The sequence below is a fragment of the Streptomyces sp. NPDC052012 genome (assembly GCF_040689265.1).
Classification (GTDB): Bacteria; Actinomycetota; Actinomycetes; order Streptomycetales; family Streptomycetaceae; genus Streptomyces.
The window spans coordinates 1-57,230 of record NZ_JBFAXA010000011.1; the positions used below are offsets into that span (position 1 = coordinate 1).

General features: G+C 72.5%; 48 protein-coding genes and 1 pseudogene (1 of these 49 running past the window's edge). 32 read left to right on the forward strand and 17 right to left on the reverse strand.

All coding sequences use genetic code 11. From position 1 onward, the window contains the following. The first annotated feature begins 381 nt into the window (after positions 1 to 381). The gene (locus AB0412_RS19240) at positions 382 to 3,327 is read left to right on the forward strand and encodes an FAD-binding and (Fe-S)-binding domain-containing protein (protein ID WP_366403765.1); all 2,946 of its coding nucleotides are present in this window, start codon (positions 382 to 384) and stop codon (positions 3,325 to 3,327) included. Between the two features lie 58 nt (positions 3,328 to 3,385). Here AB0412_RS19240 and AB0412_RS19245 read toward each other — a convergent pair whose 3' ends face one another. Next, on the reverse strand, positions 3,386 to 3,868 hold the full coding sequence (locus AB0412_RS19245; protein ID WP_366403766.1) for an NUDIX domain-containing protein: 483 nt from the start codon (positions 3,866 to 3,868) through the stop codon (positions 3,386 to 3,388). Between the two features lie 191 nt (positions 3,869 to 4,059). On the opposite strand from AB0412_RS19245, the gene AB0412_RS19250 reads away from it, so the two are divergent. The 4 genes from AB0412_RS19250 to AB0412_RS19265 all read left to right on the forward strand — a co-directional run bounded on the left by AB0412_RS19250 (position 4,060) and on the right by AB0412_RS19265 (position 8,611). Further along, positions 4,060 to 5,805: a serine/threonine-protein kinase gene (locus AB0412_RS19250; RefSeq protein WP_366403767.1), complete on the forward strand. Its 1,746-nt coding sequence runs from the start codon at positions 4,060 to 4,062 to the stop codon at positions 5,803 to 5,805. A gap of 236 nt (positions 5,806 to 6,041) precedes the next feature. Then, positions 6,042 to 7,007 carry an EamA family transporter gene (locus tag AB0412_RS19255; RefSeq protein WP_366403768.1) on the forward strand — a complete coding sequence of 322 codons (966 nt, stop codon included), beginning with the start codon at positions 6,042 to 6,044 and terminating at the stop codon, positions 7,005 to 7,007. A gap of 582 nt (positions 7,008 to 7,589) precedes the next feature. Next, positions 7,590 to 8,108: a hypothetical protein gene (locus AB0412_RS19260; RefSeq protein WP_366403769.1), complete on the forward strand. Its 519-nt coding sequence runs from the start codon at positions 7,590 to 7,592 to the stop codon at positions 8,106 to 8,108. After that, a complete protein-coding gene (locus tag AB0412_RS19265; RefSeq protein WP_366403770.1) occupies positions 8,105 to 8,611 on the forward strand; it encodes a hypothetical protein in 507 nt (168 codons plus the stop codon). Before AB0412_RS19260 ends, AB0412_RS19265 begins: the two co-directional genes overlap by 4 nt. 85 nt (positions 8,612 to 8,696) lie before the next feature. Here AB0412_RS19265 and AB0412_RS19270 read toward each other — a convergent pair whose 3' ends face one another. Together AB0412_RS19270 and AB0412_RS19275 are read right to left on the reverse strand one after the other, a co-directional pair. After that, positions 8,697 to 8,975, reverse strand: a complete 279-nt coding sequence (locus AB0412_RS19270; protein WP_366403771.1) for a DUF397 domain-containing protein — start codon at positions 8,973 to 8,975, stop codon at positions 8,697 to 8,699. Then, a pseudogene (locus AB0412_RS19275) lies at positions 8,935 to 9,620 on the reverse strand (helix-turn-helix transcriptional regulator). The gene AB0412_RS19270 and the pseudogene AB0412_RS19275 overlap by 41 nt, the downstream one beginning before the upstream one ends. Before the next feature lie 116 nt (positions 9,621 to 9,736). Here AB0412_RS19275 and AB0412_RS19280 point away from each other — a divergent pair. From AB0412_RS19280 to AB0412_RS19315, 8 genes are all read left to right on the forward strand, one after another. Continuing rightward, positions 9,737 to 10,537 (forward strand): TIGR03084 family metal-binding protein, encoded by an 801-nt coding sequence (locus tag AB0412_RS19280; protein WP_366403772.1) that lies wholly within the window; start codon positions 9,737 to 9,739, stop codon positions 10,535 to 10,537. Beyond that, entirely contained in the window at positions 10,534 to 12,219 is a 1,686-nt protein-coding gene (locus AB0412_RS19285) for an acyclic terpene utilization AtuA family protein (RefSeq protein ID WP_366403773.1), read from the forward strand. The genes AB0412_RS19280 and AB0412_RS19285 overlap by 4 nt, the downstream gene beginning before the upstream one ends. Beyond that, a complete protein-coding gene (locus AB0412_RS19290) occupies positions 12,216 to 13,814 on the forward strand; it encodes a carboxyl transferase domain-containing protein (RefSeq protein WP_366403774.1) in 1,599 nt (532 codons plus the stop codon). The genes AB0412_RS19285 and AB0412_RS19290 overlap by 4 nt, the downstream gene beginning before the upstream one ends. Before the next feature lie 7 nt (positions 13,815 to 13,821). After that, positions 13,822 to 15,663, forward strand: coding sequence for a biotin carboxylase N-terminal domain-containing protein (locus tag AB0412_RS19295; protein WP_366403775.1), 1,842 nt, complete (start codon positions 13,822 to 13,824; stop codon positions 15,661 to 15,663). Between the two features lie 81 nt (positions 15,664 to 15,744). After that, the gene (locus tag AB0412_RS19300; protein WP_366403776.1) at positions 15,745 to 16,911 is read left to right on the forward strand and encodes an acyl-CoA dehydrogenase; all 1,167 of its coding nucleotides are present in this window, start codon (positions 15,745 to 15,747) and stop codon (positions 16,909 to 16,911) included. Between the two features lie 26 nt (positions 16,912 to 16,937). Beyond that, positions 16,938 to 18,506 (forward strand): 4-coumarate--CoA ligase family protein, encoded by a 1,569-nt coding sequence (locus tag AB0412_RS19305; RefSeq protein ID WP_366403777.1) that lies wholly within the window; start codon positions 16,938 to 16,940, stop codon positions 18,504 to 18,506. Then, on the forward strand, positions 18,503 to 19,237 hold the full coding sequence (locus AB0412_RS19310; protein ID WP_366403778.1) for an enoyl-CoA hydratase family protein: 735 nt from the start codon (positions 18,503 to 18,505) through the stop codon (positions 19,235 to 19,237). Before AB0412_RS19305 ends, AB0412_RS19310 begins: the two co-directional genes overlap by 4 nt. Continuing rightward, on the forward strand, positions 19,225 to 19,857 hold the full coding sequence (locus AB0412_RS19315) for a TetR/AcrR family transcriptional regulator (protein ID WP_366403779.1): 633 nt from the start codon (positions 19,225 to 19,227) through the stop codon (positions 19,855 to 19,857). Before AB0412_RS19310 ends, AB0412_RS19315 begins: the two co-directional genes overlap by 13 nt. A gap of 2 nt (positions 19,858 to 19,859) precedes the next feature. Here AB0412_RS19315 and pdxH read toward each other — a convergent pair whose 3' ends face one another. Next, a complete protein-coding gene (gene pdxH / locus AB0412_RS19320; RefSeq protein ID WP_366403780.1) occupies positions 19,860 to 20,528 on the reverse strand; it encodes a pyridoxamine 5'-phosphate oxidase in 669 nt (222 codons plus the stop codon). Between the two features lie 262 nt (positions 20,529 to 20,790). Here pdxH and AB0412_RS19325 point away from each other — a divergent pair, with 262 nt between their 5' ends. The 3 genes from AB0412_RS19325 to AB0412_RS19335 all read left to right on the forward strand — a co-directional run bounded on the left by AB0412_RS19325 (position 20,791) and on the right by AB0412_RS19335 (position 24,170). Next, positions 20,791 to 21,891, forward strand: coding sequence for a citrate synthase 2 (locus tag AB0412_RS19325; RefSeq protein ID WP_366403781.1), 1,101 nt, complete (start codon positions 20,791 to 20,793; stop codon positions 21,889 to 21,891). A gap of 343 nt (positions 21,892 to 22,234) precedes the next feature. Next, positions 22,235 to 22,702 carry a RidA family protein gene (locus AB0412_RS19330; RefSeq protein WP_366403782.1) on the forward strand — a complete coding sequence of 156 codons (468 nt, stop codon included), beginning with the start codon at positions 22,235 to 22,237 and terminating at the stop codon, positions 22,700 to 22,702. Between the two features lie 61 nt (positions 22,703 to 22,763). After that, positions 22,764 to 24,170 carry a PAS domain-containing protein gene (locus tag AB0412_RS19335; protein ID WP_366403783.1) on the forward strand — a complete coding sequence of 469 codons (1,407 nt, stop codon included), beginning with the start codon at positions 22,764 to 22,766 and terminating at the stop codon, positions 24,168 to 24,170. Positions 24,171 to 24,571: 401 nt separating this feature from the next. Here AB0412_RS19335 and AB0412_RS19340 read toward each other — a convergent pair whose 3' ends face one another. Further along, entirely contained in the window at positions 24,572 to 25,327 is a 756-nt protein-coding gene (locus AB0412_RS19340; protein ID WP_366403784.1) for an SIS domain-containing protein, read from the reverse strand. A gap of 226 nt (positions 25,328 to 25,553) precedes the next feature. Between AB0412_RS19340 and AB0412_RS19345 the strand changes: the two genes are divergently transcribed. After that, on the forward strand, positions 25,554 to 26,246 hold the full coding sequence (locus AB0412_RS19345) for a metal-dependent transcriptional regulator (protein WP_366403785.1): 693 nt from the start codon (positions 25,554 to 25,556) through the stop codon (positions 26,244 to 26,246). 580 nt (positions 26,247 to 26,826) lie between these two features. Further along, positions 26,827 to 27,696: an alpha/beta hydrolase gene (locus AB0412_RS19350; RefSeq protein ID WP_366403786.1), complete on the forward strand. Its 870-nt coding sequence runs from the start codon at positions 26,827 to 26,829 to the stop codon at positions 27,694 to 27,696. Between the two features lie 31 nt (positions 27,697 to 27,727). On the opposite strand, the gene AB0412_RS19355 is transcribed toward AB0412_RS19350, so the two are convergent. The 3 genes from AB0412_RS19355 to AB0412_RS19365 all read right to left on the reverse strand — a co-directional run bounded on the left by AB0412_RS19355 (position 27,728) and on the right by AB0412_RS19365 (position 30,866). Then, positions 27,728 to 29,320, reverse strand: a complete 1,593-nt coding sequence (locus tag AB0412_RS19355) for a transporter (RefSeq protein ID WP_366403787.1) — start codon at positions 29,318 to 29,320, stop codon at positions 27,728 to 27,730. After that, positions 29,317 to 30,087, reverse strand: coding sequence for an ABC transporter ATP-binding protein (locus tag AB0412_RS19360; RefSeq protein ID WP_366403788.1), 771 nt, complete (start codon positions 30,085 to 30,087; stop codon positions 29,317 to 29,319). The genes AB0412_RS19355 and AB0412_RS19360 overlap by 4 nt, the downstream gene beginning before the upstream one ends. Positions 30,088 to 30,203: 116 nt before the next feature. After that, positions 30,204 to 30,866 (reverse strand): bifunctional DNA primase/polymerase, encoded by a 663-nt coding sequence (locus AB0412_RS19365; protein WP_366403930.1) that lies wholly within the window; start codon positions 30,864 to 30,866, stop codon positions 30,204 to 30,206. 320 nt (positions 30,867 to 31,186) lie between these two features. Between AB0412_RS19365 and AB0412_RS19370 the strand changes: the two genes are divergently transcribed. Together AB0412_RS19370 and AB0412_RS19375 are read left to right on the forward strand one after the other, a co-directional pair. Beyond that, positions 31,187 to 32,572, forward strand: coding sequence for a transcriptional regulator (locus AB0412_RS19370; RefSeq protein ID WP_366403789.1), 1,386 nt, complete (start codon positions 31,187 to 31,189; stop codon positions 32,570 to 32,572). Between the two features lie 201 nt (positions 32,573 to 32,773). Beyond that, positions 32,774 to 34,642: a hypothetical protein gene (locus AB0412_RS19375; protein ID WP_366403790.1), complete on the forward strand. Its 1,869-nt coding sequence runs from the start codon at positions 32,774 to 32,776 to the stop codon at positions 34,640 to 34,642. 21 nt (positions 34,643 to 34,663) lie between these two features. Here the strand turns inward: AB0412_RS19375 and AB0412_RS19380 are convergent, their stop codons facing one another. Continuing rightward, a complete protein-coding gene (locus AB0412_RS19380) occupies positions 34,664 to 35,977 on the reverse strand; it encodes an ABC transporter substrate-binding protein (RefSeq protein ID WP_366403791.1) in 1,314 nt (437 codons plus the stop codon). Between the two features lie 172 nt (positions 35,978 to 36,149). On the opposite strand from AB0412_RS19380, the gene AB0412_RS19385 reads away from it, so the two are divergent. Next, positions 36,150 to 36,596 (forward strand): hypothetical protein, encoded by a 447-nt coding sequence (locus AB0412_RS19385; protein ID WP_366403792.1) that lies wholly within the window; start codon positions 36,150 to 36,152, stop codon positions 36,594 to 36,596. Positions 36,597 to 36,643: 47 nt separating this feature from the next. Continuing rightward, positions 36,644 to 37,525 carry a formyltetrahydrofolate deformylase gene (purU, locus tag AB0412_RS19390; protein WP_366403793.1) on the forward strand — a complete coding sequence of 294 codons (882 nt, stop codon included), beginning with the start codon at positions 36,644 to 36,646 and terminating at the stop codon, positions 37,523 to 37,525. Positions 37,526 to 37,641: 116 nt separating this feature from the next. On the opposite strand, the gene AB0412_RS19395 is transcribed toward purU, so the two are convergent. After that, positions 37,642 to 38,943 carry a zf-HC2 domain-containing protein gene (locus AB0412_RS19395; protein WP_366403794.1) on the reverse strand — a complete coding sequence of 434 codons (1,302 nt, stop codon included), beginning with the start codon at positions 38,941 to 38,943 and terminating at the stop codon, positions 37,642 to 37,644. Next, positions 38,940 to 39,539, reverse strand: a complete 600-nt coding sequence (locus AB0412_RS19400; protein WP_366403795.1) for a sigma-70 family RNA polymerase sigma factor — start codon at positions 39,537 to 39,539, stop codon at positions 38,940 to 38,942. The genes AB0412_RS19395 and AB0412_RS19400 overlap by 4 nt, the downstream gene beginning before the upstream one ends. Before the next feature lie 366 nt (positions 39,540 to 39,905). Between AB0412_RS19400 and AB0412_RS19405 the strand changes: the two genes are divergently transcribed. Then, positions 39,906 to 40,286 carry an STAS domain-containing protein gene (locus AB0412_RS19405; protein WP_366403796.1) on the forward strand — a complete coding sequence of 127 codons (381 nt, stop codon included), beginning with the start codon at positions 39,906 to 39,908 and terminating at the stop codon, positions 40,284 to 40,286. Between the two features lie 178 nt (positions 40,287 to 40,464). After that, positions 40,465 to 40,977, forward strand: a complete 513-nt coding sequence (locus AB0412_RS19410) for an EF-hand domain-containing protein (protein WP_366403797.1) — start codon at positions 40,465 to 40,467, stop codon at positions 40,975 to 40,977. Here the strand turns inward: AB0412_RS19410 and AB0412_RS19415 are convergent. Continuing rightward, complete coding sequence (locus tag AB0412_RS19415) at positions 40,961 to 42,490, reverse strand: AMP-binding protein (protein WP_366403798.1); 1,530 nt, start codon at positions 42,488 to 42,490, stop codon at positions 40,961 to 40,963. The genes AB0412_RS19410 and AB0412_RS19415 overlap by 17 nt on opposite strands. An 87-nt stretch (positions 42,491 to 42,577) precedes the next feature. Between AB0412_RS19415 and AB0412_RS19420 the strand changes: the two genes are divergently transcribed. The 4 genes from AB0412_RS19420 to AB0412_RS19435 all read left to right on the forward strand — a co-directional run bounded on the left by AB0412_RS19420 (position 42,578) and on the right by AB0412_RS19435 (position 46,704). Next, positions 42,578 to 43,771 carry an amidohydrolase family protein gene (locus AB0412_RS19420; protein ID WP_366403799.1) on the forward strand — a complete coding sequence of 398 codons (1,194 nt, stop codon included), beginning with the start codon at positions 42,578 to 42,580 and terminating at the stop codon, positions 43,769 to 43,771. Positions 43,772 to 43,774: 3 nt separating this feature from the next. Then, positions 43,775 to 44,908 (forward strand): acyl-CoA dehydrogenase family protein, encoded by a 1,134-nt coding sequence (locus AB0412_RS19425; protein ID WP_366403800.1) that lies wholly within the window; start codon positions 43,775 to 43,777, stop codon positions 44,906 to 44,908. Between the two features lie 5 nt (positions 44,909 to 44,913). After that, on the forward strand, positions 44,914 to 45,789 hold the full coding sequence (locus tag AB0412_RS19430) for an acyl-CoA dehydrogenase family protein (RefSeq protein WP_366403801.1): 876 nt from the start codon (positions 44,914 to 44,916) through the stop codon (positions 45,787 to 45,789). 453 nt (positions 45,790 to 46,242) lie between these two features. Further along, on the forward strand, positions 46,243 to 46,704 hold the full coding sequence (locus AB0412_RS19435; RefSeq protein WP_366403931.1) for an ATP-binding protein: 462 nt from the start codon (positions 46,243 to 46,245) through the stop codon (positions 46,702 to 46,704). A gap of 411 nt (positions 46,705 to 47,115) precedes the next feature. Here AB0412_RS19435 and AB0412_RS19440 read toward each other — a convergent pair whose 3' ends face one another. Then, positions 47,116 to 48,042, reverse strand: coding sequence for a cyclase family protein (locus tag AB0412_RS19440; protein ID WP_366403802.1), 927 nt, complete (start codon positions 48,040 to 48,042; stop codon positions 47,116 to 47,118). A gap of 108 nt (positions 48,043 to 48,150) precedes the next feature. On the opposite strand from AB0412_RS19440, the gene AB0412_RS19445 reads away from it, so the two are divergent. The 3 genes from AB0412_RS19445 to AB0412_RS19455 all read left to right on the forward strand — a co-directional run bounded on the left by AB0412_RS19445 (position 48,151) and on the right by AB0412_RS19455 (position 51,330). Then, on the forward strand, positions 48,151 to 49,026 hold the full coding sequence (locus tag AB0412_RS19445; RefSeq protein WP_366403803.1) for an SDR family NAD(P)-dependent oxidoreductase: 876 nt from the start codon (positions 48,151 to 48,153) through the stop codon (positions 49,024 to 49,026). A gap of 106 nt (positions 49,027 to 49,132) precedes the next feature. Then, on the forward strand, positions 49,133 to 50,284 hold the full coding sequence (locus AB0412_RS19450) for an acyl-CoA dehydrogenase family protein (protein ID WP_366403804.1): 1,152 nt from the start codon (positions 49,133 to 49,135) through the stop codon (positions 50,282 to 50,284). Continuing rightward, positions 50,281 to 51,330, forward strand: a complete 1,050-nt coding sequence (locus AB0412_RS19455; RefSeq protein ID WP_366403805.1) for an alcohol dehydrogenase catalytic domain-containing protein — start codon at positions 50,281 to 50,283, stop codon at positions 51,328 to 51,330. The genes AB0412_RS19450 and AB0412_RS19455 overlap by 4 nt, the downstream gene beginning before the upstream one ends. On the opposite strand, the gene AB0412_RS19460 is transcribed toward AB0412_RS19455, so the two are convergent. Further along, a complete protein-coding gene (locus tag AB0412_RS19460; protein WP_366403806.1) occupies positions 51,252 to 52,337 on the reverse strand; it encodes a helix-turn-helix domain-containing protein in 1,086 nt (361 codons plus the stop codon). The two genes, AB0412_RS19455 and AB0412_RS19460, sit on opposite strands and share 79 nt — an antisense overlap. A 71-nt stretch (positions 52,338 to 52,408) precedes the next feature. On the opposite strand from AB0412_RS19460, the gene AB0412_RS19465 reads away from it, so the two are divergent. Further along, the gene (locus tag AB0412_RS19465) at positions 52,409 to 53,716 is read left to right on the forward strand and encodes an MFS transporter (RefSeq protein WP_366403807.1); all 1,308 of its coding nucleotides are present in this window, start codon (positions 52,409 to 52,411) and stop codon (positions 53,714 to 53,716) included. A 45-nt stretch (positions 53,717 to 53,761) separates the two neighbouring features. Here AB0412_RS19465 and AB0412_RS19470 read toward each other — a convergent pair whose 3' ends face one another. The 3 genes from AB0412_RS19470 to AB0412_RS19480 form a co-directional block, all read right to left on the reverse strand. Next, complete coding sequence (locus AB0412_RS19470) at positions 53,762 to 54,352, reverse strand: flavin reductase family protein (RefSeq protein ID WP_366403808.1); 591 nt, start codon at positions 54,350 to 54,352, stop codon at positions 53,762 to 53,764. A 41-nt stretch (positions 54,353 to 54,393) separates the two neighbouring features. Next, a complete protein-coding gene (locus AB0412_RS19475; RefSeq protein ID WP_366403809.1) occupies positions 54,394 to 55,230 on the reverse strand; it encodes an enoyl-CoA hydratase-related protein in 837 nt (278 codons plus the stop codon). A gap of 109 nt (positions 55,231 to 55,339) precedes the next feature. Continuing rightward, positions 55,340 to 57,230, reverse strand: partial view of an acetate--CoA ligase family protein gene (locus tag AB0412_RS19480; protein WP_366403810.1) — the 3' portion only. The gene runs 335 nt beyond the window's last position; 1,891 of the gene's 2,226 nt are visible here — the last part of the coding sequence; its start codon lies beyond the right edge, outside the window; its stop codon occupies positions 55,340 to 55,342.

Here is a 57,230-nt window from a genome sequence, read left to right on the forward strand (position 1 = left end):
GGGCGGGTGGGTGTTTGGGGGCCGGGGGGGTGGTGTCCGTCCTCGGTCTGGCGCGGAATCGGTCGACTCGAGAAGCGGGGGTGTTGACGCGCCAGCCGCTGCGGGCGGACACCACCGCCCCGTCCCCTCCCCGCCGTGGGCGCCTGCGGCACGCTCCGCGGGTGGCACGGCCGACCGTCCCGGTGATCCCTACGGCACCGCGCGCCGGTTCCGGCCCGAGGGGCTCGGCGGTGACGACCGCGGGCGCGCATCGGTGTTCAACTCGCGGTTGTTGTAAGAGAGTTCGTGTTCGACTTGGGAGGATTCCGGGTCGGATTCCGGTAGGTGATCCCGCGCGCCGGACGTCCCGTGTCCCCTTCCGGTCGAGGCATCCTGGGGAGCATGACCGGCATCAGGGGCATCACGGGTACGACGGATCACCGGGGACTGCGGGCCGAGCTGACCGCCGCCGTGCGCGGCACCGTGGACTTCGGGACCACCGCGCGGGCGCTGACCACCATGGACGCCTCCAACTACCGCCGGGTGCCCCTCGGCGTCGTGGCCCCCCGGGACGCCGAGGACGTGGCGGCGGCGCTCGCGGTCTGCCGGACGTACGGCGTACCCGTCGTGGCGCGCGGCGGGGGCACGTCGATCGCGGGGCAGGCGACCGGCACCGGCGTGGTGCTGGACTTCACCCGGCACATGAACCGGCTGCTCTCCCTCGACCCGGAGTCCCGCACCGCCGTCGTGCAGCCCGGCCTCGTCCTCGACCGCCTCCAGGCCGCTGCCGCCCCGCACGGCCTGCGCTTCGGCCCCGACCCCTCCACCCACTCCCGCTGCACCCTCGGCGGCATGATCGGCAACAACTCCTGCGGCTCGCACTCGGTCGCCTGGGGCACGACGGCCGACAGCGTCCGGCAGCTGACGGTCGTCACGGCGAGGGGGGAGCGGCTGACGCCGGGGCAGGGATGGGCCGGCGCCCCGGAGGGGCTGCGCGCGCTCGTCGACGGTGAACTCGCCCGGCTGCGCACCGGATTCCCCGAGCTTCCGCGCCGTATCTCCGGATACGCCCTGGACGCGCTGCTGCCCGAGAAGGGCGCCGACGTCGCCCGCTCCTTCTGCGGCTCGGAGGGCACCCTGGGCGTGCTCACGGAGGCGGTCGTCGAGCTCGTACGGGCGCCACGCGCGCGTGCGCTCGCCGTGCTGGCGTACGCGGACGAGAGCGGGGCCGCGGAGGCGGCGGTGGGGCTGCTGCCGTGGGGGTCCCCCCGCTCGAGCGAAGCCGAGAGTGGGGGAGGGCCGCTGACGGTGGAGGGGATGGCGGCCGATCTGGTGCCGGACGCGGCGGACCTGCCGCGCGGCGGGGCCTGGCTGTTCGTGGAGACGGGCGGCGACACGTTGGACGAGGCACACGCGCGTGCGGAGTCGATCGTCCGGGCCGCGGACGTCGTGGACGCCCTGGTGGTGACCGATCCGGCCCGGCAGCGCACGCTGTGGCGGATCCGGGAGGACGCGAGCGGCACGGCCACCCGGATGCCGGACGGCACCGAGGCGTGGCCCGGCTGGGAGGACTGCGCGGTGCCGCCCGCCCGCCTCGGCGCGTACCTGCGGGAATTTCGGGGGCTGCTGGCCTCCCACGGCCTGCGCGGCACCCCGTACGGGCACTTCGGGGACGGCTGCATCCACGTCCGGATCGACTTCGACCTGCTCACCGGGCCGGGCGTCGCCCGCTTCCGGCGCTTCTCCGAGGACCTCGCCGAACTGGTCGTCGCCCACGGCGGATCACTGTCCGGCGAGCACGGGGACGGGCAGGCGCGTGCGGAGCTGCTGCCGCGCATGTACGGCGCGGACATGGTGGCCCTCTTCGAGCGGGCGAAGGGCGTCTGGGACCCGGACGACCTGCTCAACCCGGGCATGCTGGTCCACCCCGCCCCCCTGGACGCGAACCTGCGCTTCTCCCCCCTCCCGCGCGGCCCGGTCGACGTCGCCTTCGGCTACCCGGCCGACGGGGGCGACTTCACGGCCGCCGTACGCCGCTGCGTGGGCGTCGCCAAGTGCCGTACGACGTCGGTGACGGGACCGGCGGTGATGTGCCCCTCCTTCCGCGCGACGGGCGAGGAGGAGCACTCCACGCGCGGGCGCGCCCGTCTGCTGCACGAGATGCTCGCCGGTGAGCTGATCACCGACGGCTGGCGGTCCACGGAGGTGCGGGACGCCCTGGACCTGTGCCTGTCCTGCAAGGGCTGCCGCTCGGACTGCCCGGTCGGGGTCGACATGGCCACGTACAAGGCGGAGTTCCTGCACCACCACTATGCCGGCCGCCGCCGCCCGGCCGCCCACTACGCGCTGGGGTGGCTGCCGCGGTGGCTGGGGTGGGTGGGGCGTACGAGGACGGGCGCGGTGGTCAATGGGCTGGCCTCGGTTGGACCGTTGGCCCGGGTGGCGAAACGGCTGGGCGGGATCGCGCCGGAGCGGGAGATCCCGCCGGTGGCGGCGGAGACGTTCACGCGGTGGTGGCGGGGGCGGGGCGCGCCGCCCCCGCGGCGGACCGACGGCGCCCTGGTGGTCCTGTGGCCGGACACCTTCACCGAGCACCTCTCACCCGAGGTGGGCCGGGCGGCCGTACGGGTGCTGGAGGCGGCGGGCCTGCGGGTGGCCCTGCCGCCGACGCTGCGGTTGCGCGGACGCCCGGTCGGGGACGCGCGCTCGCGTGCGGCGGCACGGCTGCTGACGGCACGGCGTGGCCGGGTGTGCTGCGGCCTGACGTACCTCTCGACGGGCCAACTCGATCGCGCGCGGGCGGTGTTGCGCCGCACGCTGGACCTGATGGAACCGGTGCTCGCCACCGACGCGCCCGTGGTCGTCCTGGAACCGAGCTGTGCCGCTGCCCTGCGCACGGACGCGCCGGAGCTCCTGCACGACGATCCGCGAGCGGCTCGACTCGCGGCCCGGGTACGCACCTTCGCGGAGACCCTGGAGCAGTGCGCCCCGCAGTGGACCCCGCCGTCCCTCGACCGCCCCGTCACCGGCCAGACCCACTGCCACCAGCACGCGGTCCTCGGCGACGGAGCCGACCGCCGCCTGCGCGCCGCGGCGGGCCTCACCGGCGAGCTGAGCGGCGGCTGCTGCGGCCTCGCGGGCAACTTCGGTTTCGAGAAGGGACATTACGAGGTGTCCGCCGCCTGCGCGGAGGAGCAGCTGCTGCCGTCGGTGCGGCAGGCGCCGCAGGACGCGGTGGTCCTGGCGGACGGCTACTCGTGCCGGACACAGCTGGAGCAGCTGGCCGGGGTGCGGGGGCGGCATCTGGCGGAGGTGCTGGCGCAAGAGCTCGGCAACTCCTCGGGCTGATGGGCCGGTTGGTGTGCCTCTCGGTGGGCTTGCGCCCCGCCCGCCTTAGCCCCGCCCGCTACGTCCAGGGCGCCGAGTCGCAGTCGGATCCGCGGGGTGCGCTGCCCCGGACCAGTGAGTGGCACACCGGCTGGACGTCGCGAGGCAGGTCGTCCGGGACGCACCAGCGGGCCTCCAGGATCTCGAAGGGGGCCAGACGCAGCTCCCCGCCGAGCAGGCGGGCCTCGTAGGCCACCTCCAGGCGGGTGCGGAAGCCGCTGTTCAGCATGATCAGGCGGCCCGCCTCGACATCGAGGCCCGTCTCCTCCTTGACCTCGCGCACCAGCGTCCGCCGGAAGTCCTCGCCCTTGCGCGCGAAGCCGCTCGGCAGGCCCCACTGGCGGCCCGGTGGCCACATCCGGTGCTTGAGCAGCAGGACCCGCCCCTCATCGTCGCGTACGACACCGGTCACGCCGACCACGAACTTGGCGTTCAGCAGCCACATGACGCGGCTCTGTACCGGGCGCAGCAGGCGCCAGAGGCGGGTGGCGAGTCGTCTCACGGGGTCTCCGGGAGGGTGCGGGGAAGAGGGACCGGTGGGTCTCGACCCTGCGGACCGTACCCCGGCTCCGGCCCGCGAACGTCCCCGGGCGGTCCACCGGGGCACCGCCCCGACCCCGACCGCGGTGACCGGTCGCGGGCACCACATAGGCTTCGGGCTGGTCAACTCATCGGATCAAGGGGAGGGGCCCGATGACCCACGCGACCGACGTCTTCGAGCCGCTACGGGCGGACGACCCGCCCTTCGTGGCCGGTTACCGTCTCGTCGCCCGCCTCGGCGCGGGCGGCATGGGCCGGGTCTACCTGTCGCACACCCAGGGCGGCCGGCCGGTGGCGATCAAGGTGGTCCGGCCGGAGCTGGCCGACGACGCGGGCTTCCGGCGGCGCTTCAGCCGGGAGATCAAGGCCGCCCGCCGCGTGCGGGGCGCGTACACCGCCGAACTGATCGACGCCGACGGGGAGGGTGTGCCGCCCTGGCTGGCCACGCTCTACGTACCGGGCCCGTCCCTGGCGCAGGCCGTCGCCCGGAGCGGGCCGCTGCCGGTGCCGGCGGTGCTGTGGCTGATGGCGGGGGTCGCCGAGGCGCTGCAGGCCATCCACGGTGCCGGGATCGTGCACCGGGACCTCAAGCCGTCCAACGTCCTGCTGGCCGCGGACGGCCCCCGGGTCATCGACTTCGGTATCGCGCTCGCCGCCGACGGCACCGCGCACACCGCCACGGGCACCACCATCGGCACGCCCCAGTTCATGGCCCCCGAGCAGGCGTCCGCGGGAGGTGACGTCACGGCGGCGACCGACGTGTTCGCGCTCGGTCAGACGGCGGCGTTCGCGGCGCTGGGCCGGCCGCTCTACGGCGACGGCCCCTCGGTCAGCGTGCTGTACCGGATCGTGCACTCCGAACCCGACCTGACCCAGTTGCCCGAACCGCTCCGTGAGCTGATCGGCCGGTGCCTGGCAGCCGAGCCGGGGGAGCGGATCACCCCGGCGGAGGTGGTCGCGTGGTGCAGACGGCAACTGGGGCCGGACGCCGACGCCAGCGGCGGACCGGCCTTCTGGCGGGAGATCGCCGGGCCGGAGCCGACGGTTCCGCCGCCGCCACCCGCGCCGCAGCACCCCGCCGCCGGGTTGCCGAACCCCGTCGGCACGACAGGGCTGCCCTATCCCGCGACCACCGCCCTGCCGTATCCCGCCCCCACCGTCGCGCACACACGGGCGATGCACCCCCCGGCGCGTCCGCTCGGGCCGGAGGAGCGGCGGGCCCGCAGGCGACGGATCGCCCTGATCAGCGGGGCCGCCGTGGTGGCGGGCGGCGTACTGCTCACGGGCCTGGCATGGACGGTCATGAACGCGGTGGACCGGATCCAGGACCGGGGCCGCGACCGGGAGGCGGCGGCGTCCGCCACGCCCGGCGGTGCGGCGGCGGGGTCGGGGCAGACCGGTGGTCCGGCGTCCGGCAGGACGTCGGACCCGGACGGGGCGTCCCGGCCGGGGGCCACGTCGTCGGCCGGGACGGAGGCCGGCTCGGGCTCGTCGGCCGGCCGGTCCCCGGCCTCGACGCCGGAGGCCGTCCCGTACGCCCAGGTGTGGCTGGACGCCAAGCGGCCGATCAGCCTGGACGATCCGCACAAGCAGAACCCCCGGGAGGGGGACATCCGCTTCGACTGCGCCGATACCGGCTGCGCGCTGGAGAGCGACACCAGCGAGATGACCCTGGTGTTCGGCAAGCCGGGCGCCACGTACGAGACGTGCCGTTCCCTGCTCGCGGGCGGCGGCGAGGGCGGTGACCGGTTGCCGCTCGCCGCGGCTGCCAGTGGCAGCGAGATCTGCGTCAAGCGCCGTGACGGGGACATCGCGCTCATGGTCATCCAGGTGAAGTCGACCGCCATGCCGGACATCGCCTTCCTCACCGCGGACATGACGGTCTGGCGGGCCGGCTGAGGACGGCGCCGGCACCGGACCTCACGTCCGTATCACGCACGTCCGTATCACGTCCGTATCACGTCCGTATCGCGGACCGGTTTGACCCGGGTGGGGTGCGGGTCCCATCGTCAGGTATGTGGACGCTTTACGGTCATGACCTAGTTCATTATGGTGGACTGAGTGGTGCATCGTGATGCACGATCGTCGAGGTGAGACCCCCGCATTTCCGTATCTGACTCTGGAAGGCCCCGCCCGTGACCACGCCCAGCGCAGCCAACACCGCGACGTCGGCCGCCGTCCACGCGGCGGGCCCGCACTCCGATCAGGCACCGGGCGGTGCGCCACGACGCTGGGGGTCCCTCGGGCCGGTCGGGCTGGTGCTCGCCGGAGGGATCTCGGTGCAGTTCGGCGGAGCGCTCGCCGTGACGCTGATGCCGCGGGCGGGGGCGCTCGGTGTCGTCTCGCTGCGGCTGCTGGTGGCCGCCGTCGTGCTCATGGTGATCTGCCGCCCCCGGCTGCGCGGACACTCCCGCGCCGACTGGGGCACGGTGATCGTCTTCGGCATCACCATGGCGGGGATGAACGGGCTCTTCTACCAGTCCGTCGACCGCATCCCCCTGGGCCCCGCGGTCACCCTCGAGGTCCTCGGCCCGCTCATCCTGTCGGTGGCCGCCTCCCGGCGGGCGGTCAACCTCGTCTGGGCGGCCCTCGCCCTCGCCGGTGTGTTCCTGCTCGGCGGCGGGGGATTCAGCAGCCTCGACCCCATAGGTGTCCTGTTCGCCCTGGGTGCCGGCGCCATGTGGGCCGCCTACATCCTCTTCAGCGCCCGCACGGGGCGTCGCTTCCCGCAGGCCGACGGGCTCGCCCTCGCGATGGCCGTGGCGGCGGTGCTGTTCGTGCCGCTGGGTGTCGCCGAGTCCGGCGCCAAGCTCGTCGAGCCCACCACGCTCGCCCTGGGCGCCGCCGTCGCCCTGCTCTCGTCCGTCCTGCCCTACACCCTCGAACTCCTCGCACTGCGCCGCCTGCCCGCCTCCACGTTCGCCATCATGATGAGCCTGGAACCGGCCCTCGCCGCCACCGCCGGCTTCCTCGTCCTCGACCAGGCCCTCACCGCCCCCGAGGCCGCCGCCATCGCCCTGGTGATCGCGGCGAGCATGGGCGCGGTGCGAACACAGGTGGGGCGCCCGGCGAAGCGCAAGGCCGCCCGGTCCGGCGGCTGAACAGACCCTGGGCCGCTCTTCCCCAGCCGGCGTGCAGTCGGCCGCCGACGCTCGCACACACACCGCGGACCACCCTCGCCTCTCCCCCAGGCCGACGTGTCGAGGTCCGGTGCGCCACGGTGCACGGACGAGCAACGACGGTGGCTCCGCCCCGACAGGGCGGCGCGCGCCGGTCAGGCCGGCCCTACATCTCCTACATCTCCGCGGAGGCCACCGCCCGGCGCAGGTACGGCTCATGACCAACGCCGAAACCTCGGGAGCAGGGCTATTAAATTGCATTTTGAATCAAATAACCCTCAACCTCAAGTTTCCCTCAGTAGATCCACGCATGGCGGACTTACGCACCAGCCGCGCCGTATATTCCACCCATCCCGCCGGTCCAGGCGGCAAACGAGGGGAATACACTTGCGTATCGCGCCCACGCGACGCTTGCTCATTCCGGCCACGATTCTGGCCCTCGGAGCAGCGATGACCGCTACTTCCCATGCGGTTGAAGAACCGGCTGGTGCGGCTCCTGAGGCAGTCTTACCGGATCAAGTTGGCACCCAGGAGGCGAGCAGTAGCGCAGTCGATAGTCCTGCGATGTCGGCCCAGGAGATAGCCGCCGAGAATAAGCTCGACGCTCTGCCGGAAGCGACCGGTGACGGCGATATCGGGGTAAAGCGCTGCGACAATCCGTACAAGAAGTGGTACTCGGTCTCGGCCAAGACGAACTATCACGTCCCGTCGTGGTGGAACGGCACCTCATACAAGGACGGCCCGGGTGGGACGATGACCGTCGAGGTCCTCAAGGCGGGCAAGATCGCTGTCGAGTTGAGCGGGAACGTCTCGGCCGAGGCCGGCATCATCCTCTCGAAGGCCAAGGCGGAGTTCGGCATCAAGGTGGTTCCCGAGGTCGGTGTCACAGTCGGCCACAGATACTCCCGTGAGATCAAGAGCGGACGCTACGGGCACATGCAGTACGGTTCGTGGGGTTACAAGACCAACTGGACCAAGTGGGAAACGAGTGCCGACCGCTGCGGCAAGAAGAAGCTGGGGTCCGGTACCGCGAAGATGCCTACAAAAGAGGTCGGATGGCGCTACTGGGAGACTCGGTCGTGACCCACGACCTGCGGCACACACGCCGCGGTGCCGCCCTGCTCGTCTCGATCTTGTGCACTGCCCTCATCGCTGGATGCAGTAGCGGTTCCGAGGACACGGGGAATCCGTCGAAGGACCCCGAACCGAGCCCTTCATCCTCTGCTACGGCTGAACAGGGGAAGCTTCTGGAGAAGCAGGTGGAAAGGGCGCTGGGGATCGGGGCGACGGACGGCGAGGGGGACCTGTTCGTAGAGTCGGGCTTGGAGCGTGTGAGCGACGGAATTCACACCAACTCGGTCCTGACGAAGGGCGGGTCTTACACGCTCTCGATCGCCTGTTCCGGAGCAGGCGAGGTCCGTCTCACGGTGATGGGCAGGAGTCCCGTGCGTCAGACCGTGGCGTGTGACAGTGTCCCGGCCCGCCACCGCATTACCGATGCCCCGGCACAGATCAAGATTGATGCCGAGGGCCTGGCTGGATCATCCGGGATGGTTGGCTGGCGGATCGATGAACTAGCCAAGTAGGTGTCCGGAACGCCTGCGCTCCGCATCGGGTTCGATGGTGCGGAGCGCAGTCGCAAACGAGATCGAACGCCACCCGGCTGACGACTCAGCGGAGTCGCTGTTCAGCGGCGGCTGTGACGAACGTCGAGAAGGCGGCGGGGGACACGGTGAAGACTCCGGCGGCGGGGTGCTTGGAGTCGCGGACGGCAATGTGGGGGGCCAGATCGGCGACCTCGACACAATCACCGCCGGTATCGCCGCTGTAGGAGGACTTGAGCCAGGTGGCGGTGCCGAGGGGGGCGCATTCGACGCATTCGCCGCCCGTGTCGCCGCTGTACGAGGACTTACGCCACGTCGTGCCCGTCGGGTTCAGGCTCGCTTCCATAACGCTCCTCCATCACGTGGGCGATCAGCGCGGCCGAGTCCTCCAACGAGAGGGCTGCAGCCTGCAGATGATCGTATCGGGCAGTGCCCTCCCTGATGGCCGCTGGATCAGCCGTCATGTGGCCCTGAATGAAGTCCTCGGTGTAGGCGATGGCCGGGTCCGCATCGAACCGCAGGAGGTTGAACGAGCCCGTCAGCCCCGTGTGCGCGCCGGCTTCGAACGGCAGCACCTGTACGTCCAGCCACCTGCGCTTCCGCAGACTCAGCAGGTGTGCCAGTTGCTCCCGCATGACCTCACGGCCGCCCGCCTCCTGGTGCAGCACGGCCTCGCTCAGTACCACCCAGATCACCGGCGGTTGTTCACGCTCCAGCGCGTGCCGAGTACCGCCCGCGCGTGGCTCCGCAGAACCAACCCCACCAACCTCGAGAAGAACCCGTCCGTGCCCAGCGCAGCATCCACGCGCTCGGCGAAGTCCCTCGTCGGTACCTTCCTCGCCGTCTCGATCTGGCCGATCAGCGACCCCGTGCAGAAGATCACGGATCCGAGATCCGCCAGCCGCATCCCCGCAGCCTCCCGCTTCCTGCGCAGCTCGGCGCCGAAGTAGGTCAGCGGTGAAGCGTCCGGGTCCAGCTGGCGGATGTGCATGGCGATCACCTCGACTACAGAGGGTAGTGAGAAGTAAACACAGGTGCCGAGGTTGCTCGACATAAATCCAGCAAGCGTGCTTGATTGTTTTCCGGGGTCCTGTCATGCTCCCCCACATGGCCGACCCGACGCCCGTCATCGACGACCTGTGTGCCGAGAGCGATGAACTCGACCGGTTGGTGGCCGAGTTGGACGAGGACGGCTGGAAGCGGGTCACTCCCGCGCCCGGCTGGACCGTCGCTCATCAGATCGCCCACCTCGCCTGGACCGACCGCTCCGCGCTGCTCGCCGTCACCGACGCGGACGGCTTCCGCAAGCTCGTCGAGGAAGCGCTCGCCGCCCCGGACTCCTTCGTGGACGAGGGGGCCGAGGAGGGGGCCCGTCTTCCGCCTGCCGAGTTGCTCGGGCGGTGGCGTCAGGGGCGGGCCGCTCTCGCCGACGCCCTGCGGTCCGCGCCGGCCGGTGCCCGCTTCCCCTGGTACGGGCCCCCTATGTCCGCCGCCTCCATGGCCACCGCTCGGCTTATGGAGACCTGGGCCCACGGACTCGACATCGCCGACGCGATCGGTGTGATGCGGCCACCCACCGACCGGCTCAGGCATGTGGCCTTCCTCGGGGCCCGGACACGGGACTTCGCCTACGTCACGCACGGGCTCACCCCGCCCGCCGAGCCCTTCCGGGTCGAGCTCGTCTCACCCGGCGGCGACGGACTGTGGGTCTACGGGCCGGAGGACGCACCCCAGCGCATCACCGGCCCCGCGCTCGACTTCTGCCTCCTCGTCACCCAGCGCGCCCACCGCGCCGACCTCGCCCTCCTCGCCGACGGCCCCGACGCCGACCGCTGGCTGGACATCGCCCAGGCCTTCGCCGGGCCGCCCGGAGAAGGCCGTCCGCCCAAGAAGGGGGCAACCCCGTGACGACGCCGGCACCCCTGCGCATCGGCAACGCCTCCGGCTTCTACGGCGACCGCTTCGACGCGATGCGCGAGATGCTCACCGGCGGTGACCTCGACGTCCTCACCGGCGACTACCTCGCCGAGCTGACCATGCTCATCCTGGCCCGCGACCGGCTGAAGGACCCGGACGCCGGGTACGCCCGCACCTTCCTGCGGCAGCTCGAGGACTGCCTCGGCCTCGCCCACGAGCGGGGCGTCAAGATCGTCACCAACGCGGGCGGGCTCAACCCCGCCGGCCTCGCAGACGCCGTACGGAGACTCGCCGAGCGGCTCGGCATCCCCCTCCGCGTCGCGCACGTCGAGGGCGACGACCTCACCGCCGCCCACCCGGGCGCACTCGCCGCACACGCCTACCTCGGCGGTTTCGGCATCGCCGCCTGCCTGCGCGAGGGCGCCGACATCGTGGTCACCGGGCGGGTCACCGACGCGGCCCTCGTCACCGGACCCGCCGCCGCCCACTTCGGCTGGACCCCGGACGACCACGACCGCCTCGCGGGCGCCGTCGTCGCCGGACACGTACTGGAGTGCGGGACGCAGGCCACCGGCGGGAACTACGCCTTCTTCCGGGAGGGCGACGTCCGGCACCCCGGCTTCCCCCTCGCCGAGATCCATGCCGACGGCAGCAGCGTCATCACCAAACACCCCGGCACCGGCGGCTTCGTCGACGCCGGCACCGTCACCGCCCAGCTGCTCTACGAGACCGGCGGCGCCCGGTACGCCGGGCCGGACGTCACCGCGCGCCTCGACACCGTACGGCTCACCCAGGAGGAGCCGGACCGGGTGCGGATCGAGGGCGTGTGCGGTGAAGCCCCGCCGCCCACACTCAAGCTCGGGCTCAACCGGCTCGGCGGCTTCCGCAACGAGGTCACCTTCGTGCTCACCGGGCTCGACATCGAGGCCAAGGCGGCGCTCGTGCGGGAGCAGATGGGTGACGCGCTCGCCAAGTCGCCGCCCGCCGAGGTGCGCTGGGAGCTCGTGCGCACCGACCGTGCCGACGCCGGCACCGAGGAGACCGCGAGTGCGCTGCTGCGGCTCGTCGTACGGGATCCGCGGCAGGAGATGGTCGGGCGGGCGCTGAGCAGTGCCGCCATCGAGCTCGCGCTCGCCAGCTACCCCGGGTTCCATGTGATGGCGCCACCGGGGAAGGGAGTCCCCTATGGGGTGTTCGAGGATGTGTACCTCCCTCATGGTGCCGTCGACCATGTGGCCGTCCTCCACGACGGGCGCCGTATCACCGTGCCACCACCCCACGTGACCGCCGACCTCATCGACGTACCCGAACCCGCGCTCCCCGCGCCGCTCCCCGTGGGACCCACGCGCAGCGCCCCCCTCGGCCGCGTCGCCGGCGCCCGCAGCGGCGACAAGGGCGGGAACGCCAACGTCGGCGTGTGGGCGCGCAGCGACGACGCCTGGCGGTGGCTCGCGCACGAGCTGAGCGTCGAGCGCTTCCGGCAGCTCATCCCCGAGGCCGCCGGCCTGCCCGTCACCCGCCACACCCTGCCGAACCTGCGCGCCCTGAACTTCGTCGTCGAGGGCATCCTCGGCGCGGGCGTCGCCGCCCAGCACCGTTTCGACCCCCAGGCCAAGGCGCTCGGCGAATGGCTGCGCGCCCGCCACCTGGACATCCCGGAGGTCCTCCTGTGACGGTCCTCGACACCGCCCTGGACACGACGAGCGCCGAGTACCGGGCCCACCGCGAGGCCATGCTCGCCAAGCTCGCCGCACTCGACGCCGAGCACGCCAAGGCCCTCGCGGGCGGCGGCGACAAGTACGTCGAACGGCACCGGGGGCGCGGCAAGCTGCTCGCCCGCGAACGGGTCGAGCTGCTGCTCGACCCGGACACCCCCTTCCTCGAACTGTCCCCGCTCGCCGCCTGGGGCAGCGACTACACCGTCGGCGCCTCCCTGGTCACCGGCATCGGGGTCGTCGAGGGCGTGGAGTGCCTGATCACGGCCAACGACCCGACCGTGCGCGGCGGCGCCAGCAACCCCTGGAGCCTGAAGAAAGCCCTGCGCGCCAACGACATCGCGCTGGCCAACCGGCTGCCCTGCATCAGCCTCGTCGAGTCGGGCGGCGCCGACCTGCCCTCCCAGAAGGAGATCTTCATCCCCGGAGGGGCCATCTTCCGGGACCTCACCCGGCTCTCCGCCGCCGGGATCCCCACCGTCGCCGTCGTCTTCGGCAACTCCACCGCCGGCGGGGCGTACGTCCCCGGCATGTCCGACCACGTGATCATGGTCAAGGAGCGGGCGAAGGTGTTCCTCGGCGGCCCGCCGCTGGTGAAGATGGCCACCGGGGAGGAGAGCGACGACGAGTCCCTGGGTGGCGCCGAGATGCACGCGCGTGTCTCGGGCCTCGCCGACTACTTCGCCCTCGACGAGCCCGACGCCCTGCGCCAGGCCCGGCGGGTCGTCGCCCGCCTCAACCACCGCAAGGCGCACCCCGATCCGGGCCCTGCCGAGCCCCCCAAGTACGACCAGGACGAACTCCTCGGCATCGTCCCCGGCGACCTCAAGATCCCCTTCGACCCGCGCGAGGTCATCGCCCGCATCGTCGACGCCTCCGACTTCGACGAGTTCAAACCCCTCTACGGCACCAGCCTCACCACCGGCTGGGCCACCCTGCACGGCTACCCGGTCGGCATCCTGGCCAACGCCCGAGGGGTCCTGTTCTCCGAGGAGTCCCAGAAGGCCGCCCAGTTCATCCAGCTCGCCAACCAGCGCGACATCCCCCTGCTCTTCCTGCACAACACCACCGGCTACATGGTCGGCAAGGAGTACGAGCAGGGCGGCATCATCAAGCACGGCGCAATGATGATCAACGCGGTCAGCAACTCGAAGGTGCCCCACCTGTCCGTCCTCATGGGCGCCTCCTACGGCGCCGGCCACTACGGCATGTGCGGCCGCGCCTACGACCCGCGCTTCCTGTTCGCCTGGCCCAGCGCCAAGTCCGCCGTCATGGGCCCGCAGCAGCTCGCCGGTGTGCTGTCCATCGTCGCCCGCCAGTCGGCCGCGGCGAAGGGACGGCCGTACGACGACGAGGCGGACGCGGCGCTGCGCGCCATGGTGGAGCAGCAGATCGAGTCCGAGTCGCTGCCGATGTTCCTGTCCGGGCGGCTGTACGACGACGGCGTCATCGACCCGCGCGACACCCGCACCGTCCTCGGCCTGTGCCTGTCCGCCATCCACACGGCCCCCTACGAGGGCGCACGCGGTGGCTTCGGCGTCTTCCGGATGTGAGGGACCGATGATCACTTCCCTGCTGATCGCCAACCGGGGCGAGATCGCCTGCCGTATCGTCCGCACCTGCCGTGACCTGGGGATCCGGACGGTCGCGGTGCACTCGGACGCCGACGAGAACGCCCTCCACGCACGCGTGGCGGACACCGCGGTACGGCTGCCGGGATCGGCGCCCTCCGACACGTATCTGCGCGGCGACCTGATCGTCAAGGCGGCCCTCGCCGCCGGCGCGGACGCCGTGCACCCCGGCTACGGCTTCCTCTCCGAGAACGCCGGCTTCGCCCGCGCCGTACAGGACGCCGGCCTGGTGTGGATCGGCCCGCCCCCCGAGGCGATCGAGGCGATGGCGTCCAAGACCCGCGCCAAACAACTCATGGGCATCGAGACCCTGCGCGAGGTCACCGAGGCCGAACTGCCCGTACTGGTGAAGGCGGCGGCGGGCGGCGGCGGACGCGGCATGCGCGTCGTACGGCACCTCGCCGACCTGGAGGCCGCACTGGACGCCGCCCGCGCGGAGGCCGCGAGCGCCTTCGGCGACGGCGAGGTGTTCATCGAGCCCTATGTGGAGGGCGGACGCCACGTCGAGGTGCAGATCCTCGCCGACACCCACGGCACCGTGTGGGCCCTCGGCACCCGCGACTGCTCCCTCCAGCGCCGCCACCAGAAGGTCGTCGAAGAGGCCCCCGCACCCGGCCTGACCACCCCCCTCACCGACGAACTCCACACCCTCGCCGTACGCGCCGCCCGCGCCGTCAGCTACGTCGGCGCCGGAACCGTCGAGTTCCTCGTCGCCGGCGACCGCGCCCACTTCCTGGAGATGAACACCCGCCTCCAGGTCGAACACCCCGTCACCGAGGCCGTGTTCGGCCTCGACCTCGTCGCCGAGCAGATCCGCGTCGCCGAGGGCCACGCCCTGCCGGCCGACCCCCCACGCCCGCGTGGCCACGCCGTCGAGGCCCGCCTGTACGCCGAGGATCCCGCCCACGACTGGGCCCCCCAGACCGGCCGCCTGCACCGCCTCACCGTCCCCGACGCCGTACGCCTGGACACCGGCTACACCGACGGCGACGACATCGGCGTCCACTACGACCCCCTGCTCGCCAAGGCCGTCGCCCACGCACCCACCCGAGGCGAGGCGATCCGCAAGCTGGCCTCCGCCCTGGAACGCGCGACGATCCACGGCCCCGTCACCAACCGCGACCTCCTCGTCCGCTCCCTGCGCCACGAGGAGTTCACGACCGGCCGCATGGACACCGGCTTCTACGACCGCCACCTGCCCGAACTCACCCAGGCGGCCCCCGACCCCCACGCCCCGCTGGCCGCGGCCCTCGCCGACGCGCACGGGCGTTCCCGCTTCGGGGGCTGGCGCAACGTGCGGTCAGCTCCGCAGGTCAAGCGGTACGCCATGAACGGCGACGAGCACGAGGTCCGCTACGACCACACCCGGGACGGCCTGTCGGCGGAAGGCGTCCGCGTGACGCATGCCGACACGGACCTCGTGATCCTCGAAGTGGAGGGCGTACAGCGCAAGTACGAGGTGGCTCGCTACGGCGCGGACATCTTCGTCAACACCACCCACCTCAGGGCCCTGCCCCGCTTCCCTGACCCCACGACACAGCACGCGCCGGGCTCCTTGCTGGCCCCCATGCCGGGCGTGGTCGTCCGAGTAGCCGAGGGCCTCACGGAGGGAGCCCGCGTACAGGCAGGGGAGCCCATCCTCTGGCTGGAAGCAATGAAGATGCAGCACAAGATCACAGCCCCGGCCACGGGCACCCTGAGCACCTTGCACGCCAAGCCAGGACAGCAAGTAGAGCCCGGCATGTTGCTGGCGGTCGTAGAACCCACCTGAGGGGCGCGGGGCTGTGTCCGATATGCGGCTTTGCCGCGTGGGCGCGCCCAGCCGCAAACCACCCACACCCCGGAGGATCGAGTGACCACCCACATCGAATCCGAAGAACACAAGGCACTCCGAGAAGCAGTCTCCGCCTTCGGCAAGCGCTACGGCCGCGACTACATGACCACCACCGTCGCAGAGGGCCGCCACCCCACCGAACTCTGGCAAGACGCAGCCAAACTCGGCTACCTAGGCGTCAACCTCCCGGAGGAATACGGAGGCGGAGGCGGCGGAATCGCCGAACTCAGCATCGTCCTCGAAGAACTCGGCGCCGCAGGCTCCCCTCTCCTCATGCTCATCGTCTCCCCGGCGATCTGCGGCACCGTCATCGCCCGCTTCGGCACACAGACCCAGAAACAGGAATGGCTCCCGGCCCTGGCCGACGGCACCCGCATCATGGCCTTCGGCATCACCGAACCCGACGCCGGCTCCAACTCCCACCGCATCACCACCACCGCCCGCCGCGACCCGGCATCCGGCGACTGGCTCCTCACCGGCCGCAAGGTCTTCGTCTCCGGCGTCGACTTCGCGGACGCGACCCTCATCGTCGGCCGCACCGAGGACGCCCGTACCGGACGTCTCAAGCCCTGCCTGTTCATCGTCCCACGCGACACCCCCGGCTTCCAGCGGCGCCCCATCGACATGGAACTCAACGCCGCCGAGAAGCAGTTCGAGCTGGTCCTGGACGACGTACGGCTGCCCGCCGACGCGCTCGTCGGCGACGAGGACGCAGGGCTCCTCCAGCTCTTCGCCGGCCTCAACCCCGAGCGCATCATGACCGCCGCCTTCGCGATCGGCATGGGCCGCTACGCACTCGCCCGCGCCATCGAGTACGCCCGCGAGCGCACCGTCTGGAAGACCCCCATCGGCGCCCACCAGGCCATCGCCCACCCCCTCGCGCAGGCGCACATCGAACTCGAACTGGCCCGCCTGATGATGCAGAAGGCGGCCCACCTCTACGACGCCGGGGACGACATCGGCGCCGGCGAGGCCGCCAACATGGCCAAGTACGCGGCCGGGGAGGCCTGCGTACGGGCCGTCGACCAGGCCGTGCACACCCTCGGCGGAAACGGCCTCACGCGCGAGTTCGGCCTCGCCTCGTTGATAACCGCGGCACGCGTCTCTCGTATTGCTCCGGTGAGCCGGGAGATGATTCTCAACTACGTCTCCCACCAGACCCTGGGCCTGCCCAAGTCGTACTAGGCCGCCGTCGCCGCCTTGGAGGAACCATGTTCCGCAGCGAGTACGCAGACGTCCCGCCCGTCGACCTTCCCATCCACGAGGCCGTACTGGGCCGGGCCGCCGAGTTCGGTGACGCGCCCGCCCTGATCGACGGCACCGACGGCACCACCCTCACGTACGAGCAGGTGGACCGGTTCCACCGGCGCGTCGCCGCCGGTCTCGCCGAGGCCGGGGTGCGCAAGGGCGACGTGCTCGCCCTGCACAGCCCCAACACCATCGCCTTCCCCACCGCCTTCTACGCCGCCACCCGCGCGGGCGCCTCGGTCACCACCGTGCACCCGCTCGCCACGGCCGAGGAGTTCGGCAAACAGCTCAAGGACTCCGCGGCCCGCTGGATCGTCACCGTGTCCCCGCTGCTGGACATCGCGCGCCGCGCCGCGGAGATCGCCGGCGGCGTCGAGGAGATCTTCGTCTGCGACAGCGCGCCCGGCCACCGCTCCCTGATCGACATGCTCGCCTGCGCCGCCCCCGAGCCGGACGTCGCCATCGACCCGGCCGAGGACGTCGCCGCCCTGCCCTACTCCTCCGGCACCACCGGCACCCCCAAGGGCGTGATGCTCACCCACCGGCAGATCGCCACCAACCTCGCCCAGCTCCACTCGGCGATCAGCGCCGGCCCCGGCGACCGCATCCTCGCCGTCCTGCCGTTCTTCCACATCTACGGCCTGACCGCGCTGATGAACGCCCCGCTGCGGCACGGCGCCACCGTGGTCGTCCTGCCCCGCTTCGACCTGGAGACGTTCCTCGCCGCCATCCAGAACCACCGCATCACCGGCCTGTACGTGGCCCCGCCGATCGTCCTGGCCCTCGCCAAGCACCCGCTGGTCGCCCAGTACGACCTCAGCTCGCTGAAGTACATCATCAGCGCCGCCGCACCCCTGGACGCGGGGCTCGCCGCCGCCTGCTCGCAGCGACTCGGCCTGCCGCCCGTCGGCCAGGCGTACGGCATGACCGAGCTGTCACCCGGCACCCACGTCGTCCCCCTGGACGCGATGCACGACGCTCCGCCCGGCACCGTCGGCAAGCTCATCGCCGGCACCGAGATGCGCATCGTCTCCCTCGACGACCCCGGCAAGGACCTCGGCGTCGGCGAGTCCGGCGAGATCCTCATCCGCGGCCCCCAGGTGATGAAGGGCTACCTCGGCCGGCCCGACGCCACCGCCGCCATGATCGATGAGGACGGCTGGCTGCACACCGGCGACGTCGGACACGTCGACGAGAACGGCTGGCTGTTCGTCGTCGACCGCGTGAAGGAACTCATCAAGTACAAGGGCTTCCAGGTCGCCCCCGCCGAACTCGAGGCACTGCTCCTCACCCACCCCGCCATCGCCGACGCCGCCGTCATCGGCGTCTACAACGACGACGGCAACGAGGTCCCGCACGCCTACGTCGTCCGCCAGCCGTCCGCGCCCGACCTGTCCGAGGGCGAGGTCATGATGTACGTCGCCGAACGCGTCGCCCCCTACAAGCGGGTCCGGCACGTCACCTTCCTCGACGCCGTGCCCCGGGCGGCCAGCGGCAAGATCCTGCGACGCGAGCTCAGGGAGCGTACGTGACACCGATCGCCCGCAGCCGGACGCGGGGCGTCGAGACCCTCACCCTCGACTCCCCGCACAACCGCAACGCCCTGTCCGCCGCCCTCGTCGGCGACCTCACCGCCGCGCTCACCGACGCCGGCAAGGACACCGACGTCCGCGCGGTGCTCCTCACCCACACCGGCAACACCTTCAGCGCGGGCGCCGACCTGCGCGACCCGCCCGACCCGGACGCCCTGGTCGGGCTCCTGCGGCAGATCGTCGAACTGCCCAAACCCGTCCTCGCACGGGTCACCGGACACGTCCGCGCGGGCGGCCTCGGCCTGCTCGCGGCCTGCGACATCGCCGCGGCGTCCACCCAGTCCACCTTCGCCTTCACGGAGGTCCGCATCGGCGTGGCCCCGGCGGTCATCTCCTTGCCGTTGCTGCCCCGCACCGACCCCCGCGCCCTCGCCCGCTACTACCTCACCGGCGAACGCCTCGACGCCGCCGAAGCCGCCCGCATCGGCCTGGTCACAGCGGCCGGCGACGACGTGGACGCCGTACTGGGACCGATCCTGGACGGTGTGCGCCGTGCCTCACCCCAGGGCCTGGCCGAGACGAAACGGCTGCTCACGGCTAGGGTGCTGAAGACCTTCGACCGGGACGCGGCCGACCTGACCGCGCTCTCGGCCCGCCTCTTCGCCTCCGCGCAGGCACGCGAGGGGATGACGGCCTTCCTCGAACGACGGGATCCGGAATGGGTGGTGTGAGCACGGCCGACCGTGCCGAACGAGTCCCCAAGCAGGACCGCAGCCGGGCCACCCGGCAGCGGCTCCTGGAAGCCGCCGTGGCCTGCCTCGCCGAACACGGCTGGGCGGGCTCCACGGTCTCCGTCGTCGCCGAACGCGCGGGCGTCTCCCGAGGGGCCGCCCAGCACCACTTCCCGACCCGCGAGGACCTCTTCACCGCCGCCGTCGAATACGTCGCCGAGGAACGCTCCACCGCCCTGCGCGCCCTCTTCCCCGAGGGCGCGGCAGCCGCCGACCGCCACGCCGTGGTCGCCGCCCTCGTCGACCTCTACACCGGGCCCCTGTTCCGCGCCGCCCTCCACCTGTGGGTCGCCGCCTCCGACGAGGACCAGCTGCGCCCCCGCGTCACCGAACTCGAATCCCGCGTCGGCCGCGAGACCCACCGCATCGCCGTCGACCTCCTCGGCGCCGACGAGACCCGCCCCGGCGTCCGCGAAACCGTCCAGGGCCTCCTCGACATGGCCCGCGGCCTCGGCCTCGCCAACCTCCTCACCGACGACACCGCCCGCCGCGAGCGGGTGGTGGAACAGTGGGCGAACCTGCTCGACGGCGTCCTGGACGGCTCCTCCGGGGCCGGGTGAGCTCAGGGCGCGAGCCGCTCCACCCGCCAGCCGCCGTCCGCCTGGGCCACGTACCGCAGCCGGTCGTGGAGGCGGTTCTCACGGCCCTGCCAGAACTCCACCGTCCGCGGGGCCACCCGGAAGCCGCCCCAGTGCGGCGGCACCGGCACCTGCTCACCCTCCGGGTAGCGGGACGCCAGGCCGGCGTACGCGGCGTCCAGTTCGTCGCGGGAGGCCACCACCCGCGACTGCGCGCTCGCCCACGCGCCCAGCTGGGAGCCGTGCGGACGGGTACGGAAGTACGCCGCTGTCTCGTCGCGGCCCGTACGCCGCGCGACCCCCGTGACGATCACCTGCCGGGCCACCCCGTGCCACGGGAAGAGCAGCGAGACATACGGGTTCTCCGCCAGGTCACGGCCCTTGCGCGAGTCGTAGTTCGTGTAGAACACGAACCCCTCCTCGTCGAAGTGCTTCAGCAGCACCGTGCGCGAACTCGGCCGTCCCTCCGCGTCCGCCGTGGACACGATCATCGCGTTCGGCTCGAACAGCCCGCCCTCCGTCGCCGCCTGCTTGAACCAGCGCGCGAACTGCTCGACGGGAGTGGCGGCCAGGTCCGTCTCGGAGAGCCCCTCGGTGCGGTAGTGCTTGCGCATCGCGGCGAGATCGAAGGGCGCGGCGTCTCGATCGGTCACGCCGTCATCCTGCCGTATGCACGAAACCGATGGGACGACGGTGGCCTTCGTCACTGAGTGGCACTGAGTGCCGCGAACTCTCCCCAACCGTGGCACCCGGGGATATCGTGCTGCCACTGATCCGGTTGGGTGACCGCCAGCCGGGCATCACAGGGGTGACGTCCAGGACCGCGAGTCCCCGCAGCGACGACCGCGGATCCACCGGACGCCCGACCGCTGCCGCAGAGCATCCGCATTGGTCCACATCACGAGGAGCCGCCTGATGTCCGACTTCGTACCCGGGCTCGAAGGAGTCGTCGCGTTCGAGACGGAGATCGCCGAACCGGACAAGGAGGGCGGCGCACTCCGGTACCGGGGCGTCGACATCGAGGATCTGGTCGGCCACGTCTCCTTCGGCAACGTCTGGGGCCTGCTCGTCGACGGCGCCTTCAACCCCGGCCTGCCGCCCGCCGAGCCCTTCCCCATCCCCGTCCACTCCGGCGACATCCGCGTCGACGTCCAGTCCGCCCTCGCCATGCTCGCCCCCGTCTGGGGCCTCAAACCCCTCCTCGACATCGACGAGGCCCAGGCCCGCGACGACCTCGCCCGCGCCGCCGTCATGGCCCTCTCCTACGTCGCCCAGTCCGCCCGCGGCCAGGGCCTGCCCATGGTCCCGCAGCGCGAGATAGACAAGGCCCAGTCCGTCGTCGAACGCTTCATGATCCGCTGGCGCGGCGAACCCGACCCCAAGCACGTCGCCGCCGTCGACGCCTACTGGACCTCCGCCGCCGAACACGGCATGAACGCCTCCACCTTCACCGCCCGCGTCATCGCCTCCACCGGCGCCGACGTCGCCGCGGCCCTCTCCGGTGCCGTCGGCGCCATGTCCGGCCCCCTCCACGGCGGCGCGCCCTCCCGTGTCCTCGGCATGATCGAGGAGATCGAACGCACGGGCGACGCGGAAGCGTATGTGAAACGGGCCCTCGACAAGGGCGAACGCCTCATGGGCTTCGGCCACCGCGTCTACCGCGCCGAAGACCCCCGCGCCCGTGTCCTGCGCCGCACCGCCCGCGAACTCGGCGCCCCCCGCTTCGAGGTCGCCGAGGCCCTGGAGAAGGCCGCCCTGGCCGAACTCCACGCCCGCCGCCCCGACCGGGTCCTGGCCACCAACGTCGAGTTCTGGGCCGCGATCGTCCTCGACTTCGCCGAGGTCCCGGCGCACATGTTCACCTCGATGTTCACCTGCGCCCGCACGGCCGGCTGGTCCGCCCACATCCTGGAACAGAAGCGCACCGGCCGCCTGGTCCGCCCCTCCGCCCGCTACATCGGCCCGGGCCCCCGCGACCCCCGCCAGATCGAGGGCTACACGGACATCGCCCACTGACCGCTTCGACGCCCCCTGAAAACGCAGACGACCCGCGAGTCTGGTTCCTCCAGCGGAGGAGCCGGCCGGACGTACCGGCGACTCGCGGGTCGGGTGACTGCTTGGGATTGGGCCGGCTGCACGCGTCTCTCGCGCGCTGGTCCGGCACCGCACTGAGTGTGGTGGCGAGCCGCTAGCCCGCAGTCACCTCACGCGTCCGGTATTCATACATCTGCCGAACCACCTCCCTTCTCGTGTACCTGGAACCCTAGGAAACGGCTCGGCCCCGGATCAACCACTTTTTTGTGATCCCTTTTTCGTGATCCTTCGGAAAGCCCCGTGACGATCACCTACCGTGCCGCGCATGGGTGAGATGCAGGCGCAGGGGCAGCGGTGGGGTGTGCTCGGTGGGTCCGTGTTCGAGGAGCGGATCGGGTATGCGCGGGCCGTGGTGGACGGTGACCGGGTGTATGTGTCGGGGACGACCGGGTTCGACTACGCGACCATGGCGATCTCCGAGGACGTGGTGGAGCAGGCCGAGCAGTGTCTGCGGAACATCGGGGCCGCGCTGGAGGAGGCGGGGTGCACGTTCGCGGATGTGGTGCGGGTGCGGTATCTGCTGCCCGTGCGGGAGGACTTCGAGCCGTGCTGGCCGGTGCTGAAGCGGTACTTCGGTGAGGTGCGGCCGGCCGCGACGATGATGGTGTGCGGGCTCGCGGATCCGCGGATGCGGATCGAGATCGAGGTGGACGCGCGGCGGGGGAGCGGGGGCGTACAACGATTGCCTCAATCTTCTGGGAACTCGATGTGCGCTGAGTCACGTTCAAGTTGAATGATTGCAAGTGAGCGAACCGTCGTGCCGTACGTGCGGACGCAGCCTGCAGGGGGTCCAGGTGAGTGCTTCCCGGCGTAGTGGGACCACGGACGAGCTGGGGCCCGACGAGCCCGAGCGGGAGAGTCGGGAGGGCTCGGACGGGTCCGATCTGCTTGCCGCCTTGCTGGACGGCATGGATGCCGCCCTGTGCGCTTTCGACGCGGACGGGGTGGTGACCCACTGGAACCGTGAGGCGGAGCGGATTCTGGGGTGGAGTGCGGCCGAGGCGGTGGGGCGGCAGGGCTTCGCGGGGTGGGCGGTGCGCCGCGCGGACGCCGAGGAGGTCCAGGCGCGGCTGATGTCGGCGATGGACGCGCCGGGCCGGCAGGTGCATGAGTTCGCGCTGCTGACGAAGGACGGCGGCCGGGTGCTGGTGCGTACGCAGTCGGCGGCGGTGCGCGGTCCTGACGGCAAGCCGGCAGGGGTGTACTGCGCGTTCAGTGAGGTGCATGCGCAGATCGATCTGGAGCGGTCGATCGCGCTGAGTGAGGCGCTGCTGGAGGACGCGTCGTGGGGTGTCGTGCTGGTCGACGCCGATCTGCGGCCGGCGGTGGTGAACGCGCACGCGGCGAAGGCGCTGGGCACGGGGCGTACGGCGGCGTTGGGGCGGCCGCTGGGTGAGCTGCTGGCGCAGGGTGTGGAGGAGCTGGAGAGCGCGCTGACGCATGTGCTGGCGGAGGGTGCGCCGCCCGCGCCGGCGGAGATCTGGGTGAGTGTGCGGACGCCGGAGGGCGAGCGGCGGCGGTGCTGGCGCAGCGGTTTTCTCCGGCTGGCCTCGCCGCTCGCGGAGGAGCCGGTGCCGCTGGGGGTGGGCTGGCTGTTCCAGGACGTGACCGAGGCCAAGCAGGGGGAGCAGGAGGCGTCGCTGCTGAGGTTCCGTACGCAGCAGTTGCACCGGGCGGCGCGGGCGGCGGCGGAGTGCGAGGATCCGGCCGAGGCGACGACGATCCATCTGGACTTCGCGCTGGCCGGGTTCGCCGATCACGCGCTGATCGACCGGGTGGCGGACGGTGCGATGAGTGACGCGGAGAGTGCCGGTCCGGTCCGGCTGGTGCGGATCGCCGCGACGCCGTCCGGTGCGCCGGGGCCGAGCAAGCTCGCCGGCCGTGCGGGGCTGCCGGTGCGTTACGGACGGGGGCATCCGGCGCTGCAGTGTGTGGAGCGGTCCGGTTCGGTGCGGGCGAGTGCGGGGAATGTGGGCGCGGAGGAGGCGCGGGCGTGGGCGGTGTCCCGTCAGTGGCCGCCGGAGACGGTGCACGCGCTGTGCACGGTGCTGCGCAGCCGGGGGCGGACTCTGGGTGCCGTGACGTTCCTGCGCGGCGCCGGCCGCACCGCCTTCGAACGCTCCGACACCCTGCACGCGGAGGACGTGGCGGTACGCATCGCCACGGCCCTCGACCTGGCGGGACTACTCGGCGAGGACTGAGCCCGTTTCCGTCCTTCCCGACCCCGTCCGCTGCGCTCGCCCTGCTCCGGTCGCCTCGTTGCCGCGTCCGCTCCGACGGTCCTGCTCGGGCCGCCGGGTTGCCGCGTCCGCTCCGACGGTCCTGCTCGGGCCGCCGGGGTGCCGCGTCCGCTCCGATCGCCCTGCTCGGGCCGCCGGGGTGCCGCGTCCGCTCCGATCGCCCTGCTCGGGCCGCCGGGGTGCCGCGTCCGCTCCGACGGTCCTGCTCGGGCCGCCGGGGTGCCGCGTCCGCTCCGACGGTCCTGCTCGGGCCGCCGGGGTGCCGCGCCCGTTCCGCTCGCCCTGCTTCGGCCGCCGAGCCCGCAGCCGGTCCCGCTCGCCCCGCCGGCCCGCTCGGCCCCGCCGCTCCCCGTCGGCCCGTCTCAGTGCCGGTAGAAGATCCGGTCCCGGTACTGCTCCAGGATGCGGCCGTTCCATTCGTGGCCGCCGTCGACGTTGCCGGAGCGCAGGAGCGGGGGCTCGATGCCGCGGTCGGCGAGGCAGGCGGCGGCGGTGGCCATGACGGCCTGGAGGAGGGCCGAGGTCACGACCGTCGATGCGGGGGCGAAGGGCGCGGGGACGTTGTCGAGGGTGAGTTCCGCGTCGCCGACCGCGATCTTGGAGTCCAGGACGACATCGCAGTGGTCCTTCAGATACGTCCCGGAGGTGTGCCGCGACTTGGTCTGGGTCGCGTAGGCCACCGACGTCACGCCGATCACCCTCACGCCCAGGGCGCGGGCGTTCATGGCCATCTCCACGGGCAGGGCGTTGCGGCCGGACAGGGAGATGATCACCAGCGCGTCGCCCTCGCGGACCGGCGAGGAGTCGAGCACGGCGCCGGCGAGACCGTCGACGCGTTCGAGTGCGGAGCCGAGGGTCGCGGGCATGACGTCGACGCCGACGACGCCCGGTACGGCGAGGAGGTTCATCAGGGCGAGCCCGCCCGCGCGGTAGACGATGTCCTGCGCGGCGAGCGAGGAGTGGCCGGCGCCGAAGGCGAAGAGGCGTCCGCCGTCGGCGACGGTGTCGGCGAGCAGCGTGCCGGCGGCCGTGATGGACTCGGCCTCCTCGTCGCGGACCCGGTGCAGCAGGTCGATCGCGGCGTCGAGGAACCGGTCGGCCGGCGTGCGGTCGCTCATGCGGCATCCCTTCGGGTGGCTGTGTTGCGGATCACGGTGCGGTCTGGACCACTGCCGTGTCAATACGGCGCCGGGCGTCCGTACTACGGTGCCGGAGGGGACCGTTTTCTCGGCGCCGCACGGTTGTCAGTGACATGCGTCAGAATTGAGTCCTGGGCCAGCGCACGTGCCGGTGAGCCGTCCAGCCTCCGGCAGAGCTAATCGCAGATCTCATCGAGGGGCACGTATGTCCGGACTGATCGACACCACGGAGATGTATCTCCGCACCATCCTCGAGCTGGAGGAGGAAGGTGTGGTCCCCATGCGCGCCCGGATCGCCGAGCGGCTCGACCAGAGCGGGCCGACGGTCAGCCAGACGGTGGCGCGCATGGAGCGCGACGGTCTGGTGTCCGTCGCGAGCGACCGTCACCTGGAGCTGACGGACGAGGGCCGCCGGCTGGCCACGCGCGTGATGCGCAAGCACCGCCTCGCCGAGTGTCTGCTCGTCGACGTGATCGGCCTGGAGTGGGAGCAGGTGCACGCGGAGGCCTGCCGCTGGGAGCACGTGATGAGCGAGGCCGTCGAGCGCCGCGTGCTGGAGCTGCTGCGGCACCCGACCGAGTCGCCGTACGGCAACCCGATCCCGGGCCTGGAGGAGCTGGGCGAGAAGGACGGCGCCGATCCGTTCCTGGACGAGGGGATGGTGTCGCTGGCCGATCTCGACCCGGGTCTCGAGGGCAAGACGGTCGTGGTGCGCCGGATCGGCGAGCCGATCCAGACGGACGCGCAGCTGATGTACACGCTGCGCCGTGCGGGCGTGCAGCCCGGGTCGGTGGTGAGCGTGACGGAGTCCGCGGGCGGTGTGCTGGTCGGCAGCGGCGGCGAGGCGGCCGAGCTGGAGTCGGACGTGGCCTCCCACGTCTTCGTCGCCAAGCCCTGAGCGGCGCCGGAGCGACTCCGGCGCCGAAGCGACTCCGGCCCCGACGCCCGACTCCGACGCCCGATTCCACACCCGGCTCCGACATAGGCGCCATCGGCGGGGTGCCGCTGCGGCACCGACGTGATCGCGTCGATTCGAAGATCCAGTGCGGGGAATCGCAGCGCGCGCCCGGATCGCGTGCGAGGCTGTCGCGTGAGGCATGGCCCGAGGTTCTCTCTGTTGCCGGGGACCTCTCGGCCCGGCCGGACAGCGATGTCACCCCGGCCGGGGAGGGGCGGGAGGATGTGCCGTGACCACGTGAGGAGCCCCGGCGCCGTATGGCGCCGGGGCCTGTCCTCCCCTGTGCTGACCCGGAGCCCCGAGCTCTCAGGGTCATTCCCCTCGGACCGATTTCCCCGAGCGGTCCGCCTCCCGCTGAACATCTCCCCTGGTCCGCGGCGATCAATCCTGGTCGGGGGTCACTCGAACGAGGGGTGTTGCCGGCCGAGACGGCATTTTCGAATGCGCATTCGATAATCTGGGGCGGTACGACAGGCAGGGCAAGCACGGCGGACCAGCGAGCTTGGGGGGTGCCAGGAGAATGGCGCGACGCATCGGCGTGACCGGAGCGGACGGCGTACGTCTCGCCGCCTGGGAGTTCGGCGACCCGCCCAAGACGGGCACCGATCCCGTGTACGGCGCCGCCCCGGGCGTGCTCTTACTGCACGGCCTGATGGGCCGCGCCTCGCACTGGGCGTCCACCGCCCGCTGGCTCGCCGAGCGGTACCGCGCGGTCGCCCTCGACCAGCGCGGCCACGGCCGCAGCGACAAACCCCCGCAGGCCTCCTACAGCCGCGACGCCTACGTCGACGACGCCGAGGCCGCCCTCGAACAGCTCGCCCTCGCGCCCGCCGTCCTGATCGGCCACGCCATGGGCGCCCTGACGGCCTGGCAGCTCGCCGCCAAGCGTCCCGACCTGGTCCGCGGAGTGATCATCTGCGACATGCGGGCCTCCGCGCTCGGCGCGGCCTCGCAGCGCGAGTGGGCCGAGTGGTTCAGGGCCTGGCCGGTTCCGTTCGCCACGCTCGCCGACGTCCGCAAGTGGTTCGGCGAGGACGACCCCTGGGTGGAGCGGCCCAATCCGGCCCGCGGCGAGTTCTACGCCGAGGTGATGGCCGAGTCCCCCGACGGCTGGCGCCCGGTCTTCGACCAGGAGCAGATGCTCCGCTCCCGTGAGACGTGGGTGTACGACGCGCACTGGGAGGAGCTGGCCCAGGTGCGGTGCCCCGCGCTGGTGGTCCGCGGCCTCGACGGCGAGCTCGGCCGCGCGGAGGCCCAGGAGATGGTCCGCGTCCTGCCCCGCGGGCAGTACGCGGAGGTCGCCGACGCCGGCCATCTGGTCCACTACGACCAGCCGGAGGGCTGGCGTGCGGCGATCGAACCGTTCCTGGACTCGCTCCGCACCACCTGAGCCCCCCGACGCGCTCACGCCTTGCTGACCCTCACCCCTTGCTGACGGCCGTGAGGATCTCCGGCAGCCGTCGCGCGGTCTGCGGCGCGGCCAGCCGCAGGCCGAGCAGGGTCAGCGCCGCCCCGTACGCCGTGCCCACCGGCAGCAGCAGCCACAGCAGATCGTCGCCGTCGGCGCTGATGTTCCACCAGATCGTGAGGGCGATGACCGGCGCGCACAGCACCGCCGCCGCGATCATGCCGCCGAAGATGGAGATCCAGGCGAGCCCCGTCTGCCCCGGTGCGACGTTCTTGTAACCCTCTTGCGGGATGGAGTACGGGAAGCGGGCCGACGTCCACGCGCCCGTGGCGAGCATCGCGCCGAGCAGCGCGAAGGACAGGCCCAGTGCCTCCGGCAGCCGCTCCCAGTCGCCCAGCATCGCCGTCGTCAGGACCGTGACGAGGGCGGCGTACGGCAGCGTGATCAGCAGCAGCGCGTACGCGCGGGCGCGCAGTTCGACGTAGGCGTCGCGCGTGGAGGAGATGGTCATCGCGACCATCCAGAACGCGGACGTGTCCTGACCGAACTGGTTGTACATCTGGATGCCGAGCATCCCGGCGGCGAAACAGGCGAAGTACACCGAGCCGGTGCCCTGCCAGGCGTTGAACACCGGCACGATCAGCCCGATGGCCAGCGAGGTCACCCAGGCCGCCTTGGTCTTCGGATCACGCCACACATAGCGCAGGCTGCGCTCCATCGCCGTACCCGTGCGGCCGGGGGGCAGCAGCCGGGCGAGGCCGCCGCTCGCGTGCTCCCGTACGGCCGTCTCTCCGGTCTGCAGGGTGGAGCCGTCGGGCGCGGTCATCAGCCTCGTCAGCGACCGCGACCACAGGGCGAGCAGCACCGCCAGGGCCAGCGCGCTCAGCGCCAGTTGCGCGAGGGCGACCCCGTACGACCCCTCGCCCACCGTGTGTACGGCACCGATCGCGGACGCCGGCGGGATCCACCGCAGCACGTCCGCCACCGGGTCGAGCTCCCCGAGGCCGGAGGAACCGAGCCGCTGCGCACCGAAGTTGACCACCTGCGCGCCGACGGCGATCACCAGTCCGCTGAGCACGGCCAGATCCCGGCCCTTGCGGCTGGTCAGCAGCCGTACGTTGGCCGCGGCGACCGCCCGTGCGAGTGCCACGCACACCAGCAGTGCCAGCGGGACGGCGAGCAGGCCGACGGCGAAGGCGGCACCGCCGTGCGCGACGGTGATCACCGAACCGGCGAGCATGCACAGCGTGAACAGCGGTCCGATGCCGACCAGCGAGGCCGCGAGCAGCGCCCGCACCAGCGGGCGGGGCCGCAGCGGCAGCATCACCAGCCGGGTCGGGTCCAGGGTCTCGTCGCCGCTCGGGAAGAACAGCGGCATCACCGCCCAGCCCAGCCCGAGCACCGCGACGAGCAGCACGATCAGCGACTCGGCGTGACCGACGCCGCGCAGCGCGATCAGGCCGATCAGCTGGAGCGCGGCGAACAGCAGCGTGACGACGGCGGAGGCGATGTAGGCGGCCTTGCGGCCACCGGACTGCCGCAGGCCGTTGCGCAGCAGCGACAGCTTCAGCCGTACGACGACGGGGGTGATCGCGGGCGCGCTCACCGGGCCCCGCCGCCCAGCCAGTCGAGGTCGGAGGAGGCGTCCCGCCCGTCCGCCCCGACGAGTTCCAGGAACGCCCGCTGGAGGGAGGGCGCGGCGCCGCGCACCTCGGCGAGCGGACCGTGCGCCCGGATCCGCCCGGCGGCCATCACCGCCACCCAGTCGCACAGCGACTCCACGAGCTCCATCACGTGCGACGAGAAGACCACGGTCGCCCCGGAGGCGGTGTACCGCTCCAGCACGCCCCGGATGGTCTGCGCGGACACCGGGTCGACGCCCTCGAACGGCTCGTCCAGGAACAGCACTTCGGGATTGTGCAGCAGCGCCGCGGCCAGCCCGATCTTCTTGCGCATGCCGGTCGAGTAGTCGACGACCAGCTTGTGCTGGGCACCGGCCAGGTCGAGGACGTCGAGCAACTGGGTGGCCCGCTTGTCGACCTCGGCACCGGGCAGCCCGCGCAACCGCCCCGAGTAGGCGAGCAGTTCACGCCCCGACAGCCGCTCGAACAGCCGCAGCCCCTCGGGCAGCACCCCGATCCGGGCCTTCACCTCCACGGGGTCCCGCCAGACGTCGTGCCCGACGACCTCCACGGACCCCTGATCGGGCCGCAACAACCCGGTCACCATGGACAAGGTGGTCGTCTTCCCAGCCCCGTTCGGCCCGACGATCCCGATGAACTTCCCGGCGGGCAGTTCGAGATCGATCCCGGCAACAGCGACTTGCTGCCCGAACCGCTTCCAAAGCCCACGCACACTTACGGCCGACGTCATGGAGGCCAACCTAAAGGGGCGCGGGGCTCTGTCCAATATGCGGCTCCGCCGCGTGGGCGCGACAAGCCACAGACAACCCGCAGCCGCGAAAGACGATCAACCAGGCAGACGAGCCGCTACCGATCCCGCCCGCACGCATAAGCCAGCGCCGAGATCAACTCCTCCGCATCCGGCAACCACCGATTCGCAGGCGTAGGCCGGCAGGCCCACTGCACGGCCCCCCGAGACCCCACCCGCGTGGGCGGCGCGGCCACGTACGCCCCTTCACCGAGCACGGCCAGATCGAGAGACGGCAGCGACCAGCCCAGCCCCCGCACCAGATCCGGCACCTTCGCGGCAGCGCCCGGCAGCACGAAGAACTCCATCCGCCGCGCCGGCGTCACCGTCACCGGCCCCAGTGTCAGCTCCATCCGCTCCATCCGCGCCAGCGCGAGAAACCCCGCCGTCTCCGGTACGGAGATCGCGTCGAACGTCCGCCCCGTCGGCAGCAGGATCGACGCCGTCGGCTGCTTCTGCCACATCCGGCGGGCGACGGTCGCACTGCCCGTCGCCTGCGTCGGCCAGTCGGTCCGGGCCGGGTGCGCGCCCGGCGCGGGGCACGCCGCGTCACCGCACGAGCAGCGCTGCACCCCGTCGGCGGCCTCCAGCCAGGTGCCCGGGAACACGTCCCAGTGACGCTCCTCGGCATAGCGAACTGCGGTGTCCAGCAGCGATTCCCCGCGCTGCTTCGGGATCTGTGCGGCCTGGGTGCCCGGGATCGTCTCTTCCACGATGAACACAACTACGCCCGTCACCAGGGGTTACGCCTTGGCGCGTGCGCGGGGGCGGAGCACCGGCTCCGCATCCGGGGCGCATGGGTGCACGGGTGGGGGCGCGCGGGAGGAACGGCGCCCGCGGGTGGGTAGCCACGAGGGGGGCCGGCGAGCGAGTCCGCATGCCGTCACCCCGGCAATCCTCATAAGTCCCGCATTTTCGGCAGATCGGCGGGGCATTGATCTTCACGGGCCGGAGCTTCTCGCCGGGACGTGAGGAGCACGGCCACGGAAGAGCACGTCAACTCGGTGTGTGGGCAGGCACCGTAGCCACAGGGGGTTACGCCATGGCCGCAAGGCCTCTCGTCGCGCGGCAGCCGAACGAGCGGTTGCAGGCGCTCATCCAGGAAGCCGGATGCTCCAACGCCGGGCTGGCCCGCAGGGTCAACATGTGCGGTGCCGAGCACGGCCTCGACCTGCGCTACGACAAGACGTCGGTGGCCCGCTGGCTGCGCGGCCAGCAGCCACGGGGCCGCGCACCGGCGATCATCGCGGAGGCGCTGGGCCGCAAGCTGGGCCGTACGGTCACGATCGACGAGATCGGCATGGCCAACGGCAAGAACCTCGCGTCGGGTGTCGGTCTCCAGTTCTCGCCGACGGTGCTGGGGGCCATCGAGCAGGTCTGCGAGCTGTGGCGCAGCGATGTGGGCCGGCGGGACTTCCTGTCCGGCTCGGCCGTCGCCGCCTCGGCGCTGGTGGAGCCGAGCCGGGACTGGCTGATCTCCACGCCCGACGCGCAGGTGGCGCGCTCGGCCGGGCCACGCGTGGGCCGGTCCGACGTGGCGGCCGTGCGGGACATGACCCGGGCCCTGGTGGATCTCGACCACCAGTACGGCAGCGGGCATGTGCGGCCGGTCGTCGTGCACTACCTCAACAGCGTCGTCTCCGGGCTGCTGTCCGGGTCGTACCGGGAGACGGTGGGGCGTGAACTGTTCGCCGCGGTCGCGCGGTTGACCGAGCTCGCCGGGTACATGGCCGTGGACACCGGGCAGCCGGGGCTCGCGCAGCGCTACTACATCCAGGCGCTGCGGCTGGCCCAGGCGGCGGGCGACCGAGGATACGGCGGTTATGTGCTCGCCGCGTCCATGAGTCATCTGGCCGCGCAGCTCGGAAACCCGCGTGAGATCGCGCAGTTGGCGCGTGCGGCACAGGAGGGCGCGCGGGGGCGCGTGACGCCCCGCGCGGAGGCGATGTTCCACGCCGCGGAGGCGCGCGGGCACGCGTTGATGGGCGACGCGCGCGCCGCGCAGACGGCGGTCGGGCGGGCGGTGAGCGCCATGGAGGCGGCCGATCCGGCGTCCGGGGACGACCCCGTGTGGATCGCGCACTTCGACGAGGCGTATCTGGCGGACGAGCTGGCGCACTGCCACCGCGATCTGGGGCAGGCGGAGGCGGCGGCGCGGTGCGCACGCGAGTCGCTGGCCGGGCATCCCGAGTCGCGGGCGCGGCGGCGGGCGATCGGCTATGTGCTGTTGGCCACGGCGCAGGTGCAGCAGCGGGAGATCGAACAGGCCTGTGCGACGGGCCTGAAGGCGGTGGAACTCCTCGACGGGCTCAGGTCCAACCGGGGCGCCGAGTACCTGGAGGACTTCCAGCAGCGCCTCGAACCGTTCGGAGAGGAGCCGGTGGTGCGGGAGTTCGGGGTGCGCACGGGGCTGCAGACGGCGGCGTGAACACGGAAGGAACGGGCGGGTGAACGCGCGGACAACGGGCGGCCGGAGCGCGGGAGGTGACATGAACAGCGTGCCGTGAGGCGGTTCTGTTACTGCGCTCACAGGGCAGGAGATCACGTCCTGTGCTGCGTGGCACCGGGCTCCGGGGACCCGGTAGCGTGACCCGACGATTCACAAGGTCCCCCATTGGTAGGAGTCCCGGTGACGCAGAGTGGACAGGGCGAGGAGCCCTCGTCGCGCCCGGCGCGCGAAGGCATCGTGCTGCCCTCCGACGGCGGTGAGCCCCTGCTGCCGGGCATGACGAGCACCCCGTCCGGCACCGCACCGGCCCAGCCGTCCGCCCAGCCCCCCGCCTCCGCACCCCCCGGCGGCCAGACCTGGGGCCAGCCGTGGGGCCCCGACCAGGGCCCGCACCAGCAGCCCCCCACCGCGCCCCCCGGCCAGGACTGGCAACACCCCCAGTCCTCCGCCTCCGCGCAGTGGGACACCCAGCCCCCGGCGTCCTGGAGCGGGAGCGCCTCCATCCCGCACCAGCCGTCCGCGGGGCAGCAGGGCGCCCCCGGCCCGTATCAGCGGCCCGCGGGGCAGCCGGGCCCCGGCCCGCTTCCCCCCGAGGGCGCCCCGCCGCAGACCCCCGCCCCTCACTCCTCCTCGTACGACCACAGCGGCGCCCCGCTGCCGCACCAGGGCCCGGGCCCGCTCCCGCCGGCGGGCGGCGTCCAGGGCGCCGGCGGCGCGTCCGCGCAGCCGGGCGCCGGGCAGGCCGGCCACGGTGCTCCCACGCAGCACGGCGCCGGTGAGGGACATGGCGCCGGCGGGCACTCGGCCGGACCCGGCTCGCCCGACGCCCAGGCCGGGTACGGGGCGCCGGGCAGCCACGCCTACGGTGCCTCCCCCGGTGCCGCCCCGCTGCCGCCCGTGTCGCCCGAGGGGGCGACGCAGTACTTGCCGCCCGTTCCGGGCGGGCCCGCGCCCGACGGGGCCGACGGGGCCGACGGGGCCACTCAGTACATACCGCCGGTGAGCGGCGGTGGGGCCGACGAGGGGGCGACGCAGTACATACCCCCGGTCGGCCCGGGCGCGCTGCCGCCCGAGATGCCCGCCGGGCAGGACTCCGAGGAGACCCGCTCCCTGCGGCGGCCCCCGCAGGCCTCCCCGCAGGTGCCCGTCGGCAACCCCGACGCCGAGGCCACCCAGTACATCCCCCCGGTCACCGGCCAGCCCGCCGGACCGCCCTACGGCGCCGCGCCCGGCGACGGCAACCGGCAGCCGCCGGCCGAGTTCGACAACCTCTTCCGCAGCGACAGCGCCGGGAGCCCCGTCGGGTCCACCCAGCAGCTCCCGCGCATCGAGGAGCCCCAGCCGCCCCGGCCGGCGCGGGCCGTGCGTACGCCGTCCGGCGGAGGCCGGGGCAGCCGCGGTGGCCGTCCCGGCTCCCGGGTGCCACTGCTCGCGGTGGTCGGCGTCGTGATCGCCGCCGTCGGCATCGGCGCGGGCGCCCTGCTCGCCGGTGACGGCGGGGACGACGGCGGCGACGAGAACCAGACGGTCTCCGCGACCGCCCCCGCGAGCGAGCAGGCGTCCGCCTCCCCCTCGCCGTCCGCCGATCCCGTCCGCGAGCAGGCCGTGGCGCTGGACAAGCTGCTCGCCGACAGCGGTGACAGCCGCAGCACCGTGATCAAGTCGGTGGCCGACGTGAAGGCGTGCCGCAATCTGCCCCAGGCGGCGAAGAACCTGCGGGCCGCGGCCAAGCAGCGCACCCAGCTCGTCACCGACCTCTCCCGGCTGTCCGTGGACAAGCTGCCCCGCCACACGGAGCTGACCACCGCGCTCACCAAGGCGTGGCAGGCGTCGGCGGCGGCCGACAACCACTACGCGGTGTGGGCCGACCAGGTCGCCGGTGCCAAGGGCAAGATGTGCAAGAAGGGCCAGGCGCGGGCGACCGGCCAGACCCAGGCCGGGAACCGGGCCAGCGGCACCGCGACCGCGGAGAAGGGCAAGGCGGCCCCGCTGTGGAACGCGATCGCCCGGCAGTACGGCCTGACCGAGCGCCAGCCGACCCAGCTGTGACGGCCCCCCGGAGTGGGGGCCTCACGCCAGGTCGGCCGCCTGGAGCGTCTTCGTCACGTCGGTGAAGCCCTTGCGCGCCGCGACGAGCCGGCCGTCCCGCACCACCTGCTGCGTCACGTGGGCGTTGACCATGCGCGGGAAGCCGACGGCGGCCAGCTCGTCCTGGGACTCCCACTGCAGGGTGGGGGTGAGTCCGCCCGTGGTGACCTTCAGGCCGCTGTCCAGCGCGTCGGTGACCGTGTCGGCGCTCACCTCGCCGTCGCCGAGCGACTCGACGACCTGCTTGAACACGGTGTAGGCGATCCACGTGGTCTGCACCCCGGCGTCCGCGGGATCGATCCGGTTGTCGCCGAACGCCTCCTGCTTGATCACGTCCTTCATCGCGTCCCAGCGCTCGTCGCTCGCCTGCGGGTACCAGCCGGTGACGTACGAGCCCTCGTACGGCCCCGACGCCCCGCCGGACGCGTCGATCGTGGTCTGGTCGACGCTGCCCAGCACGGTCGCCGTGCGCACCTCCGGGTAGTCCTCGCGGGCCCGGCGGAAGGAGTCCATGAAGGTGCCCGTGCGGTCTCCGAGTGCGGGCACCACACATCCCTGCCGGGTCGGATCGGTGGTGGTGCGCTCCAGGGCCAGCTGGGCATGGCCGTCGTACGCGGTGGCGTCCTCCGCGGCCCGCTGGTCGCCGGCCGGGTCGTGGCCGCCGGCCGTCAGGCCCGAGTCGAGCAGCGGCGGCAGCTGGTCGCCCGCGATGGTGTCCGGCCGGATCAGGGTGACCGGCCCGCAGCTGTCCGCGAGGGTCCGGCCGAGTCCGGCCAGCAGCACCGGCTGCCCGCCGTTGACGGGATAGGACAGAGGGCTGGTGAACTCGTTGTTGGTGATGCCGTAGCCGCCGATGTACGGGATGCCGGCGCCCTCGAGGGCGGGCAGGAAGGAGTCGGCGTGCTGGCTGTAGGAGCCGACGACGGCGACGGCGTTCTCCTCGATGGCGCGCCCGGCGCACCGCGAGGCGGCGACGGTGTCGTTCTGGTCGTTGCAGGTCAGGACCTGGAGCTCGCGGCCGTTGATGCCGCCCTGGGAGTTCACCCAGCGGGCGTAGGCGCGGGCGAACGCGGGCATACCGGGCTTGTTGGTGGTGTCGGTGTTCTCCGGGGCCCAGGTCATCACGATGATCGGGTCGTCGTCCCCGGAGCCCCCCGTGACACCGGGGACGATCCCGCAGCCGGTGGCGAGCGACACACACGCCACCAGTGCGCCCGTGGTCAGGGCACGGGCTCTGACGGGCCGGGTGAGGAGGCGGGGGAGGAACGTGCTGCGGTTGCGTCGCCTGCCGGTCATGGACACGCACGATTCCGTCACATGGCCAACCTTGAGATGACCCTTGGTCAACGGGTGGTGACGTGGAGGTGAATTACGGGGTCCGTGGTGAGACGCGCGGGGCCGAAACGTACGATCGACGACCGTGCAAGGTTCGGAGAACTCTTCCCGTCGCGGCCGTCGCTCCTCCACCATGGGCGGCATGCCACTCAACGACATGCCGTGGTGGCGCTGGCGCAGCAATGTGCGCTCCGCGCTGCACATGCTCTCCGACCCCGTCTTCCAGCGGGACGTCTGGCTGGCCGGGGTGGACGGCTACGGTGACGTCACCGACGCCGTGTACCGGCTGGTCGAGGACACCTGGCTGGACAACTGGTCCGCGGAGAAGTACGTCGGCACGATCTTCCGCGACTCGCAGGAGGCGGCGCTCGTCGACACCGCGGTGCTGCGGGTGCTGCGGATCATGCACCAGGTCGGGCCGGACGCGCCGGTCACCGCCTACCTGGAGAACGCCGGGTGGCCGGAGGCGGTGCGGGCCGCGCGGGACGCGCATGTGCGGATGGCCACGAGCGACGGGGAGGACCCGGACGCTCCGCCGCGCACCCTTGAGGTGCTGCGGATCCTGACGCGGTCCGCTTGACGGGACGGTCCCTCCTGCCTGGAGGCGGGTGTGGGACCCTTTTCTGCATGAACGAGCAGTCCACCCGAGCCGCGGCCCCGGCCGACCAGTACGTCCTCACTCTGTCCTGCCCCGACAAGCAGGGCATCGTGCACGCCGTGTCGAGCTACCTGTTCATGACCGGCTGCAACATCGAGGACAGCCAGCAGTTCGGCGACCACGACACCGGACTGTTCTTCATGCGGGTCCACTTCTCGGCCGAGGCGCCGGTGACGGTGGAGAAGCTGCGGGCGAGCTTCGCGGCGATCGGTGACTCCTTCCAGATGGACTGGCAGATAAACCGCGCCGACGAGAAGATGCGGATCCTGCTGATGGTCAGCAAGTTCGGGCACTGCCTGAACGACCTGCTGTTCCGGGCGCGGATCGGGGCGCTGCCCGTGGAGATCGCCGGGGTGGTGTCCAATCACACTGACTTTGCCGAGCTGGTGGCTTCGTACAACATTCCCTTCCACCACATTCCGGTGACGAAGGACACGAAGCCGGAGGCCGAGGGGAAGCTGCTGGAGATCGTGCGGGAGGAGAAGGTCGAACTCGTCGTCCTCGCCCGCTACATGCAGGTCCTCTCCGACGATCTGTGCAAGCAGCTGTCCGGGCGGATCATCAACATCCACCACTCCTTCCTGCCGAGCTTCAAGGGCGCGAAGCCGTACCACCAGGCGCATGCGCGGGGTGTGAAGCTGATCGGTGCGACGGCGCACTATGTGACCGCGGATCTCGACGAGGGGCCGATCATCGAGCAGGAGGTCGAGCGGGTGGGGCACGACGTCACGCCGGATCAGCTGGTGGCGGTGGGGCGTGACGTGGAGTGCCAGGCGCTGGCGCGGGCCGTGAAGTGGCATGCGGAGCGGAGGATTCTGCTGAACGGGCGGCGGACGGTCGTTTTCGCCTGAGAGCTCGGGTTCATCCGTGGTCGGGCGGCTGCGAGTGGTGTGTGGCTGATCGTGCGGGGAGCTGCGCGACCAGCCCCCACTCAACCGCAGCCGCCGGCGAAACAGCAGACCCACCCCTACATCCGGCTCAAGCTCGCCGCCGCCAACAGCACATCCCTGATCGCCTGCCGATCACCCACTTGCCCCGCCGCGGCCTCCATCGGCGGTACATGACCCGCGGCCAGACGACAGAACTCCGCGCCGTCCAGCGCGACATGCGCCACCTCATGCTCGGCGGAGCCCTTCGCCGCAGGCGAGTCCAGCGGGATCAGCCACTCCCCACCGCCCGACCCCTCGATCTCCAGCCGCAGACTGCGTCCGGGCTCACCGGCGGCGACCAGACGCCGTTCCACCGGTGAGGCGAGCCCCGACCGGCGCCGCGCCTCCAGCACCGTCGGCAGCAGACGCGCCGCCAGGTCGACCATGCGGTGCAGATGCCGGCCGGAGGGCGGGTCGTAGGGGTAGTCCACCGCGTCGGCGATGTCCTCCGCGTGCACCCAGCACTCGAAGGCGCGGTCCAGCATCGCGTCGTGCAGCGGCAGCGCGAAGTCGCCGTACGGCACCGTCATGCGGCCGCGTGCGTCCTCGCCGCCCGTGAAGGACACCGTGCGCACGAGGTTGTGGCTCTGCTCGCGCCAGGGCGCCCGCACGGAGCGGGTGGGCGGGAAGTGCGCGGCCCGCCAGTACGCCTCGGTGCGGGCCGCCGGGGTGGGCCGCTCGGCGGTGACGTCGCCGAGCGGGTCGTCGAGGCCGAGGGCGACGGCGACGAGTCCGTCGACGGTCATCAGGTGGGCGATGACCCCGGCGACGGTGGTACGGCGACTGGTCGCCTCGTCGGCCTCGTACCAGCGCAGCCGCACCGGCGCGTGCCACTCCGCGTCGCCGAAGTCCTGGAGCAGCGCGTCCAGGCGCGCGGTCTCGGCGTCGTAGGCGGCGGCCCACTCGGGGACGGGGATGCGCGGCGGGCGCCGCTCCAGGCAGGACTCCAGGACGCGGGTGCGCAGCGCGGGGTTCAGGTCGAGGCTCTCGGGACGCTGGAGCAGGCCGACCGCCTCCCGCAGCCGCAGCGCCTCGTCGGCGCAGGCGCCGCACTCCCCGAGATGCTCCTCGACGGCCGCGGCCTCCTCCGGGGCGCAGGCGGCCAGCGCCCACGCGCCCAGCAGGGATTTCAGCACCGGATGGTCCAGCACCAGTGGCTCCACGCCGCTCTGCGCTCCTGTCCCCGTCTCGGGTGTCCCGGCCTCGGGTGCCCCGGCCTCGGATGTCCCGGTCCCGGGCAACGGCCGCCCGCTGTCCTCCACGGAGTTCCGGGGGAGAGGTATGCGGGGCGAGGGGTCCGGGTCGTCGTACGGCTTGAAGTCGTCACCGCCCTCCGTCATGCCGCACCCCCGATTCCGGGCGGGGTGCCCGGAGAGCCCGTCGCTCCCGGAGCGGCGGTGTCGTGCGCCGTGGCCAGCAGCTGGAGGCCGAGGCGGAGCCGGCGGCGGGCCTCGTCCTCGGTGACGCCCAGGTCGGCGGCGGTCTGGCGGTAATCCCGGCGCTTGAAGTACGCCGATTCCAGCGCGGCGCGCAGCGGGGCCGGCATGGACTGGACGATGTAGTCCGCGCGGGCGGCCACCGAGGCGTGGCGCACCTTGCGCTCCAGGTCCTCGGTGCTGCCGGGGCCGCCGCGGGCGAGCGCCGCGGTCTCGGTGGCGCGCAGGCGCTGGACGGCCAGCCGGTGGGTCAGCGCGGCGACCCAGGTGCGCAGCGGTTCCCGCTTGGGGTCGTAGGCGTCGGGGTGTTCCCAGACGTGGGCGAAGACGTCGTGGGTGATGCCGTCGGCGGCGTGCTCGTCGCCGAGGACGCGGTGGGCGAGGCCGTGGACGAGAGATGCGAACCGGTCGTAGAGCTCACCGAGGGCGGCCGCTTCCCCGCGGGCGAGCCGCTGCTGCATCTTCCGGTCCCAGCGGGGCGGTACCTCCCTGGTCGCCATATGGCCCCTCACCCCCAGTTCCTCCCCTGGCACCCCGGCCCGGTGCCGCGCCGCCCGGATCCAGCGTGTGCCCGCCGTCTGAACGAATGTAGTCGGCACGCCCGACAGTTCACGCCCCCTTGCCGCAATGTGCGCCCCCTGCCGGGCCGCAGATGGTATGGGCCTGCCGGTGCGCATGTCGGAGCTGTTCGAGCGGCGCCTACCCCACCGCGCAGCGATCGGAACCGATCGAATCGGATCGAAGCCGACTGAAACAAGCCTTTTCTGTTCGGTAACCGTTTCTCCGCCCGTGTTTCAGGGAACCGCCGGTGGGCAGCCGCGCAGCAAGGAAGCGTAGGTACTGCTTCCGTTTCGAGAGCGAGGGGCGTGGTGGTGAGTTTCAAAGTGACCGACGAGGAGCAGGGCGACTGGGCCGTGCTCCGGGTGTCGGGCGAACTGGACCTGGTGACCTCCCCGGTGCTGCGCCAGCGGGTGCACGACGTCGTAGCCGACGGCAGGCACAGCCTGGTCCTCGATCTCTCCGAGGTGTGGTTCTGCGACTCCAGCGGCGTCGGCGTGCTGATCGCCGCCCGCCGGCTGCTGCGCTCCTGCCAGGGCACGCTCCGGCTGATCCTGCCCGCCCAGGGCGCCGCCGACGGCAGCCACGTCAACAAGGTGCTCGGCGCGCTCGGCGTCCGCCGCCTGTTCGACATACACCCGGACGTCACCTCGGCCGTCTCCGACGACTCCCGCCCGCTGTCGGCCTAGCGCCCCGGCACCCGGCGGGATACGCCCGCCCCGGCTGTGGCCCGTGCCACGTCGGACACGCAGTTGTCGCGGAATTTCACCGGTCTTGGCACAAGCGTCGTTTCCGTGCTCCCCGGCCCTCCCGGACGACGTACGCTCCGAGCGAGACGACCCCGACCTAAGGCGGCCTGAAAAAGACATGGTCACCAGCGAGTACGAGCGCAGGATCGCGGCCCGGTTCGCCACCTTCGACCAGGACGGCAACGGCTACATCGACCGCGAGGACTTCAGCGGAGCGGCCAAGGCGCTGCTCGCCGAGTTCGGCACCGCTGCCCGTTCCGACAAGGGCCAGGCCCTGTACGTCGGGGCCGAGGCGTTCTGGCAGGGCATGGCCGGCATCGCGGACCGCGACGGGGACCAGCGCATCACCCGCGAGGAGTTCGTGAACGGCGCGGTCAAGCGACTGCGGGACAACCCGGACCGGTTCGCCGAGATCGCCCGCCCGTTCCTGCACGCGGCCCTCGCCGTGGCCGACACCGACGGTGACGGCGCGGCCACCGTCGAGGACACCGCCAGGGTCCTCAAGGCGCTCGGCGTCCCCGAGGACACCGCCCGCGCCGCCGCCGGCACCCTCGACGCGGACGGCGACGGCAGGATCGTCGAGGAAGAGATCGTCCGGGCCTTCGCCCGCTACTTCACCGTCCCCGAGTAGCACCCGGGGCGGCACCGCCGGCGTAGCGCTCCCGCAGCTCGTACTTGAGCACCTTGCGCAAGGTCTGCCCGCGCGGAAGGGCGTCCACCACCTCCAGCCGCTCCGGCAGCTTGTGCACGGACAGTCCTTCCGCGCGCAGATACGCCGTCACCGCGTCCAGTGACAGCGCCCGCGCTCCCGGCGCCCGCTCGACCACCGCGCACACCAGCTCCCCCCGCTCGGCGTCGGGCAGCCCGATCACCGCGACGTCCTGGACCGCCGGGTGCCGGTGCAGCAGGTCCTCGATCTCCCTGGCCGAGATGTTCTCGCCCTTGCGGATGATCATGTCCTTCAGGCGCCCGGTGAGCACCAGATGCCCGCTCGCGGTCAGCCGCCCGAGGTCACCGGTGCGCAGGAAGCCCTCCTCGTCGAACGCCTCGGCCGTCTGCCCGGCGTCCAGATAGCCCCGGCACACCGCCTCCCCGCGCAGCCGGATCTCCCCGTCGACGATCCGTATCTCCATGCCGTCGGGCGGCCGGCCCTCCGTGGTCGCCAGCTGTTCGTCGGTGTCGTCCGGCGACCCCATGGTGATCATCGGCGCCTCGGTCATGCCGTAGCCGTGGGCGAGCCGCACCCCCATCTCCCGCACCACGGCGTGGTACAGCTCCGGCGGCCTCGGCGCACCGCCGCCCGCGAGCAGCCGCAGCGTCGGCACGACCGGCGTGCCCGGCCGTTTGCGCTGCTCGGCCAGGAACATCGAGTAGAACGCCGTCGACCCGCCCGCGATCGTCACGCCGTGCGCCCGGTACTCGGCCAGCGCGTCCGGCAGCGCGAACCGCTCGAACAGCACGGCCGGGAAGCCGTACAGCAGCAGCATCACCGTGTAGTCGGGGCCGCCGATGTGGGCGTAGGGGAAGGCGATCGAGCCGACGTCGGCGGGCGTCGGACGCAGGGCGTGGGCCAGGCAGGAGCCGCCCGCGATCAGGGAACGGTCGGTGTGCAGCACACCCTTGGGTGCCGACGTGGTGCCGGAGGTCCAGTAGATCCAGCGCACCTGCGTGCCGTCGGCCGGCGGCGGGGGCAGCGCGGAGGGATCTCCGTCGGGCAGGTCGTCGTACGCCTCGAAGATCCCCCTCGCGCCGAGCCGCCGCGCCATCTCCGTATGGTCGAAGCCCCGCCACACGCCGGGCACGGCCACGTACTCGGCCCGCGACTCGCGCAGCGCGAAGCCGACCTCGCGCTCCCGCAGGTAGGGGATGAGCGGGCTCTGCACGGCGCCCAGGCGGGCCAGCGCGAAGGACAGCAGGGCCGTCTCGATGCGCGTCGGCAGCTGCCAGGCGACCACCGTGCCGGGACGTACGCCCAGGGCGTGGAGCCCTGCGGCCACCCGCTCGGCCCGTTCGCGGAAGGCGCCGAACGTGAGCGCGCGCTCGCCCTGGAGGAACAGCGGGCGGTCGGGGGTGAGGCGGGCGCGGCGGTCGAGCAGTTCCCACAGGGTGCGGGAGGAACTCAGGGAGTGCGGGGTCTCGTTCATGGGTGCTCCCTGCTTGGCTGACGGTTCGTCAGATGGGATGCTATCTGACGGTTCATCAGATCAGTACCGTCCGGCGGAGGGGACCCCATGACCACGGAACTGCCCCGCATCATCAGCGTCGACGACCATGTGATCGAGCCCGCCCACCTCTTCGAGACCTGGCTGCCCGCGAAGTACCGCGACCGCGGGCCCAAACCGCTGACCGCCGGCATCGGGGAACTCGCCTACGTCGGCGGCAAGTACCGGATCACGATGGATCCCGACGGCCCGCCCACCGACTGGTGGATCTACGAGGACCTGCAGTTCCCGTACAAGCGCAACATCGCCGCCGTCGGCTTCGACCGCGACGAGATGACCCTGGAGGGCATCACCCGCGCGGAGATGCGCCCCGGCTGCTGGGACCCCGCCGAGCGGCTCAAGGACATGGACCTCAACCACGTCGAGGCCTCCCTGTGCTTCCCCACCTTCCCCCGCTTCTGCGGGCAGACCTTCGCCGAGGCGCACGACAAGGAGGTCGCCCTGGCCTGCGTACGCGCCTACAACGACTGGATGGTCGAGGAGTGGTGCGGGGACAGCGGCGGCCGGCTGATCCCCCTGTGCCTGATCCCTCTGTGGGACGTGGAGCTGGCGGTCGCGGAGATCCGGCGCAACGCCGCCCGCGGGGTGCGGGCGGTGACCTTCTCCGAGATCCCCACCCACCTCGGGCTGCCCTCGATCCACTCCGGCTACTGGGACCCGTTCTTCGCCGCCTGCCAGGACACCGGCACGGTCGTGAACATGCACATCGGGTCCAGCTCCCAGATGCCCGCCGCCTCCCCGGACGCCCCGCCCGCCGTCCAGGCATCGCTGTCCTTCAACAACGCGATGGCCTCGATGATGGACTTCCTCTTCAGCGGCGTCCTGGTGCGGTTCCCGCGGCTCACCCTCGCCTACAGCGAGGGCCAGATGGGCTGGATCCCCTACGCCCTGGAGCGCGCCGACGACGTGTGGGAGGAGCACCGCGCCTGGGGCGGCGTCCGCGACACGGTCCCCGAGCCGCCGTCGACGTACTACTACCGGCAGATCTACTGCTGTTTCTTCCGCGACAAACACGGGATCGCGTCCCTGGACGCCGTCGGCCGGGACAACGCGACCTTCGAGACCGACTATCCGCACGTCGACTCGACCTTCCCGCACACCAAGGAGGTCGCCCTCGACCATGTGAAGGGCCTGGACGACGAGACGGTGCACAAGCTGATGCGGGGCAACGCCATCCGGATGCTCGGCCTGGACCTCGCCTAGCCCATGGACCTGACGTACACCCCCGAGGAGGAGGACTTCCGCGCCCGGCTGCGGGAGTGGCTGACCCGCGTGCTCCCCACGCTGCCCCCGGCCCCGGACCCCGGCGACTGGCCCGGACGGCGCGCCTACGACCTCGGCTGGCAGCGGACGCTGTACGACGCCGGGTACGCCGATGTCCACTGGGACAGCTCCCCGACCCTGCGGCTGATCTTCCTGGAGGAGACGGAACGGGCCGGGGCGCCCTATGTGGGCGCGAACTTCGTCGGGCTGCTGCACGCGGGGCCGACCATCGCCGCCGAGGGCACGGCCGCACAGCGGGAGCGCTGGCTGCCGCCGATCCTGCGGGGCGAGGAGGTGTGGTGCCAGGGATTCAGCGAACCGGACGCCGGGTCCGACCTCGCTGCGCTGCGCACGCACGCGTGGCGCGACGGCGAGCACTACGTGGTGAGCGGTTCCAAGATCTGGACCTCGCACGCCGAGGTCGCCGACTGGTGCGAGCTGCTGGTCCGGACGGACCCGCGGGCGCCGAGACACCGGGGCATCACCTGGCTCGCGCTGCCCATGGACGCGCCGGGCGTGACCGTACGGCCCCTGAGGACCCTCGCCGGGCCGGCCGAGTTCGCGGAGGTCTTCCTCGACGAGGTGCGGGTGCCGGTGACGAACCGGGTCGGCGCGGAGAACGACGGCTGGCGCGTCACCATGGTGACCCTGTCCTTCGAACGCGGCACGGCCTTCGCCGGCGAGGTGGTGGCCTGCCGCCGCGTCCTCACCGAACTGGCCGCCGAGGCCCGCGGGAACGGGCGCTGGGACGATCCCGCGCTGCGGCGCCGGCTGGGCAGGCTCAACGCCGAGTTCCGGGCACTGTGGCGGCTGATCCAGTGGAACGTCAGCGCGGCGGAACGACCGGGCGCGGTGCCCGGAGCCGGCGCTTCGGTCTTCAAACTGAGGTACTCGCACGCGCGCCAGGAGCTCTACGACACCGCGGCCCGCGTCCTCGGCGCGGACGCCCTCGATCTGGGTCGGCCGTGGACGCGTGACCGGCTGAGCTCCCTGTCGTACACCATCGCGGCCGGTACCTCGCAGATCCAGCACAGCATCGTCGCCGAGCGGATCCTGGGCCTGCCGAAAGGACGGTGAACGGCGTGCGCTTCCACCTCACCGACGACCAGAAGGCGCTCCGCGACGGCGTACGGCAGCTGCTGGACCGCCGTTTCGACCGCGCGGCGCTGCGGGCGGCCGTGGACCGGCCGGGGCGGCTCGACCGCGGGCTGTGGCGGGCGCTGGGCGAGGCCGGCTTCTTCGCGCTGCGGCTGCCCGAGGCGGACGGCGGCGTCGGACTCGGGCTGCCCGAGGCGGTGTTGGCCTTCGAGGAAGCGGGGCGCGCCCTGCTGCCCGGGCCGCTGGTGGCGACGCACCTGGCGGCCGGTTCCGTACCGGGCGCGGCGCGCGGCGAGAGGGTCGTCGCCGCCGTCGACGGACCGCTCGTGGAGTGGCTGGACCAGGCGGACGTGGTCCTCGGCGACACCACCGGGGCCGTGCCGCTCGACTCCGTGGACCCGCTGACCCCGCTGCACCGGGCGGGGCGGCCGGGGACCGCCGACCCCGTGGCGGTCCTCCTCACCGCCGCCGAGCAACTCGGCACGGCCACGCGCGTGTGCGAGCTGGCGGCGCAACACGCCCGGGCCCGGGAACAGTTCGGACGGCCGATCGGCGCCTTCCAGGCGGTCGCCCACCTGTGCGCCGGAATCCTCGTCCGGGTCGAGACCGCCCGTGCGGCGGTCTACGCCGCCGCCGTCACCGCCGACCCGGCCGACATCGCCACCGCCCGGCTGCTCGCCGACGAGGCCGCCGTGCGCGGCGCCCGCGACTGCCTCCAGGTGCACGGCGGCATGGGGTTCACCTGGGACTCGGACGTGCATCTGCATCTCAAGCGCGCCTGGCTGCGCACCCATCGTGCGGGTGGAGTGACGGAGAGTGAGGAGCTTCTCGCCGTCGATCTGACCGCCCGTGAGGGCTGAACCGCCTCCCGCCTGCACTGCTGCCGCGCGGACCCGTGCCGGATGTCGCGGATCGTGGCATCGCGTGATCACGGAGCGTTGATACCGGGTTGTGTCCTGCGGGCGACTCGTCACGGCCCGGAGTCGGAGGTCCGCTCGGGTACCTTGTGTGAGATGCGAGTGGATGTGAGCGCGCGCCGTGCGGTCCGGCCGACGGTTGCCGCCTGTTCGACTCCCCACGGCGAGCGTCGCACAGTATGCCGCACGGGTACTCCTTCGCGCTGGAATATGCCCGAAGCGCTTGTTGGCGTGACTGTACGTCAACCATGCTGTCCCACAAGGGATTCACGTTCCGTGACCCCTGTCCCGGCCGTTGTTCTGGCCATGCAGAAAATGGCTACGATCGTGGCCCTCGTGAGGCGCGAGTCCAAGTGTCCGCCGGTTCGGATGGTGTGAGCGGTGCAGGTGCTTCAAGTGCAGCTGGAGATCCGGCCCGACCCCGCTGAGGTGGGACGGGCCCGGCGGTGGGCCCGCTCGCGTCTGGCCGGGTCCGGGATAGAGGCCGACGAATCCCTCACCGAGACCCTGATCCTGCTCGTCTCGGAACTCGTCACCAACGCCGTGGTGCACACCGGCTGTCCGGCCGTCCTGCGCCTGTCCCTGCCCGGCGGTGCGGCCGACGAGGCCACCGTCCGACTGGAGGTGGCCGACCGCAGCGGCCGGGCGCCGGTCCCGCGCTGTGTGGACGGCGAGGCGACCGGCGGACGCGGACTCGCCCTCGTCGACGGTCTCGCCGACCGCTGGGGCTGGAGCTCCGAGGACACCGGCAAGCGCATCTGGTGCGAACTCGACCGCTGCCCCGACGCTCAGGCCACCGCGCCGGCCTGCGCGGGCGGGACGGCGACGTACGACGGGCTCGCGTACGAAGCGGTGTGAGGCCCTGCCGGGGGGCGTGAGCGCGAGGGCGCGCCGTCCGGGTGCCGCGGCGGCGTCGGCGGGTGCACAGGGGCACGGCCGCTGGGCCGGGCGAGGCGGGGGGTGAGGCGGTGCGCCGGGCATGCTTCCGTGCGCGGTGCGGTCTGAGCTGGGCGTATGCGGTCCCGCACCGGTCATCCGGTGTCTCGTCATTGACGTGACGTGACCGTCTGATCACGCTGGTCGTCAGCGATTCGCCGCGAGGGGACGGCGAGGGCTTCGACGGAAGTCCTCGGCGAGTGTGGGTCGTGATTCGGCGCGGATTCCCTCGGGGGCAAGGGGGATCAGGGCGGGAGCGCCGAAGGCAGGAAGCGGGCGGCGCTGCCGTGCTCTGGGCGGACAGCGCCGCGCCGCCGGCGGCGGGACACCGGGTCAGAGGAGGGCGACCGGTGCGACGGGGGACCCCGTGCCGCCGGTGAACGGCTCGGGTGTCGCCGACAGCAGGAAGGCGTGGCGGCCCGTTTCTCCACAGGCTGTGGACAACTCTTCGAGATTCCAGTTCTGCCCCTGCGGCATCCCCATCTCCACCAGGTGCAGGGCATGCACCGGCAGCCACAGGTCCGGCACCTCCGGCGGGAAGACCTCGAAGGTGAGGGTGTCGCTCGCGACGGCCGCGACATCCCGGGCGTGGAACCACTCCGGTGCCCGGATCGACAGGCCGGGCGAGGGATGGGCGTAGGCGTGCCGGTCCCCGCCGAGACACAGCCGTATCTGCCCGGTCCGCACGAGCACGATGTCACCGGCCCGCACCCGCGTCCCCGCCAGTTCCTCGGCCGCCTCCAGGTCCTGCGGAGTGACCGCGTGCCCGCCGTCCAGCCGGTCCGTGCCGAGCGCGCGGGCGACATCGAGCAGCACCCCGCGCGAGACGAGATGCCGCATCGTGCCGGCACCGGCGAAGGCGGCACCGGCGTGTGCGGTGACGGTTCCGGCCGGGCGGCCGTTGTAGAGCAGGCCGGAGTGGGAGACATGGGCGAGCGCGTCCCAATGGGTGCCCGCCTGCAGCCCCATGGTCACCGCGTCGTCGCTGCACGCGACCGATCCCGGGCCGAACAGCTCCTGGTTGATCTGCACCATGACGTGCAGCGGATCGACCCGGCCCGGGATCGCGCCCGTCTGCACCCCCTGCCGGCGCAGCGGTAGTGCGAGCGGTACGCGGCGGCCCGTGCGGACGCAGGCGGCTGCCTCGCGGACCACCTCGTCGGTGATCAGGTTCAGCGTGCCGATCTCGTCGTCCGGCCCCCAACGGCCCCAGTTGTTCACGCGCTTGGCGATGTCGTGGAAGGCGGCGGGCAGCGACATGGGTCCGGTCCCTCCGGGGGGTTGTGCTCGGCCGGCTGACGGGTCGTAATGTTCGGGTACTCGTATCTAACGATCCGTCAGAAACCGTGGGACGGGAAGGGGACCGGCGTGGGGAACTTCTTGTCGGGCAAGGTCGTCGCCGTCACGGGCGCCGGCCGGGGCATCGGCCGCGCGGTCGCGCTCTCCGCGGCCGGCGAAGGGGCACGGGTCGTCGTCAACGACTACGGGGTGGCCGTCGACGGGTCCGCGCCGACGAGTGAGGTCGCCGAGGCGGTGGCCAAGGAGATCACGGCGGCGGGCGGGGAAGCGGTCGCGGTGGCCGACGACGTCTCCACCATGGCGGGCGGCCGGCGGGTGGTCGACACCGCGCTGTCGGCGTACGGGCGGCTCGACGGGGTGGTGTGCGTGGCGGGGATCCTGCGCGAGCGGATGCTGTTCAACATGACCGAGGAGGAGTGGGACTCGGTTCTCGCGACGCATCTGAAGGGGACCTTCACGGTGTTCCGGGCGGCCTCGGCGGTGATGCGCCGGCAGCGGGCCGGGACGCTCGTCGGATTCACCAGCGGTGCGTTCCAGGGGTCGGTGTCCCAGGCCAATTACAGCGCGGCGAAGGGCGGGATCGTCTCGTTGGTGCGGAGCGCCGCGCTGGGCCTGCACAGGTACGGGGTGACCGCGAACGCGGTGGCGCCCGTTGCCCGGACGCGCATGTCCGTGCGGGTGCCCGCGGGGCTGTCCGGGATCGGGGAGCCGGAGGACGTGGCCGCGCTGGTGGTGTACCTGCTGTCGGACGCGGCGAAGGGGGAGGGGATCACCGGGCAGGTGTACACGGTGGCCGGGCCGAAGATCGCGGTGTGGGGGCAGCCGAGGGAACTGCGTTCGGCTCACCTGGAGGGCGGTTCCTGGACGCCGGGCAGGATCGCCGAGGTGCTGCCGGGGACGGTCGGGGTCGATCCGATGCCGTTGCTGAAGGGGCCGGGGGGCTGAGAGGCCGGGGGCGGGTGTGCGTCGGCGGGTGCGGGTGCGTGGTGGTTTCTCGCGCAGTTCCCCGCGCCCCTGAGGGGATCGGTCCGCGCAGGGTCGAGGAGGTGCCGTGGATTTCGGGGTCGCCGCAGAGGACGAGGCTTTCCGGGTGGAAGCGCGGGGCTGGCTGGGTGAGCACGTCGGGGCCGTGACAGAGCGCCGTGCCTGGGAACGGGCCCTCGGTGCGGGCGGTTGGATCGGGCTCGGGTGGGGCGAGGGCGGGTACGGGAATCGGACCGCTTCCCTCACTCAGCAGGTGGTGTGGGCCGAGGAGTATGCGCGGGCCGGGGCTCCACCCCGGTGCGGGCACATCGGGGAGAAGCTGCTGGCGCCCACCCTCGTCGCGCACGGGACGGCCGAGCAGAAGGCCCGTTTCCTTCCGCCGATCGCGGCCGGGGACGAGCTCTGGTGTCAGGGCTACAGCGAGCCCGGGGCCGGGTCGGATCTCGCCGGGGTGCGGACCCGGGCCGTGCGCGAAGGGGCGTCCTACCGGATCACCGGGCAGAAGATCTGGACCTCGCTCGCCCACGAGGCCGACTGGTGTTTCGTGCTGGCCCGCAGCGAGGCGGGGACGCGGCGGCACCAAGGGCTCAGCTTTCTGCTCGTCCCCATGGATCAGCCGGGGCGGATCGAGGTGCGGCCCATCCGGCAGATGACCGGGACCAGCGACTTCAACGAGGTGTTCTTCGACGGGGCGTACGCGCGCGTGGAGCACGTGGTGGGGGGCGAGGGCAACGGGTGGCGGGTCGCGATGAGTCTGCTCGGGTTCGAGCGGGGGGTGTCCACGCTGGCCCAGCAGACCGGTTTCGCGCAGGAGCTGGCGCGGGTGGTGCGCACCGCGCGGGAGACCGGGGCCGTGCGGGATCCCGTCGTGCGGGACGGGCTGGTACGGCTGTGGGCCGAACTGCGGGTCATGCGCTGGAACGCCCTGCGCACACTGGGGAGTACGGGCGACGCGGGAGCGCCCAGTGTGGCCAAGCTGCTGTGGGGCGGGTGGCATCAGCGGCTGGGGGAGCTGGCGGTGCGGGTGCGGGGGGCCGCCGGGGGTGTGGGGCCGGTCGCGTGGTCGGCGTCGGCGCCCTACGAGATGGACGCGGACCAGCATCTCTTCCTGTTCTCCCGGGCCGACACCATCTACGGCGGCTCGGATGAGGTCCAGCGCACGATCATCGCCGAGCGGGTGCTCGGTCTGCCCCTGGAGCCCAAGGGAGACATGGGATGAGAGGCGTGTTGTTCGACGGCCGGACGGTCGAGGTCGTGGACGGTCTCGAGGTGCGGGACCCCGGGCCGGGTGAGGTGCGGGTGGCGGTCGCGGCGGCCGGGGTGTGCCACAGCGATCTGTCCGTGGTGGACGGCACCATTCCCTTCCCGGTGCCGGTGGTGCTCGGACACGAGGGCGCCGGTGTCGTGGAGGCGGTGGGCGAGGGCGTCGGGCATGTCGCACCCGGTGACCATGTGGCGCTGTCCACGCTGGCGAACTGCGGGATGTGCGCGGACTGTGGGCGGGGGCGGCCGACGATGTGCCGGCGTGCGATCGGGCGTCCGGGGCGGCCCTTCGGCCACCGGGGCGCGCCGGTGCACCAGTTCGCCGCCACGTCCGCGTTCGCCGAGCGGACCGTGGTGAAGGCGGTGCAGGCCGTACGCGTGCCGGACGACGTGCCGTTGACCTCGGCCGCGCTCATCGGGTGCGCGGTGCTGACCGGGGTGGGGGCCGTGCTGAACCGGGCGCGGGTGGAGCGCGGGGACAGTGTGGTGGTGATCGGGGCGGGCGGGGTCGGCCTCAACGTGCTTCAGGGCGCGCGGCTCGCCGGGGCGGCGAGGATCGTGGCCGTCGACGCCGATCCCGCGAAGGAGGAGGCCGCCCGCCGCTTCGGGGCGACCCACTTCCTGACCTCCACCGAGGGCGTGCGGGACGTCCTGCCCACCGGGGCCGACCACGCCTTCGAGTGCGTCGGCCGCGTGGAGCTGGTCCGGCAGGCCGTCGACCTGCTCGACCGGGGTGGCCAGGCGGTCCTGCTCGGCGTCCCGCCGGCCGGTGCGGAGGCGTCCTTCGTGGTCGGCTCGCTGTACCTGGACAAGTCCGTCCTGGGCTGCCGCTACGGCTCCTCCCGCCCCCAGCGGGACATCCCCCTGTACACCGAGCTGTACCGGCAGGGGTTGCTGCTCCTCGACGAACTCGTCACCCGTACCTACCCGGTGGAGGACTTCGACAAGGCACGCGCGGACGCGGAGGCGGGGCGCGTCGCCCGCGCGGTGCTGACGTTCTGAGGATGGCGCACGTCCTGAGCGGGGACGGGACGTGCGGCCCCGTTGGCCCGGAAGGTACGCCGGTACGCGGTCGGGGTCACGCCCAGGGCCGCCTGGAGGTGCTGGCGCATCGACTGGGCCGTGCCGAAGCCGGCGTCGCGGGCCACCTGGTCCACGGACAGGTCGGTGGACTCCAGCAGATGCCGTGCCCGCTCCACCCGCTGCTGGGTGAGCCACTGCCCCGGGCTGACGCCGACCTCCTCGCGGAAGCGGCGCGTGAAGGTGCGCACCGACATCGACTCCCGCGCGGCCATGTCGCGCAGCTGGATCGGCTCGTGCAGCCGGCCCAGCGCCCATGCGCGGGCGCCGGTCGTGGACGCCTGCTGCGGGTCGGGCACAGGACGCTGGATGTACTGCGCCTGCCCGCCGTCGCGGTGCGGTGGTACGACCGTCCTGCGGGCCACGTCGTTCGCCACGGCGGCCCCGTGGTCGCGTCGCACCATGTGCAGGCACAGGTCGATGCCGGCCGCGACGCCCGCCGAGGTCAGGATGTCGCCGTCGTCGATGAACAGCACGTCCGGGTCGACCTTGACGCGGGGGAAGAGCCGCTGGAAGCGCTCGGCGTCGGCCCAGTGGGTGGTCGCCGGGCGGCCGTCGAGGAGGCCCGCGGCGGCGAGGACGTAGACGCCGGTGCAGATGGAGGCGAGCCGGGTGCCGGGCCGGACGAGCGCGAGGGCCGCGGCCAGCTCGTCGGTCAGCTCGCCGCGCTCGTACACCGGGCCCAGTTCGTACGAGGCCGGGACGATCACCGTGTCGGCGGTGGCGAGGGCCTCGGGGCCGTGGGCGACGTGCAGGGCGAAGTCGGCGTCGGTCTCCACCGGGCCGGGGGGCCGGACCGAGCAGGTGACCACCTCGTACAGCAGCCGCCCCTGCGCATCCCTGGGGCGGCCGAAGATGCGGTGCGGGATGCCCAGTTCGAAGGGCAGCAGCCCGTCGAGGGCGAGGACGACGACACGATGCGGCAGCATGGCCCGATCCTAGCGAATGGTGTCCCTCGGGCCACTCGTTGCGGAGATCGGGAACCGGCACGCTCTAGGGCGTGACCCAGACAACCGAGACAGCCGCAGCCGGGCTCGGGAGCGACGGCCGGCGCCCCCGCCCGCGTATCCACCGCGCCTGGTTCGTCGCCGCCGTCACCTTCGTGACGATCATCGGCGCGGCGGCCTTCCGCTCCGTCCCCGGACTGTTCATCGACCCCCTGCACGCCGAGTTCGGCTGGTCGCGCGGCACCATCGGCGCCGCCGTGTCGGTCAACCTGGCGCTGTACGGACTCACCGCACCGTTCGCGGCCGCGCTGATGGACCGCTACGGCATCCGGCGGGTCGTCGCGGTCGCCCTCGTCGTGATCGCGGCCGGCTCGGGCCTGACGGTCTGGATGACGGCGGCCTGGCAGCTGCTGCTGTGCTGGGGACTGCTGGTGGGCCTCGGCTCCGGCTCCATGGCGCTGGCCTTCGCCGCGACCGTCACCAACCGCTGGTTCACCGAGCGCCGGGGCCTGGTCAGCGGCATCCTCACCGCCGCGTCCGCCTCCGGCCAGCTGATCTTCCTGCCGCTGCTGGCCTGGATCGTCGAGACGTACGACTGGCGGCCGGCCGCCGTCACCGTGGCGCTCGCCGCCCTCGCGGTCGTCCCCTTCGTCTGGCTGCTGCTGCACGACCACCCCGCCGACGTGGGCCAGAAGCCGTACGGCGCGCAGGAGTTCGTGCCCAAGCCCGCGCCTGTGCCCGGTGCCGCCCGGCGCGCGCTGAAGGTGCTCGGCTCGGCCGCGCGCACCGGCCCGTTCTGGCTGCTCGCCGGCACCTTCGCGATCTGCGGCGCCTCGACCAACGGCCTGATCCAGACCCACTTCGTGCCGGCCGCGCACGACGAGCACATGCCCGTGCAGGCCGCCGCCTCCCTGCTCGCCGTCATCGGCGTCTTCGACGTCGTCGGCACGATCGCCTCCGGCTGGTTCACCGACCGCTTCGAGGCGCGCCGCCTGCTCGCCGTCTACTACGCCCTGCGCGGCGTCTCCCTGCTCTTCCTGCCCATCCTCCTCGCGCCCAGCGTCCATCCCCCGATGGTCCTGTTCATCGTCTTCTACGGCCTCGACTGGGTCGCCACGGTGCCGCCCACCCTCGCCCTGTGCCGCGAGCACTACGGCGACGACAGCCCGATCGTCTTCGGCTGGGTCCTCGCCTCCCACCAGGTCGGCGCCGCTCTCGTCGCCTTCCTCGGCGGCGTCGCCCGTGACGTCTTCGGTTCCTACGACGTGGTCTGGTACGCCTCGGGGGCGCTGTGCGCGGCGGCGGCGCTGATGGCGCTGGTGATCCGGCGGCGGGGCGCGGGTGAGCCGGTGGCCGTCTAGGGGGTGTCCGCAAAGTCCCGCCTGCCCCGCGACGCCCGGCACGCCCTAGAGGAACCGGCCCCGGTGGAACAGCAGCGGCGGCCGGTCCGCGTCGGCGGTCCCCAGGGCGTCCACACGGCCCACGACGACGAGGTGGTCGCCGCCCGTGTGGACGGCGTGGATCGTGCAGTCGATCCAGGCCAGGGTGTCCGCGAGACGGGGGGACCCGGAGACCGGTGCCGGGTCGTACGTCACGCCCGCGAACTTGTCCGCGCCGCTCACCGCGAAGGCCCGGCACAGCTGCGCCTGGTGCGCGGCCAGGACGTTCACGCAGAACGCGCCCGCGCGGGCGATGCGCGGCCAGGTGGTGGACGTACGGCCGGCCATGAACGCGACGAGGGGTGGTTCCAGGGAGAGGGAGGTGAAGGACTGGCAGGCGAAGCCGACGGGGACCCCGTCGTCCATGGCGCTCACCACGGTCACCCCGGTGGCGAAGCAGCCGAGCACCCGCCGGAACTCTCCCGGAGTGACCGGCGCCCGCTCGTCCTCCCGCACACAGCGCAGCTCGGGGCGCGGCAGCGCCTCCACGGACGCGCGCACACTGTCGGCCGACCGCAGATAGCGGACCGCGGCGGCGGCCATTCCCGCATGTCCCATCACGCTCCCATTAGAACTGACGGAGCATCAGATGAGAAGCCTCAGCGGCCCCTGAACTCGGGCTCTCTGCGGGTGGCGAAGGCCGTCAGGCCCTCACGGGCGTCCTCGGTGGCCATGTTGAGCTCCTGGGCGGTCGCCTCGGCGGCGAAGGCGGCGGCGCGGTCGGTGTCCAGGGACGCGTTGACGAGCTGCTTGGTGAGGGCCAGGGCGCGAGTGGGCGCGGCGGCCAGGCGGGCGGACCACTCGTGCGCCGTCCTGGCCAGGTCCTCGTCGGGGACCACCCGGTTGACCAGGCCGAGGCGTTCGGCGCCGGCGGCGGTGAGCGCGTCGCCGAAGAACATCAGTTCCTTCGTCCGCTGCGGGCCGACGAGGCGGGGGAGCAGATAGGCGCCGCCGGCGTCCGGGACCAGGCCGCGGCGGACGAAGACCTCGATGAAGCGGGCCGAGCGGGCGGCGAGAACCAGGTCGCAGGCGAAGGCCAGATGGGCGCCGAGCCCGGCCGCGGTGCCGTTGACGGCGGCGATCACCGGCTTCTCGCAGTCGAGCACCGCCGCGATGAGGCGCTGGGCGCCGCGGCGGAGGACGCGGGCCACGTCACCGGGGGCGGGCGGGCCGGCCGGCGCGGCGGTGCGCAGGTCCGCTCCGGCGCAGAAGCCGCGGCCCGTGCCGGTGAGGACCACGGCCCGTACGTCCGGGTCGGCGGAGGCGTCGGCCAGCAGCGCGATGAGGCGTTCGCGCAGGCCGGGGGTGAGGGCGTTGAGGGTCTCGGGGCGGTTCAGGGTGATGTGGGCGACCTGGTTGTCAGTGGCGTGCTGTATCCATGAATCGGCGGGAATCGCAGCTTCGGGTGACACGGACGCGCGGGGGGAGTCGGACATGCGCGGGGTCCTTCGCAGGGCGGGCCGGATCGGGCTCACGGCAGGCGGGATCGGGGCGTTCGTACGGCGGGCGCGGCAGCGGGGGTGGCTCTGGCGGGGGTGGTGGCGGTCAGCGGCAGACCGCGAGCGCGTCCAGCGCGACCGCGCCCTGCCCGCGCGGCGACACCATCAGGGGGTTGAGCTCCAGCTCCGCCAGGTCGTCGCCGAGCTCCAGGGCGATGCGCTGCACGCGGAGGATCACCTCGACGAGCGCGTCCAGGTCCGCCGGGGGGCGGCCCCTGACCCCGTCGAGCAGGGGCCGCCCGCGCAGTTCGGCGAGCATGTCCCGCGCCTGCTCCTCCCCGAAGGGCGGCACGCGCACGGCGGTGTCGCGCAGCACCTCCACCAGCACCCCGCCGATGCCCGCCGTCACCGTCGGCCCGAACAGCTCGTCGTGGGACATCCCGACGACCATCTCGACACCCTGCTCGACCATCTGGCAGACCAGGACGCCGTCCAGCGCCACGTCCTCGTAGCGGGCGATGTCGGTGAGCTCGCGGTAGGCGTCGCGGACCTGACTGGCCGAGGTCAGACCGATCCTGACCAGGCCCAGCTCGGTCTTGTGGGCGATCCGCGCCCCGGACGCCTTCATCACCACCGGGAAGCCGACCGTCCCCGCCGCCCGCACCGCCGCCGCCGCGCTGGTCACCAGCTGCTCGCGCGGCACCCGGATCCCGTACGCCCGCAGCAGCTGCTTGGCGGCGTGCTCGCTGAGCTGCTCACCGGGCCGCATCAGCATCCGCGCCTTGCGGTACGACGGCGACGGGGTGCGCGGTGCCTCGTCGAAGGGGGAGCGGTAGCCGGTGACGAAGCGGTGGTGGCCGAGATGGGCGCGGACCGCGCCGATGCAGTTGGCGACGGTGCGGAAGGTGGCCACCCGCGAGGAGCCGAGCAGCACCTCCCGGTACGCCGGCTCGGTGCCGACCGGCGACCCCCACACCACGCACACCAGCTTGTCCGTCCGCTCGGCCGCGTCGACCAGATCCCGCACCAGCCGGTCGCTCAGCGGCGGGAACGGGCCGGTGATCGGGCAGATCAGCACGCCCACCTCGGGGTCGTCGAGGAGCGCGTCGATGATCCTGCGCCCGCGCTCGTCGCCCACGGGATGACCACCGCTGTCGACCGGGTTGGCCACACCGAGGTACCCGGGTATCCACCGGTGCAGCTCGGCCTGCCGCGCCTCGGACAGCACGGGCAGCCTGAGACCGGCCGCGGTCGCCAGATCGGCCACGTGCGCGCCCGTGCCGCCCGAGATCGAATAGACCACGACGCCGTCGGCCCGGGGCGGCCGGGCCCGCGCCAACAGGGCGGCGGTGTCCTGGAGTTCGTCGAGCCCGTCGACGCGGATCACGCCGTACTGCCGCATCGCCGCGTCCACCACCGCGTCGGCGCCGGTCAGCTTGCCGGTGTGTGAGGCGGCGGTGCGCGCCCCGGTCTCGGTGCGTCCGACCTTGACCGCGACGACCGGGACACCGCGCCGGGCGGCCCGGTCGGCGGCGAGCAGGAAGGCCCGGCCGTCCTTGAGCCCCTCGACGTACACGGCGATGGCGCCCACCTCGGGCTGTTCGGCGAAGTAGGAGAGGAAGTCGGCGGTCTCCAGGTCGGCCTCGTTGCCGGTGGGCGCCCAGTGGGAGACGCGGACGCCGTTCTCCTGGAGGGCGAAGACGGGCCGGCCCTGGTGGCCGGACTGGGTGATGAGCGCGATCGCGGGGCCGTCGAGGTCGTCCCGGAAGCGCTCGAAGGCGTTGAGGTTGGTGTTGGGGCCCAGCAGCCGCATCCCGGAGCCCGCGACGGCCGCGGCCAGCCGGTCCTGGGCGGCGGCGCCCTCCTCACCGGTCTCCGCGAACCCGGAGGCGAACACGACCGCGAACCTGGCCTTGGCCTCGGCCAGTTCCTCGACCACCGGAAGGGGGTCACCGACCAGCACGACCGCGACATCGACCTGCTCGGGGAGGTCCGCG

What these genes read in the sequence shown, in the direction of transcription:
- AB0412_RS19305 (WP_366403777.1), top strand. Translation starts at nt 16,938, where the DNA reads ATGTTCCGCAGCGAGTACGCAGACGTCCCGCCCGTCGACCTTCCCATC.
- AB0412_RS19360 (WP_366403788.1), bottom strand. Translation starts at nt 30,087, where the DNA reads ATGACGTCGGCCGTAAGTGTGCGTGGGCTTTGGAAGCGGTTCGGGCAG.
- AB0412_RS19410 (WP_366403797.1), top strand. Translation starts at nt 40,465, where the DNA reads ATGGTCACCAGCGAGTACGAGCGCAGGATCGCGGCCCGGTTCGCCACC.
- AB0412_RS19350 (WP_366403786.1), top strand. Translation starts at nt 26,827, where the DNA reads ATGGCGCGACGCATCGGCGTGACCGGAGCGGACGGCGTACGTCTCGCC.
- AB0412_RS19295 (WP_366403775.1), top strand. Translation starts at nt 13,822, where the DNA reads ATGATCACTTCCCTGCTGATCGCCAACCGGGGCGAGATCGCCTGCCGT.
- AB0412_RS19240 (WP_366403765.1), top strand. Translation starts at nt 382, where the DNA reads ATGACCGGCATCAGGGGCATCACGGGTACGACGGATCACCGGGGACTG.
- AB0412_RS19250 (WP_366403767.1), top strand. Translation starts at nt 4,060, where the DNA reads ATGACCCACGCGACCGACGTCTTCGAGCCGCTACGGGCGGACGACCCG.
- AB0412_RS19325 (WP_366403781.1), top strand. Translation starts at nt 20,791, where the DNA reads ATGTCCGACTTCGTACCCGGGCTCGAAGGAGTCGTCGCGTTCGAGACG.
- AB0412_RS19260 (WP_366403769.1), top strand. Translation starts at nt 7,590, where the DNA reads ATGTCGGCCCAGGAGATAGCCGCCGAGAATAAGCTCGACGCTCTGCCG.
- AB0412_RS19440 (WP_366403802.1), bottom strand. Translation starts at nt 48,042, where the DNA reads ATGTCGCTGCCCGCCGCCTTCCACGACATCGCCAAGCGCGTGAACAAC.
- AB0412_RS19420 (WP_366403799.1), top strand. Translation starts at nt 42,578, where the DNA reads ATGACCACGGAACTGCCCCGCATCATCAGCGTCGACGACCATGTGATC.
- AB0412_RS19470 (WP_366403808.1), bottom strand. Translation starts at nt 54,352, where the DNA reads ATGGGACATGCGGGAATGGCCGCCGCCGCGGTCCGCTATCTGCGGTCG.
- AB0412_RS19345 (WP_366403785.1), top strand. Translation starts at nt 25,554, where the DNA reads ATGTCCGGACTGATCGACACCACGGAGATGTATCTCCGCACCATCCTC.
- AB0412_RS19330 (WP_366403782.1), top strand. Translation starts at nt 22,235, where the DNA reads ATGGGTGAGATGCAGGCGCAGGGGCAGCGGTGGGGTGTGCTCGGTGGG.
- AB0412_RS19400 (WP_366403795.1), bottom strand. Translation starts at nt 39,539, where the DNA reads ATGGCGACCAGGGAGGTACCGCCCCGCTGGGACCGGAAGATGCAGCAG.
- AB0412_RS19370 (WP_366403789.1), top strand. Translation starts at nt 31,187, where the DNA reads ATGGCCGCAAGGCCTCTCGTCGCGCGGCAGCCGAACGAGCGGTTGCAG.
- AB0412_RS19425 (WP_366403800.1), top strand. Translation starts at nt 43,775, where the DNA reads ATGGACCTGACGTACACCCCCGAGGAGGAGGACTTCCGCGCCCGGCTG.
- AB0412_RS19270 (WP_366403771.1), bottom strand. Translation starts at nt 8,975, where the DNA reads ATGGAAGCGAGCCTGAACCCGACGGGCACGACGTGGCGTAAGTCCTCG.
- AB0412_RS19455 (WP_366403805.1), top strand. Translation starts at nt 50,281, where the DNA reads ATGAGAGGCGTGTTGTTCGACGGCCGGACGGTCGAGGTCGTGGACGGT.
- AB0412_RS19415 (WP_366403798.1), bottom strand. Translation starts at nt 42,490, where the DNA reads ATGAACGAGACCCCGCACTCCCTGAGTTCCTCCCGCACCCTGTGGGAA.
- AB0412_RS19315 (WP_366403779.1), top strand. Translation starts at nt 19,225, where the DNA reads ATGGGTGGTGTGAGCACGGCCGACCGTGCCGAACGAGTCCCCAAGCAG.
- AB0412_RS19460 (WP_366403806.1), bottom strand. Translation starts at nt 52,337, where the DNA reads ATGCTGCCGCATCGTGTCGTCGTCCTCGCCCTCGACGGGCTGCTGCCC.
- AB0412_RS19395 (WP_366403794.1), bottom strand. Translation starts at nt 38,943, where the DNA reads ATGACGGAGGGCGGTGACGACTTCAAGCCGTACGACGACCCGGACCCC.
- AB0412_RS19340 (WP_366403784.1), bottom strand. Translation starts at nt 25,327, where the DNA reads ATGAGCGACCGCACGCCGGCCGACCGGTTCCTCGACGCCGCGATCGAC.
- AB0412_RS19380 (WP_366403791.1), bottom strand. Translation starts at nt 35,977, where the DNA reads ATGACCGGCAGGCGACGCAACCGCAGCACGTTCCTCCCCCGCCTCCTC.
- purU (WP_366403793.1), top strand. Translation starts at nt 36,644, where the DNA reads ATGAACGAGCAGTCCACCCGAGCCGCGGCCCCGGCCGACCAGTACGTC.
- AB0412_RS19475 (WP_366403809.1), bottom strand. Translation starts at nt 55,230, where the DNA reads ATGTCCGACTCCCCCCGCGCGTCCGTGTCACCCGAAGCTGCGATTCCC.
- AB0412_RS19280 (WP_366403772.1), top strand. Translation starts at nt 9,737, where the DNA reads ATGGCCGACCCGACGCCCGTCATCGACGACCTGTGTGCCGAGAGCGAT.
- AB0412_RS19385 (WP_366403792.1), top strand. Translation starts at nt 36,150, where the DNA reads ATGGGCGGCATGCCACTCAACGACATGCCGTGGTGGCGCTGGCGCAGC.